This is a genomic window from Neobacillus niacini NBRC 15566, from assembly GCF_001591505.1.
GTDB lineage: Bacteria > Bacillota > Bacilli > Bacillales > Cytobacillaceae > Neobacillus > Neobacillus niacini.
In genome coordinates this window covers 115,344-173,014 of record NZ_BCVA01000003.1, presented here as the reverse complement: position 1 = coordinate 173,014, position 57,671 = coordinate 115,344, and the positions used below count along the sequence as shown (strand labels likewise).

Genomic DNA, 57,671 nt, shown 5'->3' with positions numbered 1-57,671 from the left:
TACTTACCTATCATTCTTTGAACTCCTTTCACGAACGAGCGAACAGGGTAGAAAACTCTAAGAATAATTACTCCTATCCTATTCAAAACATTTATGACGCATGACCCAATTGTAAAAGTTCAGCAAAAAGGCTGTGCATATCCACAGGACTCTACTTTGGGGTTTATCCATTAGTTTGGCAATAATATCACTTATTAAATATGTTCACCACAAAGCAGATTAAAAGTTCAGGTTTTCTTTTTATAAAAATATTGAAACACAGGATGATGGGATTCATAATTAAAGAATGGAAGGATGTGGGAATATTGAGTAGATATTCAATTGAAGAATTTATCGCACAAACAGAGCAAAAAGATAAAGGCGAAGGTTTTTTTGAATTGGAAACACCACGGATGTTGGAGGTAAACTTAGACGGGCAAGTTTGGGCGAAAGCAGGGTCCATGGTAGCCTATCACGGAGAAATGAAGTTTGTCCGTGAAGGAATATTAGAACATGGTCTCGGAACTGCTTTAAAAAAGGCGTTTACAGGTGAAGGCGCTTCTTTAATGAAAGCCAACGGGAAAGGGAAATTATATCTTGCAGATAGTGGAAAAAAAATTATTATCCTTAATTTAAGGAATGAGTCGATTTTTATTAATGGGAACGATTTATTAGCATTTGAACCTAGTATTAAATGGGAGATTAAATTAATGAAGAAAATTGCCGGTATGCTTGCTGGCGGGTTATTTAATGTTCGCTGTCAAGGAACCGGGATGATTGCCTTTACTGCACATTATGAACCGATCACATTAAGAGTGTCTCCTGGTAACCCTGTTATCACGGATCCAAACGCAACAGTTGCTTGGTCTGGGAATCTCATGCCAACGTTTCAAACGGATATTACGTTAAAAACCTTTCTAGGAAGAGGTAGCGGTGAGTCGATTCAAATGAAATTCGAAGGAGACGGCTTTGTGGTGATTCAGCCTTATGAAGAGGTCTACATGAAGGCCAAGCAAAATATAACATAAATATATGATAGTCCTCCTCACTTTATGTAGGGAGGACTCTTTCCTCATAACAATGAAAATAAAAAAACTATGGAGGACTAATCCCCATAGGTATTAAATTTTAAAAGTTTTCTATTTTAGTGGATGATCCCACTATCCTATTATATATGTCTATTCTTTTTTTCTGGAGTGAATCATACTTCTTATAAAAGTCCTTGCACGATCATTCATTATACGATTTACTGGATGTAACAAATAACATTCCTCATTATTTTTAACCGCATAAATAAGTTCTCGTCTCGTATATTTTGGTCTATCACGCATCCATTTACCAACATTCTCAGGATAAGATTTTGATTTTATTCCTAGGGTTTTTGCTAAAGTTGCAAATAACATTTCTTCTAAAGCAAATACATCATCTTCAGTTTGTTTCATAATCTTTTTCATCTCTTCCAATTTGTTAAAGGACAGTATTTGCTTAACGAACTTTCGACTAAAAACTTGTGAACCAAAACATCCATAAAAATGATCCAAATTGAATATTGGCTGCCATAAATGCCAAACCTTTTTCATCGTATTCCCAGGAGACCATAGATCTGTTGCCATTCTATAGTGCGCAGCCATATAATCAAATTCGTTCATTTCCGAGATAATAAATTCCTCAAACCCCTTTTTTGCAAAAAGAGAATCTGAATCTAAATTGATTAAGTAATCATATTCATACCCTGTATTTTCAAGCCATTCCATAATATTCAAAAAGAACCAGCCATATGTCCTTGCATATTTCATAGGTTGTGAAGTTGGACAGATAGGATAACCAAGGCCATTACATAAATTATCATCATTTCCACTTTGAAAAAATACAATAGAAGAGTTTGGACAAAAGTGGCGAATGTTCTCTATTTGATCTTGTATTACTTCCCTATTTTCATGAACAAGGATCGCAAAGCAAATTTTCTTCATCTGTTTATCACATTCCCTATTTCCATATTTTCCAAGGTGCTTTATTCGACTTCCAAAGCTCCTCTAAATACTTTTTATCTCGCATTGTGTCCATTGGCTGCCAAAAATCTGAGTGTTTGTATGCCACTAACTGACCTGTCTTTGCTAAATTTCCCAATGGTTCCTCTTCAAAGACTGCGTTGTTTTTTGGAATAAAATCAAATACTTCAGGCTGCAAGACAAAGAATCCACCGCTAATCCAACCGCCATCGCCTTTTACCTTCTCTTTAAAAGATTCAACGCTTTGATCTTTTGCCAGTTGCAAGGCTCCAAATCTTCCTGAAGGCTGAGCGGCTGTAACCGTAGCAAGTTTGCCATGGCTTTTGTGAAATTCCACTAATTCCTGAATATTAACATTAGCCAGTCCATCCCCATACGTTAACATGAAAGGTTCATTTCCTATATAGCTTCTTATTTTTCTAATGCGTTCTCCAGTCATGCTTTCTAGGCCGGTTTCCGCCAGCGTAATTTGCCAAGGTTCAGTTCCGTGGACAGTATTAATTTTGTGGTTCCCATGCTGTAAATCCACGGTAACGTCTGATTTATGCAGATAATAATTTAAAAAATAATCCTTAATCATGTATCCCTTATACCCCAAACAAATAATAAACTCATTAAATCCATGCGCAGAATAGATTTTCATAATATGCCAAATAATCGGATACTCTCCAATTTCAATCATTGGTTTTGGTTTTAAATGTGATTCCTCACTGATTCTTGTTCCAAAACCACCTGCAAGTATTACAACCTTCATATTTATCCCCTCTTATTAGAGACTTGTCCCTTTCCATTTCCTATGTTCCTATGTTTTCTTCTGTTTCTTTTTTTACTAGTCAACTAGCTCTGCTGCCATCGAAGCTCTTTTTTGAACTTAATAGTAGTGTATGTGAGAAGATTTATATCGGAATGGACGATACTACCAACTTTTCACACTTGGGATATCGCACTTAATTGGTGCCTGGTGCCTTCATCCTCAAATGTGGAATAGGTTTCAGACACCAGCCATATTCTGAGTAGTGTCTGAATACTTTATCAAACAATATCTTTTAAATGATTATCATTGGGAATGTATCAGTATCATCTTTATTGTATTCCTTAGAGGAAATGGCAACCATTATAAACGGTTCCTCTCCTTCATTCTCAAAAGCATGCACTACGTAAGGAGGGACTTTGAGAATAACATTATTATTTGCTGACATGATGATTTCCTCAAAGGCACCAGTATGCAAATTCTTTAATGCCACTTTCGCTTCACCACTTATGACAGAAAAATATTCTAACGTTTCTTTATGATAGTGATTTCCTCTGACACTTCCCTGATTAGAAAATAAAACGTAAATCTCTTCGATCTTTTCATCTTCTTTCAGTTGACTAATCATTAACAATTTCTTCAGGCTGCCGCGCATATCCTCAAAAGGTTGTATGTGAATCAACTCATACCAATTTTCCATCATATCATCCTTTATTATTATAAATTCTTAGTAAGGCCAACTCCGATGTATCGGATACCTGCTGCTTCATAGGCTGACTTATTGAACACTCTTCGCCCATCTACTAATATTGGTTCTTTCATTAATTCCTTGAATTCTTGTGGAGAAATCTTTATATAATCTGGCCATGGAGTAACAAGTATGGCAGCCTCGGCATCTTTAAGGGCATTTTTGTAATCAACAGAGTAATAGAGGGAATCATTTTGGGGAAATTTCTTTTTTGTATTATTAATTGCTACGGGATCAACACCGATTACCTTTGCTTTTTTGGTTAATAGTCCTTTTATGATGGCAAGGCTTGGTGACTCTCTAATATCGTCAGTTTCTGGTTTGAATGAGAGTCCTAGAACAGCAATTTTCTTATTTTCCAATGTACCGAGATTTTCTTCCAATCTTTCAATAAGCCTGTAGGGTTGGGCGTAATTTATTTCTAATGTGGCTTGAATCATAGGAGGCGAAAAACCCATCTCCTTGCTAAACGCAGAAAGTGCTTGAACATCTTTAGGAAAACAACTGCCCCCAAATCCACATCCAGCGCTTAAATAACTGACCATTCCTGGATTTATTAATTGATTATTCACTCTTGGATTGAATCTTTTATCTAAGGTTACTCCTTCTAAAACTTCTTTCACATCAATGCTGCCAACCTTTTCACAAATTACCGAGACCTCGTTAGAGTAAGATATTAGTGTTGCAAGAAGTGCATTAGCTGTATATTTAATCATCTCAGCTGTTCTTAGATTTACTTTTATGATTGGCGCATTAAAGAAACCCTCATAAACTTTTCTCATAGTTTCAAAGCTTTCTTGATCATAAGCACCAATTACAATTCTGTCAGGGTGCATAAAATCTTCTACGGCTTTACCTTCTCTTAAAAACTCAGGATTCATGGCCAGACCGAAATCACCCGCTTTTTTCCCACTGGTACCTTCTAGAATATTTTTAACAAAAGTATCTGTGGTTGTAGGAATTACAGTGCTTTTTACACATATTACATGGTAATCTTTTTTTTCCTTTAAAACAGTTCCAATCTCTTGCGCAGCGGATTCAATATAGCGTAAATCAATCTTTCCATCTCCAAATGGAGTTCCCACGGAGATAATCGAGATATCTGTATTCATAACAGCAGTTTTCAAATCAGTAGTAGCAACTAAGTTCCCTTTATCAATAACATTGCTTAAAAGTTCTTCAAGCCCTGGCTCATAGATAGGTAATATCTTGTTGTTAATCTTATTTACAATCTCGGCTTGTTTATCAATACAGATTACTTGGTGACCTTTAGAGGCAAGACAAACTCCTGTTACAAGACCCACGTAGCCAGTTCCAATCACTGAAATTTTCATTTTCAATTTTCCCCCATGTAAACATCTACATACCAATCTTTAAGTCTACCAAGGCCGTCCTCTAAATTCACCATTGGCATATACCCTAATAGATTCTTTGCCTTGGTCAAATCCGGACATCTCCTTTGGGGGTTATCGATAAGATACCTTTTATCGTCACTTTCCTTATACTCAATTTCAACCCTGCCAACTAATTTACCGATTAGTTTAGCTAAGTCTAACATCGATATTTCCACCTCATCATTCCCAATGTTAAACGCTTCACCGTCATGTTCGGAAAGAAGAGCTAACATGAACCCTTTTATCGCATCAGCTATATAGCAAAAGCTCCTTGTTGGCTTTCCATTGCTTAACAATGAAATTTTTTTAAGATGTAATGCGTCATTAAAAAAGTCTGGAATGACTCGTTTATCATCGATTCTTAGCCCTGGACCAAATACGTTAAATGGTCTTACTACTTTCACAGGTACACCGTATTGCTGATAGTAATTAACACAAAGTGTTTCACCAAGCCTTTTAGACTCATCGTAACAAGCTCTTGGACCTGTACATGAAACATTGCCATTATAGGTCTCCGGCGTAGGGATGAATTCTGGAGCAGGATTACCGTAAATTTCACTGGTCGAGAAAAATAAGAAACTTTTTACTTTTTGGTTTTTGGCGAAATCTAACAGGTTCTTTAATCCCCATACGTTCGTTTCAATTGTTTCAATTGGATATTGTCTATAATAAGTGGGTGAAGCAATACTTGCGGCATGGATAATAAAATCAACTTTTTTCTTGATATTCAAAGGCATAGTAATATCTTGGTTAATAATTTCAACGCATTGATTATTTTGAAGGTGTTGGATTCTTTGAGGAGCAGCAGAAATAAAATTTTCTATACAAATCACATGACATGGTGTCTCAAAGAGATTTTTATTACAATAATCGATTAAGTCAAGGAAGTATCCTCCAAGAAACCCTCCTCCGCCACTGATTAGGATGGTTGATGCCTCAAGTTTTTTTAACTTCTTCTCTAATTCATTACTAATGTGCTTAATATCGTTCTTTATTACATTACTAAGTCCCATAACAAAGTGTCACCTCGTTGTTCCTATAAATTTATGTTTATTCTCCTTATACCAAGTTACTGTTTTAGCAATTCCCTCTTGTAGACTTATCTTTGGCTCCCAATTTAAATGATTCCTAATCTTTGAAATATCCGGTTGTTGTCTCCAAACTTCATTTTGTCTATAGGGTAATGCACCATAATTTGGTAGCTTTTTTGATTGCATTTCATTATTAATCAGATCTACGTAAAATTTTAGTTTATGAATTTCACCACTTGCAACATTAAAGATCTCATTTTTAGCGGCATTATTTTGAGCGGCTAAAACAAATCCGTCAATGACATTTTCAATATAACAATAGTCTCGATATTGTTCACAAGGAGTCAAGTTCACTTGTTTATCCTGTAACATGGATAAAATAATGTAGGGAAAGAACTTGTGTGAGCCTTCTTTTTCTCCAAAAACTCCAAAGGGTCTTACGGTGACTAAATCAATATCATAGTTTAACGCCATTTGGTGGGCAATGATGGAGGCTGATGCTTTTGTGCTCCCATAAATACTATCAGGCTCTAATAAAGAGTCCTCTTTAATGAGTTCCTGTTTATTACCATACTCCATACACGTTCCAACATTAATAAATTTTTTACAGCCAATATTTTTCAGTGAATGAATCAGATTCATGGTTCCATTAATATTGGCGCCTGCAGCAACGAAAAAATCGTTTTGTCTTCCATCTACTCCATAAGCTCCACAATGGAAAATAAAGTCTGGTTTTATTTGCATTACGTTTTTATTAACCAACTCCAAATTCCTTAAATCTGTTCTATAGATGTCTAAATCCTTTTTAACTTCATCCAATCTCCATATGTCGGAGGAATCCCTAACAAAAATAGATACTTGCGCTTGTTCTTTTACCATTCTTTCAACCATATGAGAACCTATAAAACCATTTGCCCCTGTTATTAAAACCTTTTGATTTTTAAAATATTTTTCCATTCTAACCTCCATACCTAGGCACGTTTTATGTCCAAGACATACTATCTTTGTCCCACTATAATGAGAGTTGCAGCTTTATACTAGACATGCATTATATGTTTATGCTGAGGAAAAATATATGACTTTACTAATGTACTTAATTTATGAAAAAAGGACATTTCATTTGGCCAAGTTATCGAACTATAAAATAATTTACTTTTTTAATATTAAAAACCTATGGAAGTAGTTTCCCTCCATAGGTACATTCATTACTTATTGTTTTAACTTTTTGAGAAACCTTGTTGTTTCAGCATTTTTCCTACGTCTTTATAACCGTCATTTATATAGTATGGGTCCTTATAGAAATTCGCCATTCGTTGTGTCCAGGTAGACCCGCCGCTTTGTCTTCCTTTTGTTGCTTCGCTATGGGTTTGATTAAACCCTCTAAGTTCTTCCTGAATATTTACTTTGTATTTTTCTTCATGAAAGATGGCTGCCTTTGGCAAACGAGGCACCAAATCTGGGATTTCACTAGGATATCCAATACACAAACCTGAGATTGGAATCACATATTCCGGTAAATCTAACAGTTCAATGTATTCAAGTGGACTTCTTCGAATCCCGCCAATTGGTACGGTCCCTAACCCTAGTGATTCGGCAGCTGTAATAGCATTTCCTAGAGCAATACCGACGTCAACAGTACCAACTAATAATAAATCAGGATTTACAGCAGCCTTAAATTCAATTCCTTCCATTTCACAAGCCACCTTGATGCGATAGAAATCGGCACAAAACACAAGAAATATGGGTGCTTCGATAATATGTTTTTGATTTCCTGCAAGCTCCGCCATTTTTTCTCTTCGCCCAGGATCTTTAATTGAAATGATGGTAACGTGTTGTCCGTTGACCCAGGAAGGGGCGGCTTGGGTTGAACGAATAATGGTATCCAAATCTTCATTTGAAACTTGTTGTGGAGAATATTTCCTGATTGAACGATGGGCCAGCATAGTTTCCACCACTTGGTTCATTTGTTGTTCGTTTTTCATATGTAATCATCCTTAAACTGAATTTAATATACATTCTACCCTATCAAAAAAGTTGCTCTAAAGGAAGAGCAACTCATTTTGGGTTATAGAAATGTTAGTGAATTGCTTATCTCAATAATGTGGTTCTGGTCGGCCCACAGGATAAAGTAATTGTATTCTGTTCCTTCTATTGTTACCGGATTCGGATACTGGACAATCAATGCTGCTTGATTTTTCATTTCGGATGGTTGGTCTTGTGACGGTAAAATCAAGCATGCTGGTTGATTTCGGATACGAGTATGTTGGATGCGTGGTTTGGTACCATAAGGGTTCAGTTGGTGAAAGGCTTCATTTTGACACACCATTTCAATCGATTGGTCAGAGGCTATGGCTGAAATTTGGAAGAAACCATCTTCACCTTCGTATCTTTCATCGTTTACCCGCTGCCAATGGGATGGATATTGGAAACGAACTTTATAGACTGAATTGGAGTACGTTTTTTTGAGAGTAGTTATCGGTAATGGTGACCATTGTAATGAAGTAATCGAACCGCCTTCTACAAGTTGGATTGGTACGGGATGAGTTAAATCCACCAACCAGATTTCACTGGAACTGCCTTGTTGCTTACATCCAGAAAGATAGGCTATTTTCCTGCTATCTGGCGACCAGGTCACAGGGGTGGCAAAACAATCCGAGATCGCTCTTGTTACTTCATTCATTCCTTGTCTACCCGCTGTCCTTACCAGTGAGAAATATCCAAGGTTTTCAAACGCAGTGGCACTATATGCGAAGCTTAAAGAATCAGGTGACCAGGTTGGGAAGTAATTTTTCGCTAAAGGACCTCCTTTTACTTCAAGAGCGTTTCCAGTTGCAAGGTTTACACTGTAAATGATTGAGATACTAGCACCTGGGGTCGTATATAAAGCAAAAGTCCCATCAGGAGACAGTCGAACATTATTAAGTCGTCCACCTGTATTTCGAGTGATCCGCTCTTTACCCGTTCCATTGGTTTTGATGCGAAAAAGCTGGCTTACTCCCTGGGTATCGAATGCTTGAAAAAGCAATTCCGTTCCGCTCGGAAACCATTGTGCGTCTGTTGCACCAGGAGCATTTAGAATTCGGGCTCGATGAGTAATCACATTGTATATGACCAAACCATTCGGTTTTGTGTACACAATCTCTTGGCTATTCGGAGACCAATCAAGAAAGACGCCCAATCCGTCTCCAAACTGGTCAATTTGCGCAATTCTATTATCAACTAAATTAAGAATGTTCAGGATTCCTTCTTTTCCAACAAAGGCGATCTTTGTGCTGTCAGGTGCCCAAAATGGAGTCGAAAAAGATTCCGCAAGTCCATTAGTAATTTGTTGATTCATACCGTTACTAGGATTATAAATCCATATATCATAGCTGCCACTACGATTGGAATTATAGGCAATTAACCCTCTGTCACCAGGAGGAGCGTATGGAATAATAAGTTGCATGCCAGGTGTAATAATATTAGACGAAAGGTTATTAACTTTAATGATTAACTCGAAGTTGCTTTGGCCCCCTGTTGCAACGTTATAACGGCTTGCGAGTTGGAATAAGGTATCTCCTGGCTGGACCACATAGTAGGGAACTCCGGGTGGCACTTTCAACAACTGACCAACTTGAATTACATATGGGGGTTGAAGCTGATTTGCTTGGATAATTACCGAAGCTGGAACCCCAAAATTTTCAGAAATTTGATAAACGGTATCTCCTGGTTTAACACGAATAACATCTACACCAGGAGGAATGGAAAGCTGCTGCCCCACAAATATCGAGTTTGGCGTGGAAAGATTATTAGCCGCAATAAGCGAATCTACCGGCAGCTCATTGCGTCTCGCAATCTGGTAAAGTGTATCTCCAGGACGGACTGTGTAAAATAACTGCACCAACATACCTCCAATCAACCATTACGTTTTAATGGAGCCACTCATTTCCAGTTCTGCTGACTGAACAACACGGGCAATCCCTTTTGCCTATATGCTATTCACCTGCAGGATTAAAGTTTCATCTTAATGCACTAAAAAAACCAACAGCATTATATTTGCTGTTGGTTCTATTTATAACTTATCTTCTTTTATTTAGAGAAAGTCCTTTTCCAATTGGAGCATTTTGAGTGTTTACCATGTTGTTAACGGCACTAAACAAAGCTTTTACAGAAGACGTCATAATATCAGGATCGATTCCGCAGCCCCAATAGACAACACCATCCATAGCAGTAATACCCACATAAGAAACAGCGTTAGATTTTGAGCCAATTTCTAGCGCGTGCTCCTTATAGACTAAATCTTTATACTGGATTTCGAGTTGGGTCTGAAGAACGTTGCTTATGGCGTCAAGTCTTCCATTCCCCACTCCAGTAAATTCAAGTGCTTCGTTATCTATACTGATGGATACAATGGTTTCATACTGGTCATTTTGAGTAAATCTGTAATGGTTAAACGTAAGAGGTGCACTAATATTCACATATTCCTTATTGAATATCTCATAAATTTCTTCTGGCATAATCTCCTTGTGCGCACGGTCAGATTCATCCTTCACCTTATACCCGAAGTTTTCACGCATCTCAGCAGGCATTTCTAGTCCATAATGTTGCTCAAGTAAATAACCAATTCCGCCTTTACCAGATTGACTATTAATACGAATAATATCTCCTTCGTACTCTCTGCCAATATCCATTGGGTCAATTAATAAATAAGGTACTGTCCAATATTGACGTTCTTCTTCCTCACGCCATTTCATTCCTTTGGCAATGGCATCCTGATGGGAGCCTGAGAATGCAGTAAAGACGAGGTCGCCTCCATATGGGTGTCTTTCATGGACGCTCATTTTTGTTAATTCTTCGTACTTTGACCTAACTTCTCTGATATTTTCAAAATTAAGCTGTGGATCTACCCCATGGGAGTACATGTTTAGGGCAAGCGTGACGATATCTACGTTGCCTGTTCTTTCACCATTTCCAAACAGTGTACCTTCTACCCTCTGAGCTCCAGCAAGCATCCCAAGCTCTGCATCAGCAACTCCCGTACCTCTGTCATTGTGCGGATGAAGGGAAAGGATTACATTCTCGCGGAAATTAAGGTGATCTCCCATAAATTCAATTTGGCTAGCATAGACGTGAGGCATTGACATTGACACAGTAGCTGGAAGATTTATAATCACCTTATTCTCAGCAGTTGGCTGCCAAATATCAAGGACCCGGTTACATATATCAAGTGCGAATTCCATCTCTGTACCCGTGAAGCTTTCTGGTGAATACTGGAACTGGAAGTTACCTTCAGTCTCCGCTGCATATTTTTTAAGCAATTTTGCACCTGTTACAGCAATATCAATTATTTCATCATTTGACTTTTTAAATACCTGTTCACGCTGTGCTACGGAGGTAGAATTGTACAGGTGCACCACCGCTTTATTCACACCTTCAAGCGCTTCGAAAGTCTTTTTAATAATCGCTTCTCTAGACTGTGTTAACACTTGAACCGTAACATCCTCCGGAATCAAATCCTGTTCAATCAATGTACGTAAAAACTGAAATTCTGTTTCTGATGCTGCAGGAAAGCCAACTTCGATTTCCTTGAAACCTACTTCCAACAATAATTGAAAGTATTCTAATTTTTCCTCTAGGCTCATCGGTACGACTAACGCTTGATTTCCATCTCGTAAATCCACACTGCACCAAGTAGGAGCCTCCGTTATGTACTCCTTCTGTGTCCATTTCAAACTTTTAACTGAGGGCATAAAATATCCTCTAGAATACTTTTCAATATTTCTCATCGTAAACGACCACCTTTTCAACTATTTTGATAAACATAAAAAAGCCTATCATCTCATAAGAGACGATAGGCTTTGCCATCGTGGTACCACTCTTTTTGGTTCATTTAGAAACAAACGAACCCACTTTACGACTTGATGACGGTGGTCAACCGTTAAGACCTACATATCAGCCTTACCACTCCTGGGCGAGTTGGGGAATTTATTGACTGTCTTTCACCAGCCGACAGCTCTCTTGACAATAAATGATCCTTAATACTCCCAATCATTGTGTTTTTATCATTTCGAATATTATATTTTCTCTATTCTATAATAAATTCAGATAATTTCCAAGTCATATTTTTCAACTTTTTTTGACTTTTCTAAACAATTGTTTTTTACTCTTATCTAATTAAGAAAAATTTAATACTTAATTTAGAATCCTTTTATATTTTCCTATTAGACTATGTTTATAGGAGGAATATTCAATATAAAAAGGAGTCAATTTAAATGACACACGTACACTTAACATCACTGGTATTATCGCTTATTTTTCTAATCATTATTGTGGTTATGCAAAACAAGGGAAAAAACATCAGAATATGGCATATGGTTTTACGAGCTACATACATTCTTATTATCGTAACAGGAGGTATACTCTTCTTTGCAGCCTATTCCATCCCGTTATCCTACTATTTGAAAGCAATACTTGGAGTCGTCATGATTGGTCTTTTTGAAATGGTGATTGTCCGAAAACAAAGAGAAAAGAAAACGGACATCATATGGATTGCATTTTCTATCGTTCTTGTTATCCTTTTTGCTCTAGGATTTACACTCCCCATGGGATTTAATTTAATTAAATAATAAAAAAGAGTGTTTCATGGTGCCTGGCACCGATGAAACACTCTTTCTATATTTTAGAGACTCCCTTTATAATAAAGTACACATTCTTAATCGTTATTCAATTTAATAGGTGTTCAACTATTTTCATATTAAAAAACTCCCCCTAGTACTCACATAAAAATCTTTCGACACCAGGATACTTTTCTCCTAAGCTCGTTATCTTAAAGCCATATTTGCGATAAAATTCAACAGCGTCTGAATCTGTTTCTGCAGATACCGAAGGGTACATCTCCAAAATAAAACGAATCATTTTACTTCCAATCCCTTTTCCTCTATGTTCTGAAGAAACAGCAATATGTTTAATTTCGCATAGCTTTAAACTACTAAACTCAATACCAATACAGCCTGCAATTTCACCTTCCAACTCAAATGCAAATAGGGTCCTGTTCGGGTATTTTAAATAACGCTCATATTCTATTTCGATTTTTTCCTTTGAAGTGGCTAAAGCAAGCAGTTTTCTAATGGAGTGTTGCATGGTGTTAGGTTCAACTATTTTCATGCCGTCCATCTCTTAAATACTGGTGCCTTTTTCATAAATTTTCAAATGACCACCGCTTGGACTATAGGCAACCCCGGTATGTTCCCATCCATATTTTTCATAATAATTTTCTAGATCAGTAGTCAAATAAAGCTTCTTATACCCTTTTTTTGCCGCCTCTCTTAAGCTGTGTTCCAATAGCTGCGCCCCGATTTCTCTCCCCCGGTTTTCTCTATCAACGAATAGGCATGCAAGCCAAGGACATAAATCCTGGCGGCTATTAATATCATTTCTCAAGATGGCATACGTCCCAATAATATTTTCATCTTCTACTGCTACAAAAAATCTTGGCAGGTCTTCTGAAGTTTCAGCGGAATGATAAATACAGTCCTCGTAAAACTTATAATTATCTTCTGTCCCCCAAACGTTCCAAAATACCTCAATCCCTTCCTCCAAAAATTCATTCCCCTTTTGAAGCTCTACAATTTTCATATAGATATCCCCCTATAGATAACTTACTTTCTGAGAAGTAACTAACTTTCTTCCCACAGTTGTTCGCATATTCAATTTCTTTCCTCGTGCTGCTTCCAATATAACCATCAACATCAATAACAAAAATCTCATCTGCCATATCAATTTTTTGCAGATGTATGATTTCAAATAAAGCTTCTTGTTCTTTTGTAATGCTTATGCCTTCACTCTGTTCAAAGAATCCAACACTTATAACAACATTTCCTTGTAAGGTAAGATAAGCATTTGCTGCTTCAAATTGTTCCTTAAACTTCGTTGACCCGCATAATGTAATAACCTTCACGATTCAAACTTACCTACTTTCTATGTATATACTATTCCTTACCATTTTGATCAAACGACGTCATCCAAAAAAGGATATAACAAAATTTAGACGTATTTGATATCCTTAATGTTTCAAATTAAAGTATTGAAGCCTATGTGAAAAAATCCCAAAAGGAAAAGGTGTGCTCTTTTCTGAATTACACTGCATTTAAGACGTTTTTTTCATCCCTTCGTTCCTTTTTAATCATTATAGCTCCTAACAGTCCCATCAAAGAAAATAAGACTGGAATGATAAATCCATAATGATATCCAATGTGAAAATCATGAGGAGATAAATCTAATACCTTTCCGAACAAAATAGGTAACAAAACGGCACTTAAAAAACCTCCCATATTGGAGAATCCTGTTACAACCCCTACTTCTTCTATAGGAAAGGATTTCCGTACCACCGCAAATGTCAATGCACTTGCACCATTTCCAAAACCTATGAGGAAAAATAAAATAACTACTAGTATAAATGAAGGGTTCACACCTAAAAAAAACAATCCTCCCCAACTTAATAAAGCAATGAGGTGTACACAGGTATAAACATTTTTTATAGAATCTAATCTGCTTGTAATCCAGCTAATTAACGGACCTCCAAGAATGGCTCCAAAAAGACCATACATCATTAGCTGGCTTGCTTCTGAACGGGATAACTCCAGTACTTGGATTCCATATGGCACTCCCCAGGAACCGATAAACCCAACATACGCACCAACCAACCCAAAGTGACATAAAAACGTTGCCCAAGCTTGACGTGCAGAAATGGTTCGTCGGAGAATCCTCCATACACTTTCTCGATTTTTGTTCCTTTTTTTAATATCAATACTATCTTTATAGATTTTGTTAGGTTTCAAAACAAGTATAGTATATAGTACATAAGAGAATAATGCTAAAATGATACCTAGTATTAAGAATGGTGTACGCCAACCTGCGAATGAAATCCACACAGAAAAAGGAAGTGTGGCTGTTAATGAACCAAGGCTCGAAACAAGGGAAACCATACCCAACAATTTTACAAATTCCTGCGCTTTGAACCATTGGCTTAAAATGATAACCAAGTTAAGAAAAATCATCGCGTCCCCTGTTCCAACTATAAAACGAGAGACTATCAAAACATATTCATTTGGAGAAAAACTATAAATTACGGAGCCAATTCCAGTAAGAATGGTACCTATAATAAGAAAGCGATTCGGACCGTATCTGTCTGATAATAAACCAATCGGAATTTGAAATCCTGCATAAGCAAAAAATTGAAAACTACTCATAAGACCTATAACAGCAGCTGAAACATGAAAATCCTTCATTAACTGATCCGTTATAAGTCCCGGAGCCGTTCTTTGGCTAATGATAAAAAAGTAAGCCAATAAGACGGCACTAAAAACCACCCATCTATAGCTGCTTTCCTGTTTGTTCATTTTCAGTATCCTCTTCAGTTTGATATTTTGTTAAACCAGTAGATTCAAAACCAAGCAATTGTAGGAATTCTCCCATCCAGTTCAATAGTCCATAATAAAGAATATGGCACGAATAAATATCTTCTACTTAGTGATAAGAGAAGGTGCTATAGTAAACTCCTGATAAAATCTGTCCTCTTATTCAAAAAGAAAGCAGAGCAAATGCAAATCTGAATTACTCTGCAAATATTTTTACTATAGATTAATAATGCTTATTCCTTACACGTTACCTAAGTAGCTTCGAGTAAAATTAGGCATAACTATTGTTCCATTTTGACTGTATTTATAAAAAAGATTTGCAATGGCTTCTACAAAAAACTTAAAATCCTTGTCCGACTCTTTTAGTGAATACGACGCTGAGAGGTTCCTCCCAAGGAATGCTTCAAAGTCCATGACTAAATCATTGGGAAATCTTTTTAGTTCGTATTTTCCTTCCCGAAAAAATTGATTAAAAATTTCCGCATCCTCTCCGATTCCACCGCTAAATCCATAAAAGTTCGGACAATATTTCTTAAAAATCTCAGCATTTTCCTTAATGAGAGGGCTTTTGAAATCTCTACTATTCCAAACCAGTGCTACCATTGCTTCATGCTTCAGTATCCGTTTGCATTCTAATTTAAACTCTTCCTTATCAAACCAATGAAATGCCTGAGCTGCTATCACCAGATCCACACTATTGGCCGGTAATGTAGTTGCTTCAGCTGAGCCATTAATTGAAGTAAATTGCTCGAACCGATGTAAGTCATGTTCTGCTTTTGATCTCATATCATCATTTGGTTCTACCGCTGTCACGCTGACTCCTCTTTCCAGTAGCTGCTTGGTCAAAATCCCCGTCCCTGAACCGATATCTGCAATCCTACTAGTCTCATTAAAGATATTGGCTGATAATAAATAATCAATATACTCATCGGGATAACTAGGTCGATTTTGAATATACATCTGCCTTCCCTTTGAATTTATCTGTTGGTTTCATATGAAATTCCTCCTGATTCTAAATTCATTTGAATAAACGGAATACCTATGTAATTTTCTTTAGGGTTGGTACCAATTTACAGTTAGATGATGACAGGAAGATACCAGTGGGGATGACGCTGGGGATTTTACTCCACTCATATGCAATCTTATAGTAACATAAAATGGCAGAAATTCTTTTATTTTATTTGAACTGGAAGAAGCTCTACTTTTATGGATGCTAAGTTCATTATAGTTATAAAAAAGCAGAAAATTTACAAGTTTTGAATAAAAATTTGTAAATTTTCTGCTCTATATTGTGCTCATTGCAACAAATATTGAAGGAACTAACTGTAAGCGAGTTCTTTTTCTTTTAAACCGAGCGACTGCTCAGTCGAAGAGTGAATTTCACGAAGCAGTTCTGGATTTTTCATCAGTGATACACCATATGAAGGAATCATTTCCTTGATTTTCGGTTCCCACTCATTAATATATTGCGGGAAGCACTTTTTGATTACCTGCAACATAACGTGAACAGCAGTAGAAGCACCTGGAGAAGCACCTAGCAATGCTGCAATGGATCCATCAGAAGCAGTGATGACTTCGGTTCCAAATTGAAGCGTTCCTTTACCAGCTTCAGTATCTTTAATAACCTGTACACGCTGTCCGGCTACGACTAAATCCCAATCCTCACTTTTAGCACTCGGGATAAATTCACGTAACTCTTCCATGCGTTGTTCTTTAGATAACATTACTTGCTGAATCAAGTATTTGGTCAATGGCATTTCTTTCGCGCCAGCAGCTAACATCGTTAAAACATTATTCGGTTTTACAGACGTTACTAAATCGAGCATAGAACCCGTTTTCAGGAATTTTGGTGAAAAGCCGGCAAATGGACCGAATAACAATGATTTCTTATTTTCAATAAATCTTGTGTCAAGATGCGGAACAGACATTGGAGGAGCACCAACCTTTGCCTTTCCGTATACTTTTGCATGATGCTGCTCCACAACTTCAGGGTTATTACATACCATAAATAGTCCGCTTACAGGGAATCCACCGATACTTTTCCCTTCAGGAATACCAGACTTTTGCAATAAGTGCAGACTGCCTCCTCCGCCACCGATGAAGACGAATTTTGCCGTATGGCGTTTGACATTACCACTAAACTGGTTTTGAACTTTCAATTCCCACAAGCCATCGCTAGTGCGTTTAAGATCTGAAACACTATGATTATACTTAATATCTACATTTTTATTTTCTAAATGGTTAAACAACATGCGCGTTAATGCACCAAAGTTGACGTCTGTTCCAGAGTCAATTTTTGTTGCTGCAATAGGTTCATTCCATACGCGGCCTTCCATGATAAGCGGGATCCAATCCATCAGTTTTTCCGGATCTTCAGAAAATTCCATTCCTTGGAAAAGCGGATTGTTTGTGAGCGCTTCAAATCGTTTCTTTAAAAAAGTTACATTTTCTTCTCCTTGCACTAAGCTCATATGTGGCAATTGTCTGATAAATTCCTGTGGATTCTGTACCAGACCGCTGTTTACAAGGTATGACCAAAATTGCATTGAAACTTGAAACTGTTCATTAATGCTGATTGCTTTACTAATATCTACTGATCCATCTGGTTTTTCCGTTGTGTAGTTAAGCTCGCATAGTGCGGCATGGCCCGTTCCAGCATTATTCCATTCATTAGAACTTTCCTCACCTGCGTTTTCAAGTTTCTCGAACACTTTTATTTCCCATTCCGGTACTAATTCTTTTAAAATTGTCCCCAAAGTGGCACTCATGATTCCGGCGCCTATTAATATAACGTCTGTTTTAGTTTCTCCGTTGCTCATTTTTACCAACCTTCTTTTAAAAATTTTAGAAAGATACAGGGTAACGCCAAGCTTAGAACGCAACCTAGTCACACACTTTTTAGTTCTTTATTATTACACTATCAATATAAAATTATATTATTTATAAAATAACTATATACTATTATATGATAATTATAAATTATTTAAAAGCTTGTATATAGTGAAAAGTCTGTCGGTAAGTCCAATGAACATAATAATCCAAAAATTTTCTTAGTATTCGTCGTGGCAACGATGTAGGTTTCTTTATAAAGCATAGCTAATGTTTCATACCGCCACCATCGACAGCAAGCAGTTTGATGGGGGTTTTATTCCTGTGCTCCCGTCCATTTCGTAATAATCTCCTTAACCTTTGAAGCTGAGGTGCTAAGGTGATTTTGTCTATCCTTCAACCAACTTGCTAATTCTTCTTGTTCCATTAAACGAACATTTATTGTTTTTTCCATCCTACTTGGACTTGGTCCTCCATGTAAATCACGGATTTTAACAAAATATTCCGGACTCAGGCATTGTTTTAATTCTTCTTTGGTTAAAACAGATGCCTTTCCTACAACATTTTTTAATTGCTCGTTTACATGTTCCAATGTTAGTGATTTTATCGAAGGCTTTTCATTTTTCATTATTTCCTTCACCATTGAACCTACTATATGGTGTGCCTGACGGAATGTTAGCCCATCTTTTCGGACAAGGGTATCTGCCAACTCAGTTACGGTGGCAAAGCTTTCTTTCGCTCTGTTCAGAAGTGTTTCTTTATTGACCTCCATGGTTAGTAGAACCGACGTAAATAAATCATATATGCCAGCTAATCTTTCCATGGCTTTCCAGATATAGGGCTGCATATCATCCTCTGTGTCCACAATATCTCCGAATGGTGTATTATGGAGCATGAGTAGGACTGTTTGGCAATCTCCTGCTACACTTGATAAAAGAGCTCTCATATGCTCGATTGAAACAGGATTTCTTTTTTGCGGCATAATGGAACTTATTTGTAGATATGGTGCTGATAGTAGAAATGCACCATACTCCTGTGTACCCCATAATAAGAAGTCTTGCATCGATCTTCCTAAATTTAATGCGGACAACTGAACAGCAGTCGCTGTCTCAGCTATATAATCTGCACCTGCAACCGCATCCCATGCATTATCAATCATGTCCTCGAAGCCAAGAAGTTCTTTCATACGTTCCCGATTTATCGGAAATCCAGACGTTGTTAGGGCTGCAGCTCCCATACTGCTGCGATTGACCGTTTGATAGGCTGCTTGAAGTCGATAGATATCCCGAGTAAGCATATCAGTCATCGCATTAAAATAATGACTTAAAGTGGTTGGCTGAGCCTGTTGGGTATGTGTATACCCAATCATCACCGTTCCTTTATGCTCCTCGGTCAATTCAATTAGTCCCTCGCGAAGTATCAACGCCTTATCTATTAATAATAAAAGTTTCCTCCGCAAAGTCATACGGTAAATGGCAATCCCCATATCATTTCGGCTTCTTGCAATATGAAGGTTTCCTGCAATATCGCCTGCTTCTTTAATTAAAAAATGTTCGATTTCAAAAAATAAATCCTCAAATTCACCGGTATAGCTTCTTCTATTAACATCTTCCTGATCTAGGTTAGAAACTGCTTTCGCAATTTTTTCTGCTTCATCTTTTCCAACAAGCCCTTGCTCTACAAGCATGATTAAATGAGCGTAATGGATTTCCAGCATAGAGTCTATAAATTGTTGTTTTGCCTCATTATAGGCAGGTTCGAGTACCATAGATGTATAGGTTTTTGAAGGAAAAGTCGTACCTTCCTTTTTTAAAACTTGATCTCGAAGTGATATTTTCACATTAGTCCATCCCTTCTGTCACAAAACTCAAGCCAGTTTTTGATTAGATTATTCAGAATACCCGAGAATGCCAATGCCATCGGAACAATAACTTTTCTAAACATGTACTACAGTAATCCTTACTAACTATAGTCTACGGTTCAAATAACTAGTGTGTATTTAATAAAAAAAATGACGTGTGCTATTCACGTCATTTTCTTATCCAAGGCATCAGAAATTTGTGGTCACCGCACCTATAACCTTCTTTTATAATATTTTAAATAAACTTTATTTTAATTTCTCAAGAGGGATAGGGAACATCTTTAATAATAGAATCCAAATAACAGATAATCCCCAAGCTAATAGCGGTTTTTTATGATGGGTGAACAACAGTGGAAACATGACGATATTAAATACAACTGACCATGTCATACTCCAGCCATTATGATGCCTAATTAAATTTAAATAATGAAGTTTTATGAATTCCAATATGGAATAAAGAAACACCCAAAAAGAAACCCATAATCCCTGCTTCCATCTTACATTTGGAAAACGCCCTAAGAAAAGCAAGATCGTTGACGGATACCCAATAAAAATTATCATTATACTTATAATGGTATGATTTCGAAGTATATTCTCCAAAAACATTGTTTCTTTATACGTCCACATCTATTAATTATAAAACAAAAAATTTTTTAATAGGTCACCAACCATGAAAATAAAATGGTTGGATAATACTCTCTCCAATTTCTCCAATTCCCCCATATTATTGCTGCAACTAGGAAAAGTGCGAAATAGAGTAAGAGCATTTTTTCCACTCCAAGTTTTTACGAATAGTCTCCCCATTTTTACAGTTAATACTATTTTTTGGTATGACCGTTTTATACAAAAAATCACAATAGAATAAAAAGATAATCTAAAGGAATAATAGGTGGGTAGATAATCAAATGTAGGAGGCTAATTTAATGAAGTCAAGGAATGGAAAATTCAACAAAGATTTAGACAATACACCAGTAATAACAAATGAAACAGACACTACGAAAACTAACAAAAGTATCCCTGCCCAAGAAGATGGGTTTCGTTATGATTACAATGACTCCTCTGATTTTAACAAAAATAAAATGTCCTAATAGGGAACCGCATATAAAAATGCGGTTCAAACTATCCTTAACGTTTCTGACAAAATATCGACTGCCATCCTTCTTGTTCGTTCTCTTCAAAATAAAGAACCTTCCAATCTCCAAATACTGACAACAACTCATTTGACTTTAGTTTATATTGATCGGATACGCCTTGTTCCTCAATGTATGGTGATTGGTAGTAGGTTTCCATAAAGAAATAACCTCCATCTTTTAAAACGTTCTTTACAATTGGAAACAATGAACGATCTAAATAATAAGACATAACTATAAAGTCAAAGGGGTTATTCGGCCAATTTAACGTATCCAAATCTGTTAAATCCGTTACTCGGGGCTGTACACTCAAATTATCTTTGGCTGCTTTTTCTTGGACATAGTTTATCGCAACGTCTGAAATGTCAATTGCCTCGACTTGATTGTTCATTCCTGCCAGGAACAAACTGTTTCCACCAAGACCACATGCTATATCTAGAGCGGTGCCGCCTTCCTGAAAGTATGATGCAAGCTTCTTTAATCTTGGATTGGGTTGAGGCTCCTTTAGCTGAGTGATTCGATCAAGATGTTTTAAATTCCATTTGTCTTTCGTGTTCATTTTGAGCTCCTTATTTTTTATTTGTCTACTATATTAAGAATATTTTAATTGTTTTTTCCAACTATATAACGTTTTACTATATTTTTCTAGTATTTTATCAAAAAAGAAAAGCAACCTTAAAGATTGCTTTCCACTACTTTTGATTATTTGAGTTTCAGCTCAGGTTCCAGCTCTGCCTCAAAAATCCTCGGCCATGGCAGGTTAACATGAACACTTTCTAATGATGAAATGGTTTTGTAAAAATCCTTATTTCCTCTCGAACCTATATACACTTTTTTACCGTCAAAATATTGGTACCACACCTCTGTTTCAGCTGTTAGTTTTACTTTTACAAAATGGTTTACTGTATCATATTTATTGCCTAAGTCCCACTCACTTGCACCAATTTGTCCGATATAGACTCTTGCTGCTGGATGAACGACATTTTTATAGCCTTGGTCTTTGGCAAACCTGTGAAGTAAAAATTCATAATGGTTCTCAGCGGCCTGTTCATATAAAGGTACACCAAATCCTGATTTTTGTTCTAAAAATGCAGTGCGAGCTGCGGCATGCCCCACTGTAATACCAAGTGCATTTCCAGCTGTATTCCAGCCGCTATAGGATAAAATTTTTGTTAAATCTACACTTTTAGCAAGCTCAGTTACAAAAGCCTCGTCAGCCTTGTTTACGATTAAAACGTCACCAATCGCCACTTTTTTTCCATTCATAATTAATTCATTCGTTTTTGTGACAAGCTTTTCAATATCTTCTGACCGTGGTGTTCGACTCTCAGACGGAGTGTTTAATAGAAGATGAATGTCTGCGTCTTCCTGGTTATCAACGATTCTTCCTCCTGCAGAAACAATATGCTTCTGCACATTGTAATCAAAAGTTGTATCTTCAAAAGGAGCTATCCATTCATTCCCGTGTACTCCTCCATATTCAACAAAGAATGCAGGAGATGTCTTATAAAGTTGGTTCACAAATCGGGATACTAGGACCACTCCCACTTCATCTGCACCAGGGAAGACAGCAACTTGGTCTTGGACTCCTAATTCGTTCACTTTTTCAAGAAGCAGCTCTCTTTCTGCACGATGAAGTCCGTGAGGGGCCGCATCATCTTGTGCTAATATCAAATGGTCGATATAACCTTCATCTACCCAGTCAATCATTAAGTTATTAATTGTGTGGTTTCTAGCTCTAGCTTTCTTATAATCTTCTAAAACAGCTGCAGGGATCATTGACTCTAATTCCGCAAGTCTTTCTTTCCCTGGCATTCCTAGGTTTACTACCTTATCGTATAAAATCGTCCATTCGCTAATTTGAGAATAATACTTTAAATATTCATCACTAATGGCTGTAACGGCTAATCGTTGAATCGTATCAAAGACGTATACAGGCTTTTCCGGGTACAATTTTTTCAATTCTTTAATTACCTGAATATCCTTCGTTGCTTCTTCCAGCGATTTAACTCCTGTACGGGAAGCGACTAAACCGCCATAGGCAAGCATACTGGTTGAAATAACAAATCCATCAGCTTGTTCTCCATTCGCTAAAAGCCACTTACTAATTTCTTCTCCATCTCCTGGCTGCGTGAATTTACCTGTCATCTCTTTAGGTGGGGAAATGACTTCTATGCCAGCAGAAGCACCCACCTTCTCTGGAAAATAAACATTTGCAGGTCTGTCATCTAACGGAATCAGTAAGAGTTTCGCTTGTTCTTGTTTGATTTCTTTGGCTGACATCAAGGAAGCGGTACTAAAAAAGAGTAAAACAACTAGACATAGGGATATAATTCTTCTCAAGTGTTTCATGTGTTTCCTCCTTCAAAAAGAATTTAAATAACCACACCATTTTCTACCAAAATAGCTTGAAGCTTTTTAATATCAATATCTTTTGGTGCCACATCCTCGTTTATAGCAAGTGCAACTGCTGTACCTGCCGCCTGCCCGGTGGCCATTGCGCTAGGGGTAAGTCTTGTTGTTGCTAAAGCCTCATGAGTGGTTGAAATACATCTTCCTGCAACTAAAAGATTTACAATACCCTTTGGTACCAGACATCGATACGGAATCCCATAACATCCATCACCCTCGATGTCATTAGCTTGAACGCCTTTCCCGGTCGGGTCATGGATATCAACTGGATAACCACTAAGCGCAATCGTATCGTCGAATTTCTTTCCGGCAACAACATCCTCAATTGTGAGGGCATACTGCCCATCAATCCGTCTAGTTTCACGAATTCCAATTTGCGATCCTACAGCTGAGATTGAAGCTTTTCCAAAACCGGGGATATGCTGTTGTAAAAATTCAGCCATCATCAATACTTGCTTTCTACCTTCTTTTTCCGCTTTTGTTAAGTCAAAGACATCCGTTCCATCGAGACCTTGAACACGGGTGCAATTAACAAGAACTTCATCTTCTTCAGGACCTGCAAAAAAGAGAACTTGATCCCGATTGATTGGCACTCCCGATTCCTTCCATTCTTTATAAAAACCCTGTACGCCCGTAATGGGTATGACATCCAAATCGGAGATAGGTGTCTTTTTATAAAAATTACTTGGATCAGCCTTCATCGCTTCCTTTACTTTTGAAAGATCCACGCCTCTCATTCGAAACTTCATTGTCATCGGCTGTGTTTTACTATCCCCTTCTCGCCCTTTTAAACATGGAGCACCCGATAAGTAAGCAAGATCGGCGTCTCCTGTTGTATCCACAAATTGCTTCGATGCAACTTGTATGGGACCTGATTTTGTTGTTAGATTAATAGTGGTGATTTTATTATCTTCCACCTTAACCTTATCTACGAAACTATGAACAAGGACTTCTACACCTGCTTCTTCTAGCATATCTAATGCTAGCAGCTTATATTTTTCAGGATGATAAGGTGTTAATGTATTAGTAAACCCCACGGTATCACGCAAATGACCGGGTGAACCCTCTCTTTCCATTAAACGTTCCACGATTTCCTGTGCGATACCTTTAATGACCTGTTTACCTGACTCCGTGTGGAAGGTCATCCATGGATAAACAAGTGCTACGGTAGACATGCCCCCGAGGAAACCATATCTTTCAATAAGCAGCGTTCTAGCACCTGCTCTGCCTGAAGCAATTGCCGCATTAATTCCTGCAGGACCTCCTCCTGCCACGACGACATCAAATTCTAGTTCTCTTTTCAACATAGACACATCCTTTTTTGTATTTGCCTCTCTGATTACTTCCCTCCCGTCATGGCAACACCTTCAATAAATTGCTTTTGGGCGAAAAAGAAGACAATTAACAATGGAACTGTTGCCATCACTGAAGCACTCATCAGAAGCTCCCACTTCGTCCCCACTTCATCAGTGAACAGTGCCAAAGCTACTGGTAACGTCATTAGTTCTTTCGAGTTAATATAAATAAGCGGTTCATAAAATTCATTCCAGCTTGTTAAAAAAGTGAAAATTGTTAGTGTTGCGACGGCCGGTTTGGCTAAAGGAAGCATGATATTCCAATAAATCCGGAAATAAGAGCAGCCATCTAATTTTGCAGCCTCTTCTAGCTCCTTTGGTACCAATAAGAAAAATTGTCTCATGACGAAAACGCCAAATACGCCGGCCGGACCTAAAATCGGAATGGCAATTAAAGGGACATGTGTATTAATTAACCCTAAATCTCTCATAAATAAGAATAATGGGATGGTAATAACCTCAACGGGAATCATCATGGTACTTAACAAACATAGAAAAAGAAATGAGCTCCCCTTAAACGTAAGCTTTGCGAATGCATAACCCGCTAACGATCCCAAAAAGATCGTTCCAGCTGTTACTAATATCGCAATATAAAAGCTATTAAAATAGAAAAGATGAAATGGTGTCGATTCTAATACCTGTAAATAGTTTTCCCATTTAAACGGGTTTGGGATAAACTGAAATACAAAAACTTTTGTTGAATCCTTAAATGAAGTATTAATCATCCATAATAATGGGACAATCATGATGAGTGATATAAAGGTAAGCACTCCGTAAAATGATAGTTTAGTAAAAATTCCGCTCTTCTTTTTATTCTTCATGGAAAACCCACCTTCTTCTCGCACTCCATTGAATGATGGTAAAAAATAGGATAATCACAAATAAAACAAGTGCTATCGCCGACGCATAGCCAAAATCAAATAGTTTAAAAGCATTTTCCCAAATATAATAAACTAATACCTTGGTAGTATTTCCTGGTCCACCGTTAGTCATTACATAGATTTGTCCAAACACCTTCATGGAACCGATTACCGTTAAGATTAATGTTAAAAAAACAGTGGGGGTAATCATCGGCAGGGTGACATTCGTAAATTGCTTTAACCTGTTGGCTCCATCTAAATAGGAGGCTTCATAAAGATTTTTATCTACTTGCTGAAGGGCAGCCAAGAATAACACCATATTTAAACCAACATTTTTCAATGCACTTACAACAATAACTGCTCCCATCGCTAGATCCGGATCATAAAGCCATGCAGGTCCGTCAATTCCGACAGCAGCAAGTATTTGATTAATAAATCCTTCCTCGGTACCAAACATATACTTCCAAATAATCGACCACACCACAATCGAAGTCATAACCGGTATAAATATTGCTGTTCGAAATAATCCAATCCCAGGTAAACTCTTCTGTAACAGCAATGCCAATAACAGGGCCATCAGGATATTAATTGGTACAAGACCTGCTGCAAAAATGATTGTGTTTTTTAAAACCACCCAAAAGTCCGGATCATTGACTAGGCGTTGATAGTTTTCACTCCCAATAAAATTAGGATCTCCGAGAAGCTGCCAATCTGTTAAACTTATATAAATGGAATAAACTAACGGGAATAACATCACTAAAAGAAATCCAATCACCATTGGGCTGACAAATAAATAGCCATAAAACGCTTCACTGCCGATGAATTTCTTTCTTCTTTTTTTACCCGTAGTGGGTAGAACTTTCGTTGTTTGAACATTTGATTCCAACTTTCCTACCCCCTTTTTACAACAAATCGATTGCTTTTCGAAATAAGCTGATTCTTTCTTGAATACTTTCTTCGGTATTTCCTATCACGATTGCCCCAAGCATAACTGCTTTTACTCCTGCATTAGCAAGAATAGAAATGTCAGAAGGCACTAGCTTTCTTTGAGAAGGAACCAGAACAGGAACATCGACATGTTGGACAAGCCAATTATAGGCAAGTACATCCCTGAAGGTGAGTGGTGTCCCATATTCCTCCCCAGGAATGATAGATGCTTCTAAGGCGGTTATCCCAAGATGGTAAACCTTGCCCAACGTGTTTAGGGAATAGTCACTGGAGATAGCAAATGTTTTTTCAATCTTGTCTAGCCCAAGCATCCAGCTTGGTTTATCATGGGCATAAATAGAATAAAAATTGAACCCAAGAGCAATAAGCTGTTCCATTTCACTTTGTCTTATATCTTCAAATGATCCACCCGGAACGATTCCAAGCGGGCCAGAAAAATCATCCCTTATACTGCGAAATACTTCCACATAAGAATCCACTGACTCAAAAATATTTCCTGACGCACGATGATTGACATTCACATGCAGTTTAATAGCGTCTGCCCCAGCTTGAATGGCAGCCTTTGCTAAATCGAAGCGATTTTCTGGTAAACTCACAATTAAAGTCATTTTATTTTCTTTTAGTATTTGCTTTAATAATGCCGACAAGTCTTTCACCCCTGTAAAAGGTATGCGGTTAATCCTATGTAGGCTTAACCGCATCTTTTTGTTATTTCAATATCGGATTGATTTTTTCTTCCATACCTTTTAAGATGTCTTCTGGCTTTTTCAATTGACCAAATAATTCGTCAAACCCAAATTGAATGGCCGTATCAATTTTTTGCCATTCCACATGACCAGCCTGTAAGCGAGCATTATCCATTTCATCAATAACTGCACGTTTAATGCTTTCTGCCGGCGGGTTATTTGGCTGATTGACAAATGCGTCAGAGCTTAACACGGATTCGCGTGGTGGTACGAAGAAGGTAGATGTAGCTGTGATTCCTTCTTGGCTAGTAAAGAACTTAAGAAGTTCTTTCGCCTCTTCTGGATGTTTAGAATCTTTAAATAATCCATATCCTGCCTGACCTAACATTGGAAATCTACCTTCTGATCCTTCTGGAAGCGGGGCAATGTCCCACTCAAAATCTTTTACATTACGAGCAGCGGATACATAGCTGTAAACATCAAAGAACATTCCAATTTTTCCAGATTCAAAGCTTACTTGTTCACCTGCTTTAGGATGAGAGGAATCCTTAAACATCATGCGGTCTAACATATTTAAAGTTTCAATCCCTTGTGGGCTGTTCCAAGTAAATTTGCTTTGATCCTTATTAAACAAGTCTCCACCATTAGCCCATGTATGGGATAGTAAAGCAATCCACGTATTCCAGTCACGGAAAAAGTTCGCACCATAGACACCATTAGACGAAATCGCTTTTGCCGACTTTTCAAACTGCTCCCAAGTCCATGTTCCCGCTGTTACATGTTCATTTGGTGTTTTTTCACCAGCGTCAACGAACAAATTTTTGTTATAGAACATAACCATCGGGGGAGTAGAGAATGGAATTCCATACAATTTATTATCCTGTTCGAATAAATCGAGTGTCGATGGGAAAAAGTCATCCATGTTATAATCTTTATCATCTTTAAAGGATGAAACATCTGCCAATAGTCCATTTTCCATAAACTGAGGTGCCATGCGCTCTGCGACCCAGCCTACGTCCGGAAGCTCTTTACCAGCAGCTAAAACGGTAATTTTCTGCTGGTAATCTGGAAATGGTACACTTTCCATCGTTACATTAATATTCGGGTGTGTTTCATTAAATTTTGCAATTAATTTGTTGTACACTTCTTGATGCGCTTCATTTCCCCACATCATAAATGTCAACTCAACATCTTCATCCTTTGAACCATTTTCCTTCGATCCCGTTTCAGTGTTATTACTGCATGCCGCTGTAAACGTTATCATTAGTAGTGTTAAAAAAATGAGTCCTATTTTTCTCTTCATATGAATACCTCCCTTTGTCTTACATTTTAAAGGCATACTCTAACAAAAAATATCCCTTCAAGAAGAGATAAAGTTCGTTAATCATAGATTTTAAAAAAAATTTATGAATATTTCCGGAATTGTACAGGTGTTGTCCCAACTTCTTGCTTAAATACAGCCATAAAATGCTTAGGACTTTTATAGCCTGAAAGCTGTGCTACTTCATACACCTTTAAGCTGGTACCTTTTAATAATTGTTTCGCCCGTTTTAACCTTTCTTCCGTTATATATTCCGTGAAGGTTTGATTAAGCTCGGATTTGAATAATTGTCCGACATATTGAGGATTCAAATAGACATAATCAGCTATATGTTTTAAGGTGATTTCCCGGCTTAGGTTATCATTTATGTACTTCACGATTTTTTGAAATTGATTAGAAGTTTCTACTTTCTCCTCTTCCTCATCCTTAAAAATTTTTGATAATGTTTCCGATAGTTCAATCCTATTAATCGGTTTTAATAGATAGTCATTAATACCGTAGCGCATTGCTTTTCTTGCATACTCAAAATCACTATGCCCACTTAATATGATGATTGGTACATCATCCGAAACCTGTCTAATCCTCGAACTAAAGGTGAGTCCATCCATCCCGCCCATTCGAATATCAGTAATGATTAAATGCGGCATTCTTTGGTGAAAAAGGATTAGACCCTCCTCACCACTTTTCGCTTCCGTCACCCGATACCCGCCAATCACTTGTTCAAGTAATACTTTTAGTCCTTGTCGAATAATGGCTTCATCCTCAACCACTAATATTTCTTTCACGCGTCTTTTCCCCCATTCTTTGAATTGGTAGTGTCAATGTCACCGAAAATCCCTCTTGGTCCCTGCCATCCAATGAAACTCCAAATGGTTTTCCATATAGGAGCTGCAGACGTTCGTGCACATTTGAAAGTGCAATCCCATTATGTTTATCAGACGATATGTGTTGTTGATTCTCTATTACTCTCTTCAGCTTGATTAATTCTATCTCTGTAATCCCTTTTCCGTTATCACGAATGGATATCTTTAGAAGCCCACTCTCTACATAAGCCTTAATAAAAATGTACCCGCCTTTTTGAACAATACCATGAACAATCGCATTCTCCACGAATGGCTGCAATACTAATTTTGGCAATAATACATTTTTAAGATTTGGGTCAATGTCTTCACTATACTGAAGATTTTCACCTATTCTTACCTTTTGAATAGAGACATAGGAACGAATAAAGGATAACTCATCATCCAAAGTAATGATCTTGGATGAATTATCGATGGTGTACCGCAGTAGTTTCCCTAATGAAGAAACCATATCAGATACATCTAAATTTCCCTTTGTTATCGCAAGCATATTGATTGATTCTAACGTATTATAGAGAAAGTGGGGGTTCATTTGACTTTGCAGTGCCCTAATTTCAGCCTCTTTTTCTCGCAAACTCGTTTTGTATACCTCTGAGACAAGTCTGTCAATTTCATTAATCATTAGGTTAAACCCTTTTCCTAGATCACCAATTTCATCGTTCGAATTAATTGTTACTCTCTCCGCAAAGTTTCCTTTTTCCACCTTACCCATCGCTTTTCTTAAGGTGTGAATCGATTCTACCAACGGTTTTGAGAGTAAAAAACCTAATAAAAATGAGATTAGTATCCCCACCATGACAACGAATATAATCACCTTCCGAAGATGATTCACCTCGCTAAATACACTCGATCGGGGTGTAAGCATGATGGTTTTCACTCCTGAATAGCTTGACTGATGATAGACCATCATATATTCTGTTCCATCGATCGGGATGTTTGTATAATTATTCACCTTAATGTTTTCAATTTCTGTTAGAAAAGAAGCTTCAATTAATTTATCCTCTTTATTTGGGTAAATAAAATGGTTGTTCTTATCCAGGATAAAAATATGACTTTCCGTATTGGAACGGCTTACAATTTCATTGATTAATTCCTGCTTTAGATCAATTTTAATAATCCCAAGGTGTTCATGGCTAGATGGGTCACGTATAAGCCTGCCCACAGAGAATACAGATGTGTGTTTATTTAAATAATAATTTGGTTTATGTAATGGCAGCAGAACCCATTCCCCGTCTGCCTGCTTAATCTTTTTAATCCAGTCATTATCTGTTTCGAAAACTTTCAGCATAACCGTATTAGAATCTAAATTACTAAAGATTGTACCGTCATTTGCCATGATATGTATTCCTCTAATTTCATTACGCATATGAATAAGACTAGAAATATATCTCCACATTGGGACTCTTTCAGCTGCTGGAGGGAACGAAGTACCTTTACTCGGTGTTTGATGTGATTTCAATATATCCAATATCTCTTGATCATAAAATGGTGATAAGGATATAATCTGCATTTCCTTTAGATAGCGATTTAAATGCTGGTTGATTTGATCTGCCAATTGAATCTGATATTCTTCCGTTTTGTTCTGACTCGATTTGGCAAATTGATAGTATGTAATACTTCCTAAAATAGTAGCAGTTAGTAGAATAAGAAGAGAAAAAACAAGAATTAACTTAACTCTGTACGGGAGGGAAAGTAGACAATTTTTACTATTTTGATTCCTTTTCTTCATATTCTTGTATTCCCCCTTATTAATAGGTAATTAAAGCTTTAAACACGTTTATCGAAATGCGGATTTAATTACACCTTCAAACTATTATTTTAATTACTAACTTCCTATTCTCTAAAATAATAGTAATTCCTTCTTATTTCTGTATACAGCTTTTAAGCTTTTGTCTCAAAGCCCACGTTAGTTCAAAATGAAAAAAGGGATGCCTACTTAAAGCATCGCCTCGGATTGTTTAATAGTTTTTTATTTATAATTAAACTTTTCTATCTACTGCTTGGGGAGGTTGTTCAAACCATTTTTCTTTAATCGCTAAAAGTAAACCCAGTCCATAATACTTCTTCATATCATCTGAAATTTTGCTTAATTTAGAAGCTATATCCGTCCTTAAACTGGAAGTCATAGCCTGACTTATCATGGCAAAACAGAATATTCCCAAGCACGTATTCACAAAAAACAACATTAACTTATCAGAAAATGGAGACATTTCTAAATTGGAGATTTGATAGTCCCCTGAGGATGAGATCGGAATATTTTCTTTTTCAAGCACTTCTTGAAGTGAATCTAGTATTTTTTCAATCCCATCTCTCCCTTTAGCGAAATGTTGTTTCAGCTCTTTTGTTTGGGCTAATTTACTAAATGTGACAAAAACCATTTTAGAAAACTGTGCTCAATGTATAATCCTTGAAACATTAGCGATCTCAGGAGCATTTAAAGGTCTTGAAGCACCAAAAAATCCATTAAGATAGAAGAAGTTATCAGCAATTTCCACCTTACTATCTATTGCCACTTGCGGTGGTTTCAAATATATTCCTTTTGATAACATTAAGTCTACAATTTCATTCTGGATTCTTACAGAAAATGCAATGTTTACTTGGAAATGATCTCGGACATCGTTTCTGGTGCAATCTGATAATGCAATGGGATATGTACTCATTGGGAGGTGTGTTAAATCAAAACAAAAATGCATAATAAATGTATCTGAAAATACTTTAGGTGTGTCAACCCTTACGTCTTCATCGGTAAAACCAAAAGGGACCGTAAGATTCTCTTTGACAAAAATCTCCTGGAGTTCATTTATATTCTTTTGGGATTGATTTAACATCTGTTCTATCACTTGTTTTATTTCGCTATCCTCTGTACTTGCAAAAAAATATTGCAAAAGTCTTTGTTCCATACTGTTCATTAAAAAGGAAGACCATAGATTAGATACCTCATTTGCGGTTAATTCTATAAATGGCAATTTATTTATTAAATGACTCATTTTTTCCACTCCTTTCTAAATAATATCTCCAATCCTACACATAATATTAAATTCTTAATTAGTTAATCTGGAAATTGCATAAATTCTTGTTGTTTGAAATTTATCCTTTATCGATTTTTATTCAATGTTAGTTTAATAATTTGCTCTTGCGACCAGCTCATAAAGGAGATACGATTTGATGATATAATTTAAAAATACTTAACCCCGTCTATAATAAAAGACAGGGTTAAGTAAACTGGGGTTATTTTTATAAAAACTCTTCACAGAACAAATTTAAAAATTAACAAAAGCTCGTAGAAATAGACATGATGTTATTGCTGAATTATCTGAATAAGGTTGCCGCATGTATCGTCAAAGACAGCTATTTTGACCTCGCCCATTTTTGTCGGCTCCATCGTAAATTTCACGCCGTTTTCCAATAAGCGTTTATACTCCTTGTCAATATCTGCAACACCAAACATAGTTGCTGGGATGCCTTCAGAAGATATCTTCTTTTGGTACTCTTTTGAGGCAGGATGGGCATTCGGTTCGAGCAAAAGCTCGGTACCGTTTTGTTCATCTGGAGAAACAAGCGTTATCCATCTATATTCTCCGGTGGGAACATCATGCTTTTTTACAAAGCCTAGCTTTTTTGTATAAAACTCTAAAGCCTTGTCTTGATCTTCTACGAAAATACTAGTAACAATAATATTCATTCTGTTTTCTGTCTCCTTTGATATTTGTAGGGTAGTGTGCCGTGTTAATAACCTAGAATCAAGTAATAAAATCCATTTATTAGTCAGAAGTCCTATGCTGATCTATAAAATTACTCGATCCATCCTTTTAACAAATCTTTAAGTGGTTCATTGTTGAATTGAATTACTCGATATTTTCCCTTCCTTTTTGACTTTACGAGAGCTGCATCTTCCAATACAGAAAGATGTTTAGCGATTGCCTGTCGCGAAATGGCTAGGTCGTGCTTCATAATAAGCCGGACCGTAAGTTCATACAATGTCAACTCGTTACGTTCGGTTAGCTCGTCTAAAATGAGCCGTCGAGTGGAATCACTAAGTGCTTTGAATATGGCGTCTTTGTCCCAATTCATATGTAGAGTATAAGCAACCCTGAAGTTGCTTGTCAAGCACAAGTAACCTTAGGGTTGCATGATTTAAGATCTCCAACTCAAAAAAATTAAAGAGCGCATACAAGACAAACTTTTAACACCATCACTAGTAAAATTATTAGTTAACATAATATTATTATTTATAAAATGATATCCCTATTATTTTATAAATTAATGAATAACAATTCATTTTGTGTTAAAATTTTACAAAGGGTTCGGTAATGGGAGGTTTCATATTATGTTGTTTAAGAAGAATTTTAACCAACAGACGATAAATGGTGTTCAAGATGGAAACGGCACGGTATCATTTCAAGGGGTACAATTAAATGTTCATTGCTTCGTCGTGGATGGAGTTCTCATTGATACGGGTTCTGCTTCATTAGAAAAGGAGTTTCACCCATTTTTCAAACAACAAGATATCGATCAAGTGGTCATCACACATTTTCATGAAGATCATACCGGGTGTGCAGCTTTTTTACAATACGAGCTGAATCTTCCAATTTATATGAATAAAAGGAAGCTGGATTACTGTAAAAAAAAGCCGGATTATCCAATGTATCGGAAGGTTTTCTGGGGGAAGCGACGTCCTTTTCAAGCAAATCCCATTGGAAAAACCTTTTCATCGCGACATGCTACTTGGGACGTAATTGACACACCAGGTCATGCCATCGACCATTTAGCTTTTTTAAATCGTGAAACGGGCCAGCTATTTACCGGAGACCTATATTGCCAGGAAAAGACAAAGGTTACATTACGAGAGGAAAGTATCCCAACCATCATGGCTTCGTTAAAGAGGGTATTAACTTATGATTTCGGCGATGTATTTTGCTGCCATGCTGGCTTTCTAAAGGATGGACGTACATCGTTACAGAGAAAGCTAGATTATTTATTAGAACTCCAGGGGAATATTATCAATCTTCATGAAAATGGTTTGACACCTAGTCAAATTAGCAAAGCCCTTTTTCCAAAAAAATATCCCATCACCTTTCTTTCTTCAGGGGAATGGGAATCTGAGCATATTGTTAACTCGATTATTCAAGAACATAAATTTATTAATCAATGAAAATAGAGCCGAAATCCACAAACGATTTCGGCTGCCTACAAAACACATATTTTGATTTAAATATCCCATTGGATACAAGATTCGCAGATGACGATTAGGAAGAAAAAACGATTTTCTTTTTGTTCAGATTCATCTGGGATTACTTCCATACATAAAAAAAGCCAGTCCCCAATTTAACATTATGCATCCTAGCGTTTCCTTTTAGTTAACATAATATAATTACATTAAATACGATGGACTTATAATTTTGCTTGAACCGACTGTAACTTCCGCTCCATGGTATTTTCCTTGTCACGTCGGTCATCAATTCTAACGTTCGTACATACTCTCTGTAAACCTTTCTGAAACGGAACTTCATGAAGTTCATGAACAATCTGCAGCAATAATTTTAAATCACCTTCGATTAACGTACTCATTGGGGTTAATTGATACTTCACCCGTCCCTCATACTGTTGAAGCACTTTTTGTATTTCAGCTACATAGTCACTAACACTAGGTGTGCCTGTCCCAACTGGAATCACTGTAATATCGACAATTGCCATTAGCTTACCTCCTACTTTCTTCACTCATCATTAGGATATCACGAAAAATTGTGTTATAAAAATCCAACGAACCAATGTAACAAAATTGACTGGATATTTGTAAACTAATTTAATAGTCACTTTATTATGATAAATAGGAGGGTGCAATATGTTAAAAAATACAATAAAATTAATCGGTTTTCTTTTTCCTCAAAAAAAAGATGCAAGGCTTCAAACAAAGATGATTGACGTTTTTAGTGGAAAAAGGATTGTCAAATTAACCGTTCAAATTGCAGATACTCCTAAAAAAAGAGACAAAGGCTTAATGTTTGTTAAAAAATTACCGGATAACGAAGGGATGTTATTTGTATTTTCAACAAAAACATATGGCGGTTTCTGGATGAAAAACACCTTAATACCATTATCTATTGCTTTCCTAGATTCAGAAGGAAAAATTCTAAAAATACTTGATATGGTTCCCTGTAAAGAAGAAATTTGTCCTACTTATGATCCTAAACTTTTATATCATTATGCACTTGAGGTCAATCTTGGATGGTTTGCAAAGAATCAAATCAAACAAGGTGATTTTGTAAAGTTTTAGTAAATCATCTTACCTAAATAAGTTCTGAAGTGAGGTAATTTTTAATGAATATTTTGTGCCCATTACTGACGTCTCAATCATTCATTCTACCCCTTTCATACACTATCCGTGCCATTTCTTCTAAAATATAAACAACTGGAATTTGCGTGGTAATATTCGCAGTGTCAAAAAATTCCTCTGTCACATAATAAGAAACATTTTTATCTGACATTTTAGCAATCATGGACTGTGCATTATTTGTAATACTTAATATCATACTGCCTTTTTCTTTTAATTTATGTACGTGAGAGGTGGTAAACTCACTTTCTCCAGAAACAGAAAGTGCCACTGTAATACTATTATGTAAGTCAGCATGAACCGGCATATACCAGTCTTTTAAGTACGTAGAGAACTTCCCTAAACTTGAAAGATATCTTGCACCGTATTCTGCAAGGATTCCTGAACTGCCAATTCCAATGAAAAATACATGTTCTGCTTTAGAAATGGCTCCCGCAGCCTCCTCTAACTTCAAAATGAAATTCTCATTTTGAGTACGTTCAAAAAACTCAGTTAGCACATGCTGACCACTTTTAATCTTTGGGGTACTTTTTTCATCAAATAAAAGCTTTAGTTTTACTTTAAACTCCGAAAATCCTTCGCAATCCAATTTCCTACAGAACCGCATGATAGTGGAAGTGGACACATGCGCTTCATCCGCCAAATCACGTATACGCATATATACAACTTTTTCTTTATTTTGCATGATGTATTTGTAAAGCAGCAACTCAAGTTCATTGAATGTTGCAATGACCTCATTTGTAAACAAAGTCTTCTCTCCCCTTCATGTGAACATTGGATCTTTTGTTAGTAGTATACATCAAATGAGAAACACAGTGTTATTTTTGTGAAACAAATTTCTTTCGGTGAAAAAGAAATCTATCGCTTTCAACCCTATATCAATTCCCCTTTTTCTCTTCTAAAATAGTTTTATAAATTCGTTTTTTATTAGGAGGATGACCATGAGTAACGGAATTAAGATCGTAACGATTGGCGGAGGTTCAAGTTATACTCCCGAATTAGTGGAAGGTTTTATTAAAAGATACGATGAATTACCTGTAAGGGAATTATGGTTAGTTGATATAGAAGCAGGTAAGGAAAAATTGGAGATTGTTGGGAGTCTCGCAAAAAGGATGATTGAAAAAGCAGGTCTTCCGATTACGGTTCATTTAACACTTGATCGAAAAACGGCATTAAAAGGTGCCGATTTTGTTACAACACAATTTCGCGTAGGATTATTGGATGCTCGTGCGAAAGATGAAAGAATTCCTTTAAGCCACGGGGTATTAGGTCAAGAAACAAATGGACCTGGTGGCCTTTTCAAAGGATTACGCACCATTCCAGTCATTTTAGACATTGTAAAAGATATCAAAGAGCTATGTCCAAATGCTTGGCTAATCAACTTTACAAACCCTGCCGGCATGGTGACAGAAGCGGTTCTTCGCTATACGGACCACAAGAAAATCGTTGGTTTATGTAATGTTCCAATCGGAATTGAGATGGGAGTGGCAAAGTTATTGGATGTCGACCATTCTCGAATACGGATTGATTTCGCTGGTTTAAATCATATGGTCTATGGATTAGATGTGTATTTAGACGGGGTAAGTGTAAAAGATAAAGTAATTGAACTGTTAACGAGTCCAAAGAACAGCAGCTTTGTTAAAAACGTTGAAGGTCAAGGTTGGGAGCCAGAATTTATTCGCGCATTAAATGCACTTACTTGTCCATATCATCTTTACTATTATAAGAGTGACGAAATGCTCGAAAAAGAGCTAAAAAATTTTAAAGCGGGCACGACAAGAGCGGAAGTCGTGAAGAAGTTAGAAGAAGAATTATTCGAGCTATACAAAGATCCTAATTTGGCCATCAAGCCTCCTCAGTTAGAAGAACGTGGCGGAGCATATTACAGTGATGCAGCCGTTCGTTTAATTTCATCCATTTATAATGATAAACGAGACATTCAGCCTGTTAATACCATTAATAATGGAGCGATTGCTAGTATTCCTTATGAATCAGCCGTTGAAGTAAGTTGTGTCATCACAAAAGAGGGACCACAACCAATCATCAATGGTGATTTACCAGTTGCTGTTAGAGGACTAGTACAACAAATTAAATCATTTGAACGGGTAGCGGCTGAGGCAGCAGTTACAGGAAACTACGATACCGCTTTACTTGCTATGACCATAAATCCACTCGTTCCTTCTGATAAAGTGGGTAAAGTGATTTTGGATGAAATGCTAGAGGCACACAAAGAGCATTTACCACAATTTTTCCAAAAAGTAGAAGTTTAAAATTAGCAGTTTACTAGAAGAAGCTGTAGCTCAGTCGAAATAGGACTGAGCTATTGTTGATAAAAATTATAAGCGGAATAATTCCTCCTAAATTGGCAAATAACCATATTTCCTTTAAAATAACCGGAGTTTTTCCGTTTATCTTATCTAAATCTTTGGATTTTGTCATTATTAGAGCAGTTAATCGGAATTTCTCCGCCTATGAATACTCATACCTACACAAAATCGATATGGGAAAAGACGGATTATACAGAGGTGAAACCTCCAACTTCCATCCCTTTTTGCACCCTTAAATGCTCCGCAATCAAAGATATGAATTCACCATTAGTTGGTCGCCCTTTTAATGAACTAACTGTATTTCCGAATAAAAAATCTAATTGCTCCATACTTCCTCTATTCCATCCAACTTCAATTGCATGTCTTATGGCTCTTTCTACACGGCTTGGAGTGGTATGAAATTTGGATGCAATAGCGGGATATATTACTTTTGAAAAACTAGTTTCACAGCTATTATTTATCATGTGAATAGCTTCTCTTAAAAAAAAATATCCTTTTAGGTTTGCTGGAATACCTATGGAACGTAAAATATCGGTGATTTTTAATTCTAATTTTTTATCGTTATTTGGGTTATGTACTATCTTTTTTAAAGCTGGTTTCATTGAAACACTTTCTGAACAAATAGACAATATCATTTTTGGTAAATGGCTTAGTTCAATTGGTTTCATCAAAAAGTAGGATGCACCTAACTCCTTCGCTTGTGTTATGGTATCCTCAGTTCCAATAGAGGTAAGTATTATCACCTTTGTGGTTATGTTTTCTTCATATTTATTTTTTAATAAAGAAAGTCCATCGGAAAATGGCATAATCAAATCTAAAATGATTAAGTCTGGTTTCTGATTCTTTATTAACTCCATCCCCTTCTTTCCATCGTGCGCAACTCCAATCACCTCCATATCATTGAAAGTCGAGAGAAAATCTATAAGTATCTCTGTGAATGGTACATTATCATCAATTATTCCGATTTTTATCATATTTTTAATTCTCCTTATTTTGTTAATCAGAATTCATTCAGTTTTGTACTCATGGATTGCCTGTTTTATGTACCTATGCAGCTACTTTTTTTCTGGAGTTCAACTCCAAGTTCCATACTTGTTTTTGTTATTACTAGACGACCTCTGTTTAAATTAGTTCCGATAATAGAAAAAGCCAAAATAGAATAACCCTTTTACAGGGTGTATCTATTTTGGCTTATGTTTGAGCTCAATATAAATATTGTCTATACCATCTTCCAAATGGGAATATTTAATTTTTATGTTTTCTTTTATCAATTTAAATATTACCTTACCATTTCAAAAAAATCAAGAGAAACAGATATTTGCTATGAATAGTGCTTATTGACACATTACACGATCAAAACTTTACTTATTGGGGATTTCACAGCCATCATCATCACAATTTAGACCGTCTTCACTGTTTAAAACGGTGATTTGATTTTCTGCGACCACTTTTTTCAACGCCTGAACAAATGTCTCAGTAGGCTGAGCACCAGTCAGGGCATATTTTTTATTAATCAGGAAGAACGGGACACCTGTAACCCCATATTGTTTGGCGGTTTGCTCATCCGCACGGACAACATCACTCATGTCATCACTGGCGAGCATTTTTTCTACATCTTCCCTGTTCAACCCTACTTCAACCGCTAGCTCCGCTAAGGTTTTATGTTCTCCAATATGTTTGGATTCGGTAAAATATGCATGTAGGATCCGTTCCGTCATCTCTTTCATGAGTCCCTTATGTTTAGCATACATGGTCAAACGATGCGCATCGAAAGTATTGGTTAAGATTAACGTATCCATCTGATAATCCAATCCAGCTTCCTTCGCCATCTGTACCATTCTTTGCGTATTAGCCTTGGCTTGAGCGATACTCATGCCATATTTCTTGGCTAACCCTTCATAAATGTTTTCTTTAATATCACGTCCCATTGTCGGATCCAATTCGAAGCATCGATATGTCACTTCAACGGGATGGTCAAGCTGTTTAATAGCGTCCTCCAGACGCCTTTTGCCAATATAGCAAAATGGTCAAGCAAAGTCAGTCCACATTTCAATATGCATCCTAGTCCCTCCAATTCGTTATTCACATATAGTATAGGAGTTGTGCGAGTATTTTACACGTGATTTGACTTAGTGTCTTACAAGTGTTCCTTTAGCTATGTGTATTGGTTTAGATCACTCTCCGTTACTTAACTTAAAATGAGTATGATTCCCCGTCATCTGGAACTAAAATATTTGAAGAAATGTCTTTTTCTTTAATAAAGCTTTTTAGTTCTTCTCTCGATAAAGTCCAATGATTTACAGCTTCCATATGGACAGATATAATCATCGCGTTCGGGGCAGCATTACAGACTTCAAAGATATCCTCTTTCCCCATCACGAGAGAGCCGCCTTGTAGAAATTGATTATCGCCGCCATTGACAACAATAATTTCTGGCTTGTGAGTTTCAATTACTTCTAGAACAGGTCCATACCAAACTGTATCTCCTGCTACATATAAAGTTTTCTCATTTTGATGTTTAAAAACAACGCCACACACTTCACCAGCAAGTTTTAAGATTTCTCCTCTTCCATGCTCGCCTAATGTTTTAATCAACCTAATATCCTCAAAAACTGTACCTTCATGTAAAACTTCTACATTTTGAAAACCATCGTTTCGAACTGCTTTGGCATCTTCTTGATTCTGAACAAACATTTTTATATCTTTTGGCAACACCTCTTTAGCCGCGTCATCCCAATGGTCTAAATGAAGATGCGTAACAATGACTGCATCTATATTTTTAAGAACGTTATCAATCGATGTTGGTAAGCTGACTAAAGGATTTTTTTGATTTTGTCTTAATGAATTAGGAAAAGGTGGGTACGTCCCCTTCTCTGCTAAAAATGGATCTATTAAAAACTTTTTCCCCGCATAGTGGACAACAAGGGTAGCATTTCGAATTAGTTGTATATTCATGTTTTTTAACTCCTTTTCTATAATCTAGATGTAGTTTATACTATCTCCATAAACAGTTACATAGATTAAATCAAGTCTTTGGCCGTTTTTACTTGATTAATGAAAGGAGTTGAATAAATGTTAGATCCTACCGACATACGTATATTAGATGAACTTTCTAAAAACAGTCGTATTACAATGAAGGAGTTGGGTGAGAAAGTCCATTTAACTGGACAAGCAACTTCAGCAAGAGTGGCAAAGTTAGAGGATAGCGGAATTATAGAGGGATATACCATTAAAATCAATCAAATAAAATTAGGGTATGTTGTTCACGCAATGATAAGCATCTTTACAAAAAGCACTCATCATGAACCTTATTTATCTTTTATTAAAACACAGGAACCATACGTAATTAACAACTACAAAATCGGCGGAGATAGCTGTTATCTATTAGAATGCAAATTTCCTTCCAATGAGGTATTAGATGCATTTTTAGTACGCTTAAACAAATATGTTAACTACAAGTTATCCATTATTATTAGTAAATAGAGCTTGGAATGACACAGGATATTTGAGATCCTACACCTTAATCTACATAAAAAGCTGCCAATCGGCAGCTATTCTCATTCTATTTTAATCTAAAGATTTTCCACATTTTTCATCATTTGATTTTCGCTCATAGCCCTTATTTTCCTGATATCAAGACGTATAAGGAGTGAAACCGTTAGCGCGACAATAAAGATTCCCGAAAAAATGACTAATGTGCCTTGATAACTGCCTGTAGTTTCTCTGACCCATGATACAAATATTGGTCCTGCTAGACCAGCTGCTGCCCATGCTGTCAAAATATATCCATGGATGGCTCCAAGCTGCTTGGTACCAAACAAATCGCCGATATAAGCTGGTATTGAGGAAAAACCTCCTCCATAACAGGTCATAATCATATAAACGATAATCGAAAATAGTATCCCTACTGTTATATTTGGAAGCATGAAAAAGGCGACAATTTGAAAAGCAAAGAAGAGTGTGTAGACATTTGGTCTTCCGATGTAATCAGAAATGGTAGCCCAAACAATTCTACCCCCTCCGTTAAATAACCCCATGATTCCAACCATTGTTGCTGCTCCAGTTGCTGTCATACCCACTAGCTCTTGCGCCATCGGTGATGCAACCGAAAGAATCGCAATACCACATGTAACATTGATAAATAACATCAACCATAAAGCCCAAAATTGTCTTGTTCTGACTGCCTCATTGGCGGTTAACTGACGCAAATCCTCTTTTACTTTCATACCGCCTGATTTTTGTCCTGCTGCCTTAATATCCTTCGGCAACCACCCCTCTTTTGGCGGTGCAAGATATTGAGCCGAACAAAAGATAATAATGAAGTAAGCCGCTCCCAGTATATAGAAAGTGTTAGAAATCCCATAGTTCACGATTAAATGATTCATTATCGGACTGCTGATCATGGAAGCAAATCCAAATCCCATAATCGCGAGTCCTGTTGCAAGACCTCTTCTGTCAGGGAACCACTTTACCAACGTAGAAACAGGAGTAATGTATCCCACTCCCAACCCAATTCCAGCGATCATTCCATAAAATAAATAGAGTAACAGCAGTGATTCAACTTGAATCGCAAAACCTGCCCCTGCAACTCCAACTCCAAAAAACACAGCGCTTAATGTTCCAGCTGCTCTTGGACCAAACTTCTCGACAAAATGTCCTAAAAAGGCTGCAGATAATCCTAAGAAAAGAATAGCCAAGCTAAAGGTGAAGGATATTTGCTTTAACCCCCATCCCATTTCTTGTTGCATGGGTTTTGTAAAAACACTCCAAGCGTAAACCGAACCAATCGAAATATGTATGCCAACCGCCGATAAGGCGATTAACCAACGATTTTTTGTATGCATTCAACCATCCTCTTTCCAAATTGTATAATCTCGTTGATCATAATGGGTTAATCTTCATAGGTTAACATTAATTTAGAAGCTGCTGTCTCTGCTCGTTCTTTAGCCTCATTCACAGATGCACCGTTGCTTAACACAACCGCCATCCGTCGTCCCACTTTTGTTTCCGGTTTTCCAAATACACGAACCTGTGTATGAGGAACCGCTAAGCTGTCTGCAATACCAGATAGGTGGTAGTTCTTACTTTCGTTTGTGGCCTTAATCGTATGACTTGCACCTGATTTGACTAGCTGAACTTTTGGAATGGGATAACCTAAAATCGCCCTTACATGTAAGGCAAACTCTGATAAATCTTGTGTAACCATTGTAACCATCCCCGTGTCATGCGGCCGTGGGGACACTTCACTAAAATAGACACCTTGTGTGGAAAGAAATAATTCCACTCCAAAAACTCCGTACCCGCCAAGCGCATCGGTGATTTTTTTGGCGATATCCTTTGCCTCTTGGATTTGCGCCTCTGACATGTCATGCGGCTGCCAGGATTCAATATAGTCACCATCTTTTTGCAGGTGTCCAATAGGTGCACAAAAAGTTGTTCCGGAAGAGGAGCGTACAGTTAACAACGTGATTTCAGATTCAAAATGGATAAATTCCTCCACAATCATTCGCGCTTTCTTCCCTCTACCACCTGCCATTGCCTCATTCCAAGACAATTCTGCATCCTCGATGGACCGGCAAATCGTTTGCCCTTTTCCAGAAGAACTCATAATCGGTTTTATAACGCAAGGTGTCCCAATTTTCTGGACGGCATTCCTAAGTTCGTAAAGTGTGTCTGCAAAGGCGTACTTCGCTGTAGGGAGCCCTAGTTCCTCGCTCGCCAATCGGCGGATTCCTTCTCTATCCATTGTTAAGTTCACGGCATTCGCTGTCGGTACGATATGAAATCCTTCATCCTCAAGTTCCACTAGTGTTTCCGTTGCAATCGCCTCAATTTCTGGAACCACTAAATCTGGTTTCTCTCGTTCTATCACTCTACGAAGTTCTTCTCCATCAAGCATGTCCACCACATAAGAACGATGAGCCACCTGCATAGCTGGAGCATTTTCATAACGGTCAACCGCAATGGTCTCAAGTCCTATTCGCTGTGCCTCAATAATCGTCTCTTTTCCAAGTTCACCTGATCCAAGTAACATTATCTTTTTTTTTTTGGTACCAAACACCAAATACAACCCCTATCGTTTGTCTTTTGCTTATAATACCCTATATTTTTTCCGATTACAAGCATCTATTTTTATCAATACACGAACGATGTTTAAAAAAATTATAATTTTGTTCGTACTTTGAAATGAAAGCGATATCGTAAAAGTTATTTGTTGACAGATTATCTATATACGTGTAACTTTACAGATAATTAAATATACGAGAATACTCTTATCAAGAGAGGCGGAGGGACTGGCCCTGAGAAGCCTCGGCAGCAGACTTATCAATAGTACTGTGCCAATTCCAGTAGTGATTACTTGAAGATAAGAAGAGATTTAGTTATGGACTTCCCCCTCTTCTTATTTTAAAGAAGAGGGTTTTTTTATAATTCAGAAAGAGGGTAAGAATGATGACAAAAACACTAGTTAAAGCTCCGTTTAAAGCCGATCATGTAGGGAGTTTCCTTCGAACAGAACCGATTAAAGCAGCGAGAAAGGCTTTTGCAAACGGTGAGATTGATAGAGGAGCCCTAAAGGAAGTAGAGGATACAGAAATTGAGAAGTTGGTACAAAAACAAATAGAGGCAGGTCTTAAATCCATCACAGATGGCGAGTTTAGACGCTCATGGTGGCATTTGGATTTTTTAGCCGGTCTAAAAGGCGTTGAATTCTTTGAAAGCCAATATGTTAGTGCCTTCAAAGGCGCGAAAACAAGGAATAATGCAATTAAAGTAATTGGTAAGGTCGACTTCAATCACCACTATATGATTGAACACTTTCAATTTTTAAAAGAAGTGGTAGAAAAATATGGGGATGGAAGCCAAATAGCGAAGTTCTCGATTCCTAGCCCAAATATGCTTTTCACTAGAATTCAAGGTGATGAGTATTATAACGGCAATAAAGAGGCGTTTTATAACGATACTGTTGCTGCTTACAGAAAGGCGATTCAAGCATTCTATGATGCAGGCTGTCGTTACTTGCAATTAGATGACACGTCTTGGATTGATTTTGTCTCGGAAGAACGGATTTCGGCAGTGGTTGGAAAAGAAGGCATGGACGTACAAGATATTATTAAAACTAGAGTATCTTGTATCAACGACGTGATTGCGGACAAACCGGATGATTTGTTAATTACCATGCATATCTGCCGTGGAAACTTTAAATCCACCTACATTACAAGTGGTGGATATGACCAGATTTCTGATGCGATTTTTGCTGAATTAAATGTGGATGGACTGTTCTTAGAATATGATGATCAACGCTCTGGTGATTTTGAACCATTAAAAAGCTTTAAACGACCTGACATGACTGTTGTTCTAGGATTAATTACCTCTAAATTGCCGGAACTAGAAAATCCTGACACCATTAAAGCCAGGATCGAGGAAGCATGCCAGTCTATTCCTTTAGAAAACCTAGCATTAAGCCCGCAATGTGGTTTTGCTAGTACAGAAGAAGGAAATCTTATAACAGAAGAAGATCAATGGAACAAGATTAAACATCTGGTGAACATAGCTAATAGTGTTTGGCATTCTATCTCAAAAGGATATAAATAGCATTTCCTTCCATTTCATGTATTCGAAATTAAATGCACAACCTAAAAATAAAATAATTGGTTAAATAAAACAAAAAGGAGCTACTCTCATGGGTAGCTCCTAATATTATTAAAGTATTGTGTTCTTCATATTGGCGTACATCACCTTTACAGTCTCATCAATTTCATCTCGCGACATCTTCATCGCTTTTTCAGCACGTGCGTATCCAATTTCGGTTTTTCCAGCTTCAAGGCCCTTAAATATCGCATCGGCAAATTCATCTACAGGGGTGCCAAAGGTATGCAGTCCCGCTCCGCCTAAATCGGTATTAACAGCAGGCGGCGCTATTTCGATCACTTCAATGGACGTATCTTCAAGCTGATGCCGTAAGCTCATGGTAAAAGAATGAACCGCCGCTTTTGTAGCTGAATAAATAGGTGCAATTGCCATTGGGGTATAGGCTAAACCTGAAGATACATTAAGGATAGCAGCATAGTCTTTATTGGCAAAGTACGGTGCAAATAGCATGGCAAAATGAAATGGCGCCTCGATGTTGGAGGCTATTTCTTGACTGTAATAGGTCCAATCTTCCTTCGCGTTCGTTTTAAGAACATGGTAGCGCTGCTGAATGCCTGCATTGTTTATAAGCACGTTCACATCCGGGTACTCACTCGTTATCCAATCGAACAAAGCAATCCGGTCAGATTCTTTAGTGACATCACATACGTGTGTAATCAGTTCAGGGTATTTATCCTTTGCTTCCTGGAGCTTTGCTTCACGTCGGCCGCAAACAATGACTTTATTGCCTTCTTTTATGAATCTCTCGGTAAATGCAAACCCGATTCCTGCTGCCCCGCCCGTAATGAGCACTGTATTCCCTGATAGTTTCATCATATCCCTCTTTCGCCTAAACGTTATGTAATTGATCAATAATCGTATGCATTCTTTACTTGTTACAAGGTAGTTTGCTCTAAACTGTAACATATAACTAATCGTTTATTCCCTTTCCATTGAGAATCTGCTGCATATATTTTTCTATCCTGGATTCTCGAGTTTTGGATTGTTTGGCTTGCGAAAAATAAAGAATGTATGCTCTTTGCCTTCCCGGTGTCAATGCTTCAAAAGCAGTTTTCAATGCAGGGGTTTCAGCGAATTTAGTTTGCAATTCTTCCGGAATGGTATATTCTGAAGTTTTTTTATAATCCACTTCCAAACCTGCTTTCTCCACTTCGATAGCTTCAATAATATAGTCTTTCAAGACCGGTTCCATTTCAACTATCTCTTTAACGTTAGTAAACCGAATCTGGCGTTGTGTTTGCGAATTCTCTCCCGGTTTGATAAGAATACCTTTGGTGTCATTTAACAAAACACCTTTAAAAAACATTAGCGCACAATATTCTTTAAAATCTTGTATTATAACGATGTTACTTTCTTGATACAAGTAACATGGTAGACGCCATTTCAGTTCTTCAGTTATTCCACAGTCAAGAATGATCATTCTCAATTTTTCCATTTCTTCCCGCCACTTAATAGCTTTACTAAAATACTCATTAACCTTAGGATGCATTTCACTGTTTGTCATTACAACACACCTCTATTAATTCTAAATAGAGCCATTTGATTTGCCTATTCGTTAGATATTATAACTCAGCGTCCAGAAGTTTTGTCTTCCTGCACTCTTATGCATAATTTGGAAGCACTAACAAAACCTAACTACAGTGGAATTTATGGTGGTGTATATATGCATTTTTCTCGGACCCAATTATCATTTGTTCTCATCCTTTTTATTGGGATTTCTAATCATGTTCTCATCATGCCTCATTTGCTGGCAACCGGGAAACGGGATGCATGGGTATGTGTTTTGGTTTCTTATGTTTTCCTACTGTTTTGGGGATTTATCCTTTTTTTGATTATGAAAAAAAATCAACAGCGCCTAAGTCTATTTAAATGGATAAAAGGACGTGCAGGAAGGACGATGTCTGCGCTTTTCATCAGCCTCCTTACGGTCTATGTTTTTGCGATCAGCGCCATTTCTTTCTATGACTTAATTCAATCCATTAATATTTATTTTTTGCCTCGAACACCAGCGTTTATTGTCATGCTGCCATTTTTACTGATTTGTGCGTGGTCAGCCTATAGTGGTTTAAAATCGATTGTCTATGTTTCAGCTGTCTTATTGCCATTTGTTTGGGTGCTCGGGATATTTGTCGCTTTGTTTACCATGAGAAGTAAAGATTATTCTTATCTATTCCCGATTCTTGCGGATGGCTATCACCCCGTTGTAAAAGGAACCATCATTATACTTGGTGGTAGCACAGATTTGCTTGTTCTTTTACTTCTTCAGCATCATGTAAAAAAATCATTCACCTTACTTAACCTTTTCATTCTTATCACCATTTTAGTTGGTCTTATTCTTGGGCCAACCATGGGTTCCTTGTCTTCATTCGGACCAGCGGTTGCATCGGATATGCGATTCCCAGCTTTTGAGCAATGGCGGCTAATTACGTTGGGAGAATATATATCCCATGTGGACTTTTTAGCTGTATTTCAATTTTTAAGCGGCGAACTTATCCGGGTTTCATTAGGACTCTTCTTGCTTGCAGATATGGTGAGGGACCTTCCAACTGCTTCAAGCAAAAAACATGTGTTTACCGTTTCTACACTTCTATTAGGATTAATCACCATTATTCCATTAAGTGATATATGGGTGCAAACCATAGTTGGAAGGTACTTTTATCCAACGGCTTTAATAAGTGCGGTACTGATTTCGTTGGCGCTTTTAATCATTGGCCACTTGCCTACAAGAAAGGAATCTGAGCGCATATGAACGCAGAACATTTAAATGAATCTTTAGCAAAAGAAACATTGACTTGCGATGAGGTAAAAAGTTTTTTTGGTCGTTATGCCGATGTAAAGTTTATTACAAATGAAATAGACGAGATGCTGCAAGCCTTTTATTGCAAAGGAATGCTAGATTCAGCACAATTAAATGAGTATTTTAACCGAATTCTACTGAGCATTAGTAACGAAGAACCACGTAGTCATTCCGAAATACTCCCACCCGTCCAACATATCAAAAAAATAGATGAACTTGTGAATCTTTTGTTTTCAGGTTCGCTTATTGTGTTTCAAGAAGGGACGCCGTTTTTTCATGTGTTTGATATTAGCAAAATCCCTCAGCGGAATCCGCAAGAATCAAATACAGAGGTTTCCATTAAAGGACCGAAGGATAGTTTTACTGAGGAGGTAAATGTAAACATCGCTTTAATTCGCAAGCGGTTGAAGTCGGAACAGCTTTACTCCGAATCCTTTACCATAGGATCACTGAGTAAAACAGAAGTTTCGCTGCTTTACCTAAATGATAAAACCAATCAAAATCTCATTCAGGAAATAAGAAAGCGTCTGAGGGATTTTAAAGGCGAAAGTATTGTGAGCAGCGGTCAATTAGAGCAATGGCTATCCGATCACTCCTTTTCCTTGTTTCCATTATTCGATTATGTAACACGCCCAGATTTTGTTGTTGAAAGCATGTTGCGGGGAAGATTTATTTTAATTGTAAATGGGTCGCCATCTGTATTAATTGGACCCGTTAATATCTTTGAGTTGATTAAATCGCCAGAGGATGTTCATTTCCCTTACTATTTTGTACTGTTTGGACGGTTTATTCGAATGCTCGGCCTAGGGGTGGCCATCTTCCTCCCAGGTTTTTGGGTCTCACTGGCTTCTGTCAATATTGACCAATTGCCGTTTGCCCTATTGGCCACGGTTGTTGTTTCTCGTGAAGGTCTGCCACTGCCTATCGGACTAGAAGCGATTTTTATTCTAGGGTTGTTTGAATTGTTACGAGAAGCAGGGATTCGTATGCCCACCTTTCTTGGACAGACCGTTTCCATTGTCGGAGGTATTATCATTGGAGATGCGGCAATTCGTGCTGGGCTCGCTTCCCCAACGATGATTGTGGTGATTGCCTTAACAGCGGTTGCGAGCTATACGCTGGTGAACCAATCATTAGTTGGTACCGTAAGTATTCTCCGCTTGTATACCTTATTTCTATCCATTTTTTTAGGAGTGTACGGGCTTATAATCGGATTCTTCAGCATTCTTATTTATCTTTCTAATCTGGAATCATTTAAAATTGCATATCTCGAACCCATTGCATCGTTAAAATTTAAAGAATATTTAGCGGCATTGTTTGTGAATCCATTTGATCGAAAAAAATTTGGAATGTCATTTATTCAGAAGCGGAGAAGATAGCATGCAGCGAAAGTCACTGATGGCTTACTCTACCATTCTTGTTCTTTGCCTTCTCTTAGTAAATGCTTGTTCACATGACATTGGTGAAATAGAAAACCAGAACTTCGCAACGGCCATTGGTGTGGACTATCGAGATGGGGAGTATTATGTTTATATTCAAATGATTGGATTGAGTGCTGTTGCCAAAAAAGAAGGCAGTGATAAAGCACCACCTGAGGTTTATGTTTCCGAAACAAGAGGAAAAACGTTTATTGATGGATTTTTTAAAGCGTACCATACGGCCCAAGAACGGTTTCTATGGGCAAATGTGACGGCCATTGTTTTGAGTGAAAATGTATTAAAAAAAGGACTAGGTAGTGTCTTTGATGGATTGACTCGTTATTATGAGTTCCGGCCAACGCCATGGATGTTCGGGACTAAGGACTCAATCATCGACATACTCTCAACAACTGGATTTTTTAATCAAAGCCCATTGGGTACCATTCTGCATAGTCCGGAAAGTTCATATGAGCAAAGCTCAACATTAAGGCCTATAAGGTTAAATCAATTTGCACGTGAGTTTTTTGATCCCGGCCGAACCACTTTTTTACCTTCACTTACGGTGGATGACACCCAGTGGAAGAATAATAAAAAGAACGAAGCGAAACTAGCCCTCAATGGAGCTTTTTTTCTACACGATAACAAGTATAAAGGATATTTTGAGCTTGAGAAATTGAAAGGGATGCGCTGGCTGGATCCCGAAACGATTCGAGCTTCCATCCTATTACCAAATAAAAATAACCCTGAATTCATTGCGGTTCTTGAGGACCAAATGGTCAAAATTCAACCAGTTAAGCAACACGGGGACTTTCGATTCACCATTCTTTACCTTGCGAATGGGATAGTGAGTAATCGCATGAAAAACAACACGATTAATGTAGATGCGATGGAGGAGTTTGTAAAAAAAGGAATCATATCAGAAATACGGCAATTATATCAATTAGGGCTGAAACATGATATCGATTTCCTAAACTTGGAGCACCAGCTTTACCGAAAATTTAACTCTGATTGGAAAAAGCAAAAAGATCAGGATACACTGCTCAGCGAAAATAGTATAAAAACAGTTGAAGTGCACATCACACTCGAACATGCGGGATCATTTAAAAACCGGAAAATCACGATTAAAGAATAACCGTTGATGGAAAATCCGTTTTTACATACTTTTTCCATTGAAAAAATATCTAAGTTGTTTATAATTAATGGTAATTGTATACGCAAAATGTTTTCTAGGGTTCCGTAACTTTTCGTTGGTCTGGTCCGAGAGAAAACTCACAGCTTATGCTGTGTCACGGAAGGATAAAAGCCTGGGAGATACTGTTTAACAGTAATCTCTCAGGTTTTTTTTGTTTTTTAAAATTATAAATGGAGGTAATAGGTATGAATGCTAACTGGGTAAAGGTGTTTATTGGGGCATTTTTTGAAGTGTTTTGGGTTATAGGTCTAAAACATGCAAATGGCTTATGGACCTGGACAGGAACAACAATCTCGATTATTGTAAGTTTCTATTTAATCATTATGGCTGGCCGGAAACTTCCCGTTGGTACGGTATATGCAGTTTTTGTAGGATTAGGAACTGCAGGAACAGTCATTTCTGAAATCTTATTTTTCGGAGAACCTATCAAGTTGGAAAAAATCATGTTGATATTACTTTTGCTTGTCGGAGTTCTTGGATTGAAGTTATTAACAAAAGACGATACTCACGAAGGAGCTGAGTCCGAATGGCGTGGATAACATTAATCATAGCTGGTTTATGTGAAGCATTTGGTGTGGTTACCATAAATAAATTAAACAACAGTCGTAATTGGCAATCATTGTTACTATTAATTCTTGGATTTGGAGCAAGTTTTCTTTTTCTTGCCTACGCCATGAAAACTCTGCCTATGGGAACCGCTTATGCAATCTGGACGGGAATCGGCTCAGCTGGCGGAGCCATCTTAGGAATCAAAATATACGGGGAATCAAAAGATTGGCGAAGGTTAGCATGTATTGCATTGATTTTAAGTGCAACCATTGGACTAAAACTAGTTTCCTAATAGTAGAAAAAGATTATTCATCTTCAGCTGACTTTTTATCTAAATGATAAAAAGTCAGCATGAAAAAATGTATTACATTCTGTTAATAGTTTCCTTCACTAGTTTGATAAATTTCTCTCTTACTAAAGCTGCTACTTCAATGACTTCATCATGACTTAATGGTTGATCCAGAATCCCACATGCCATATTGGTTAAACAGGAAATACCGAGTACCTTCATCCCCCCATGTATCGCTACAATCGCCTCTGGGACAGTTGACATACCAACAGCATCCGCTCCTAATGTTCGAATCATACGGATCTCGGCTGGAGTTTCGTACGCCGGTCCACTCCACCAAGCATACACACCCTCTTGTAAGGTAATTTTTTGTTCTTTTGCTACATTTGCAGCAATACCTCGTAAATCACGATTATATACTTGAGAAACATCAGGGAAACGGGTTCCTAATTCATTATTATTTGGACCAATTAATGGATTGGTACCGACTAAATTAATATGATCGGTAATTAACATTAAATCTCCAGGGTTGAAGCTTGTATTAACCGCACCGCATGCATTCGTGATAAGTAGATTCTCTACACCCAGCGCCTTCATTACACGTACTGGAAAAGTGACTTCATCTAAAGTAAAACCTTCATAATAATGAAAGCGTCCCTTCATGGCAACTACCGTTTTACCCATTAGATTCCCAATTATTAATTCATTCGAGTGGCCGAGCGCTTCTGATTTTGCAAAGTGAGGTATCTCGCTATAAGGAATGGTGACAGGGTTCGCAATTTCATCTGCAAGCGTTCCTAATCCTGATCCGAGAATCATACCAATTGTTGGAGTATCACCAGTCTTACTAATGATGAAATCTTTAGCTTCTAAAATATCTTGCATCATATGCATTAAAATTATCTCCTTTTTTCAAACCGATTTATATAGAAAGTTTAATAGATTTTGATGCGATTGTAAATCACTAAAAATCATTTTGAAAAAAAGTTTCTAATAATCATCTTAAAATAAACTATTAATCCTTATTTATCAGATTCCTTTTTTTCAAAAAAGAAGAAAGTTTGTTGTATGACCTTCTCCTTTATGAAGGAATCCGCTAAAATGTAAAATAACCCTTATTCATTTTGGAGGCAGTTTATGTTAAAGCAATTTACGGGCTTACTATCACCTAAAACAAAGAACCTAAAACTTTTATATAGCCTTATTCGTAAGTTAGGTCCCGTCAGGATTAATACACTTTCTGAAATAACAGGATATAAACATGTGACCTGCACACGTTTACTGGACGAGCTCGTACAGGAAGGATTGATTTATGATAGTGGAATTGGGGAATCTAGTGGAGGACGTAAACCACTGATGTACGTCATAAAACCCGACGCTTATTATTTAATTGGAGTAGAAATCACCAACTTATACACTACAGTGTTACTCCTTGATCTAAAATTAGATATCGTCGACGTTGAGAAATTAAGGATGGATTCACAATGCACGGGAGAGTATACATTAAACTTTGTATCCCGATGTGTTGATGAACTTCTGTCTAAACACAATATTCAAAGGGAGAAATTGCTGGGTATTGGAATGGGAGTCCTTGATCCTATCGATAAAGAAACAGGGGTTTTCTTAAACCCACTTCTGTTTCCTGCCGGGGGCTGGGATAATCTTAACATCGTCGACTATTTACAACAGTATCATAATTCACCTGTATTCATAGATAACGGAACAAATCTGGCCGCATTAGCGGAATACCGTAAAAATTATTGGAAAGAAACAGACAATTTAGTTTTTGTTTCCAGTGATATGGGAATTCGGTGCGGTACTATTTTACAAGGTAGATTGGTCCGTCAAAATATGGAAATGGATGATACCCTTGGCCATATGGTAGTGGATATACACGGACGGCGTTGCTTATGTGGATCGTATGGATGTCTACAAGCATACAGCAGCTTGCCTGCAATCCGTAACGAAGTGGTCCGGCGGCTTAAGCGAGGTCATAATTCTATACTTCAAGATTCAGTTAAAGATACAGAAGATACCGATTTCCATCATATTTTAAATGCTTTAGAGCAAGAAGACCCTCTTTGCCTTGATGTCTTGAAAGATGCAGCTTATTATTTTGGCGTTGGCCTTAGTAATCTGATTTTGCTGTTGAGACCGGATATTGTTGTCTGTGGAGGTACGTTGGTGCCGAAACCTCTTTTTTATGAGGTAGCCTCAGAAACAGCGCAGAATCGACTCTTGCACTATCCTAAAAGTCAGGTTCAGATTATCAAATCAATTGCTGCCTACAACATCGTAGCTCAAGGAGCAGGATGTATGGTACTTGATTTTTTCACGGAAGAGATCTTGCCATGAAAAGTTGTTGATTGACATTCATGATGAATCACATTAAAATAGACAAAGTAATATTGAACTCAAAAAATTTGTTTGTGGACTTTTCTAGAGAAATCTCTATTTTCGCCACACAGCTACTATAGCTGTGTGGCTTTTTATGTTTTATAGAATGAAAGGGGTATAAATAATGAAAACTTGGCATTACGCACTACTTGTTTTATTGGGGGGATGCAGTTACGGTGCATTATCGACTTTTGTAAAGTTAGCTTATTCAGCAGGTTTTACCTCCTCCGCAGTGACAGGAAGTCAATTCTTAATGGGGGCTCTCTTAATCTGGATTGTAGCTTTCTTTTCGAAAAAGAAAAAATTAACTCTTCCAAAAGTAGGAAAATTACTATTATCGGGAATACCGCTTGGGTTAACCAGTCTATTTTATTATCAATCACTGCAATCTCTAAATGCTTCCCTAGCAATTATCTTTTTATTTCAATTTGTCTGGATTGGCAGCTTATTTGAATGGTTTTTTTATAAAAAGAAACCAACCATGGGGAAAGTCGTTTCCATTAGCATATTGGTAATTGGTTCAATATTTGCTTCAGGAATTATGGCCGAAGGTAGTGGAGGAATGACATGGCAAGGTACCATTTGGGGCATGCTTTCTGCACTAACGTATACTACTTTCATCTTTCTTAGTAGTAGTGTAGAGAAAGATACACCCGCCGTGCAAAAAAGTGCGCTATTTACCACCGGAGGTATGATTACCGTTTTCCTCCTCAGTCCGCCAACGGATTTACTTCAATTACCAGTCTTACTGGAAATTGCGCCATACGGTTTTTATCTTGGATTATTAGGAGTAGTCTTGCCGCCAATTCTATTTACCATCGGTATGCCACATATCGGACCAGGTCTTGGGACCATTTTAACATCCGCAGAACTGCCTATTGCTGTTATCTTATCATCGCTAGTCTTAACAGAACAGGTAAGTATGTCCCAATGGGTCGGCGTTGTATTAATATTAGCCGGGATTATGGCAGGGAATCTGAATCTCACTAAAACAAAGATGAAGACATCTTTTTTGGATAGGGAATCTACTTTATAAGAATGTGCTTCGGGGTGGGGTGAGTCCTTTTGGCTCCCCTCTCCCCGTTTAATTACTCTTCGCACTTCTCGTTCCTAATGACTTTTAATGATATAGGATTAGAAATAGTAAATTTAAAGCTTTACTTTTTCCGCAGTTCAATCCTTCAATTTCGTTTCAACAAGTATCGCTCCACTGTATTGAGATAACCCCTGCAGAAACGTCTTCAAATCTTTCAATTACCGGAAAGATGAATTTGCTACCATCCTTTTCAATCTTTATTAATTAAGCAAGAGTCCTTTTTGATGAGTTATTAAATGAGGGGGAAAAATCCTGGAGGACGAAATTACAAGAGTCTTAAAACAGGCTCATTGAGAGTCAGTCTGATAGACGCGTCATCCCATTCAACCTGATAAATCCGGGATAAGGTATACCCGTTCTTCCTTTTCATCGAATTTGATTGTAAAAACTGTATCTGTTTCGATATTACTGAATCTTCTTATTTCTGCCGGTATATGAATGGTTCCTTTTTGATTATAAGTACACTTATTTTCTTTTTCAAACCCTTCTTTACTTGTTAACACAATATTTTTACCATCTATAAATATATTGATTCTGTCACCTGCTTCAATATTTAATATGTTAATAAGAGTTTTAGGAATGTACAATTCTCCAGTTTTTCTTAATTTTACTTTATTCAAATCAATACCTCCTTGAAGTGTTTTGATTGGCTAGATGTAGGCATTTTTATCAAGAATAATTGAAAGGACGGCCTTTAAAATAAAATCAATGTCCTACATTTATATTTTGCAGGCTCGATCATTTTATTTAACTTCTGTAGTAATATTCCATACGAATGGCTCACCCACTTTATTCCTAGCCTCTAACATCTCTTCTTCTGACAATTAGCAGCAATTTAAAGAAGCTTTCACAATCTCTTTATCCATGTGGATTCCTTCCGTATGCGGAGTATGCTCGGGTGCTTCCAATTCTTTACACAGACGGCAGATTCGCTTGCGTCTTCCAAAATGAACAAACATGTATTTAAAATCCCTGATAGTTGAATATTCCCCTTAATGGAATGATGAAACTTCGCTGTAGGCTGTAAATTTCTTAAAAAACCTCCTGTTGGATTAATTGTTCCTCTTCAAGCAAATCCCATTTATTAAGGATTAAGACATCACAAACTGAATTTGTTCAATTAATAAGTCCGCAACACATCTTTCATCCTCTTCACCTACAGCCTGATTTCTTTCCTACAGGAAATCTCCGGAGGCAAAGTCATACCAAAACTTGTTTGGGTCATTTGAAAAATAAATCGAAATGATTCCTAAATTCATTTACAAACGCATAGTTTTATTTTAGAATGTAAAACGTAACAATTTCGTTTTATAACATTCTATAAAAATTAAAATATATCAAAGGAGTAATTTATGAAAATATCTACCTTTATATCTACATCTGCACTATCTTTAAGCCTTTTGTTAGCAGGTTGTGGATCCAAAGAAGTTGGAACAACTGGAGAAAAGAAAGAAAATAACTCTCTTACAGTCTATACCACCATTTATCCGCTTGAAGATTTCACTAAAAAAATTGGTGGTAGTTACGTCGAAGTAAAAAGTATCTATCCTCCAAATGTAGATGCCCATTCCTTTGAGCCCTCTACGAAAGACATGGTTGCACTTGCCAATTCGGATTTATTTATCTATACAGGAGTTGGAATTGAAGGGTTTGCAGAAGAAGCTGCTGAAGCCTTGAAAAAGGAAAATGTTGAAATTCTTCAAGCAGCGGATGGAATTGAACTCCTTGAATCCACTCATTCTGAAGAGGAACACCATGAGGAGGAAAGTACACATACGGAAGAACATGCTGACGAAGGTCAAACCGAAGAGCATGCGCATACGGAAGAAGAACATGAACATGGAGACGTGGATCCTCATGTATGGTTAGATCCCTTACTTTCTATTAGCCTAGCAGAAAACATTAAAAATTCTTTAAGTGAGTTAATGCCTGAACATACATCAGAATTTGAAGCAAATTACAATCAAGTAAAAAGTGATCTCGAAAAACTGGATCAAGAATTTAAGCAAACCGTCGATGGCTCGAAAACGAAACATATATTAGTTGCTCACTCTGC

General features: G+C 37.2%; 57 protein-coding genes, 1 pseudogene, 2 riboswitches and 1 other annotated feature (2 of these 61 cut by a window edge). Of the genes and pseudogenes, 16 read left to right on the top strand and 42 right to left on the bottom strand.

Translation table 11 applies throughout. The features are described 5' to 3' along the window. Positions 1-14, bottom strand: partial view of a vWA domain-containing protein gene (locus tag BANA01_RS04300; RefSeq protein ID WP_063251811.1) — the beginning only. 2,209 nt of this gene lie to the left of the window's left edge; only the first 14 of its 2,223 coding nucleotides appear in the window; its start codon is at positions 12-14; the stop codon falls past the left edge of the window. A 291-nt stretch (positions 15-305) separates the two neighbouring features. Between BANA01_RS04300 and BANA01_RS04295 the strand changes: the two genes are divergently transcribed. Further along, on the top strand, positions 306-1,007 hold the full coding sequence (locus BANA01_RS04295) for an AIM24 family protein (protein WP_063251906.1): 702 nt from the start codon (positions 306-308) through the stop codon (positions 1,005-1,007). Positions 1,008-1,157: 150 nt separating this feature from the next. Here BANA01_RS04295 and BANA01_RS04290 read toward each other — a convergent pair whose 3' ends face one another. From BANA01_RS04290 to BANA01_RS04250, 9 genes are all read right to left on the bottom strand, one after another. Next, the gene (locus tag BANA01_RS04290) at positions 1,158-1,949 is read right to left on the bottom strand and encodes a hypothetical protein (protein ID WP_063251810.1); all 792 of its coding nucleotides are present in this window, start codon (positions 1,947-1,949) and stop codon (positions 1,158-1,160) included. A gap of 16 nt (positions 1,950-1,965) precedes the next feature. After that, the gene (gene rfbF, locus BANA01_RS04285) at positions 1,966-2,742 is read right to left on the bottom strand and encodes a glucose-1-phosphate cytidylyltransferase (RefSeq protein WP_063251809.1); all 777 of its coding nucleotides are present in this window, start codon (positions 2,740-2,742) and stop codon (positions 1,966-1,968) included. A 292-nt stretch (positions 2,743-3,034) separates the two neighbouring features. Further along, a complete protein-coding gene (locus BANA01_RS04280; RefSeq protein WP_063251808.1) occupies positions 3,035-3,439 on the bottom strand; it encodes a polysaccharide biosynthesis C-terminal domain-containing protein in 405 nt (134 codons plus the stop codon). A 17-nt stretch (positions 3,440-3,456) separates the two neighbouring features. After that, positions 3,457-4,821 carry a UDP-glucose dehydrogenase family protein gene (locus BANA01_RS04275; RefSeq protein ID WP_063251807.1) on the bottom strand — a complete coding sequence of 455 codons (1,365 nt, stop codon included), beginning with the start codon at positions 4,819-4,821 and terminating at the stop codon, positions 3,457-3,459. Positions 4,822-4,823: 2 nt separating this feature from the next. After that, entirely contained in the window at positions 4,824-5,894 is a 1,071-nt protein-coding gene (locus tag BANA01_RS04270; protein ID WP_063251806.1) for an NAD-dependent epimerase/dehydratase family protein, read from the bottom strand. Positions 5,895-5,903: 9 nt separating this feature from the next. Further along, on the bottom strand, positions 5,904-6,869 hold the full coding sequence (locus BANA01_RS04265) for an NAD-dependent epimerase/dehydratase family protein (RefSeq protein ID WP_063251805.1): 966 nt from the start codon (positions 6,867-6,869) through the stop codon (positions 5,904-5,906). Positions 6,870-7,129: 260 nt separating this feature from the next. Further along, the gene (locus BANA01_RS04260; protein WP_235847058.1) at positions 7,130-7,894 is read right to left on the bottom strand and encodes an NADPH-dependent oxidoreductase; all 765 of its coding nucleotides are present in this window, start codon (positions 7,892-7,894) and stop codon (positions 7,130-7,132) included. A gap of 83 nt (positions 7,895-7,977) precedes the next feature. After that, the gene (locus tag BANA01_RS04255) at positions 7,978-9,798 is read right to left on the bottom strand and encodes a LysM peptidoglycan-binding domain-containing protein (RefSeq protein WP_235847057.1); all 1,821 of its coding nucleotides are present in this window, start codon (positions 9,796-9,798) and stop codon (positions 7,978-7,980) included. A 172-nt stretch (positions 9,799-9,970) separates the two neighbouring features. After that, positions 9,971-11,677, bottom strand: a complete 1,707-nt coding sequence (locus BANA01_RS04250; RefSeq protein WP_063251803.1) for a 2-isopropylmalate synthase — start codon at positions 11,675-11,677, stop codon at positions 9,971-9,973. Positions 11,678-11,732: 55 nt separating this feature from the next. Beyond that, positions 11,733-11,952 (bottom strand) — a binding site (T-box leader). Positions 11,953-12,163: 211 nt separating this feature from the next. On the opposite strand from BANA01_RS04250, the gene BANA01_RS04245 reads away from it, so the two are divergent. Beyond that, complete coding sequence (locus BANA01_RS04245) at positions 12,164-12,517, top strand: DUF1516 family protein (protein WP_063251802.1); 354 nt, start codon at positions 12,164-12,166, stop codon at positions 12,515-12,517. A 142-nt stretch (positions 12,518-12,659) separates the two neighbouring features. Here the strand turns inward: BANA01_RS04245 and BANA01_RS04240 are convergent, their stop codons facing one another. The 8 genes and pseudogenes from BANA01_RS04240 to BANA01_RS30280 form a co-directional block, all read right to left on the bottom strand. After that, positions 12,660-13,055, bottom strand: coding sequence for a GNAT family N-acetyltransferase (locus tag BANA01_RS04240; protein ID WP_063251801.1), 396 nt, complete (start codon positions 13,053-13,055; stop codon positions 12,660-12,662). Between the two features lie 12 nt (positions 13,056-13,067). Beyond that, entirely contained in the window at positions 13,068-13,526 is a 459-nt protein-coding gene (locus BANA01_RS04235) for a GNAT family N-acetyltransferase (protein ID WP_063251800.1), read from the bottom strand. Continuing rightward, the gene (locus BANA01_RS04230; protein ID WP_063251799.1) at positions 13,495-13,848 is read right to left on the bottom strand and encodes a DUF4406 domain-containing protein; all 354 of its coding nucleotides are present in this window, start codon (positions 13,846-13,848) and stop codon (positions 13,495-13,497) included. Before BANA01_RS04230 ends, BANA01_RS04235 begins: the two co-directional genes overlap by 32 nt. Before the next feature lie 178 nt (positions 13,849-14,026). Next, positions 14,027-15,289 carry an MFS transporter gene (locus BANA01_RS04225; protein ID WP_063251798.1) on the bottom strand — a complete coding sequence of 421 codons (1,263 nt, stop codon included), beginning with the start codon at positions 15,287-15,289 and terminating at the stop codon, positions 14,027-14,029. A 258-nt stretch (positions 15,290-15,547) separates the two neighbouring features. Beyond that, a pseudogene (locus BANA01_RS04220) lies at positions 15,548-16,301 on the bottom strand (class I SAM-dependent methyltransferase). Positions 16,302-16,626: 325 nt separating this feature from the next. Further along, positions 16,627-18,165 (bottom strand): malate:quinone oxidoreductase, encoded by a 1,539-nt coding sequence (locus BANA01_RS04215; RefSeq protein ID WP_268875051.1) that lies wholly within the window; start codon positions 18,163-18,165, stop codon positions 16,627-16,629. Between the two features lie 287 nt (positions 18,166-18,452). Further along, on the bottom strand, positions 18,453-19,976 hold the full coding sequence (gene argH / locus BANA01_RS04210) for an argininosuccinate lyase (RefSeq protein WP_063251796.1): 1,524 nt from the start codon (positions 19,974-19,976) through the stop codon (positions 18,453-18,455). 267 nt (positions 19,977-20,243) lie between these two features. Continuing rightward, on the bottom strand, positions 20,244-20,558 hold the full coding sequence (locus BANA01_RS30280) for a CBO0543 family protein (RefSeq protein ID WP_235847056.1): 315 nt from the start codon (positions 20,556-20,558) through the stop codon (positions 20,244-20,246). A 362-nt stretch (positions 20,559-20,920) separates the two neighbouring features. On the opposite strand from BANA01_RS30280, the gene BANA01_RS29430 reads away from it, so the two are divergent. Beyond that, a complete protein-coding gene (locus tag BANA01_RS29430) occupies positions 20,921-21,085 on the top strand; it encodes a hypothetical protein (RefSeq protein ID WP_157411717.1) in 165 nt (54 codons plus the stop codon). Positions 21,086-21,122: 37 nt separating this feature from the next. On the opposite strand, the gene BANA01_RS04200 is transcribed toward BANA01_RS29430, so the two are convergent. From BANA01_RS04200 to BANA01_RS04145, 13 genes are all read right to left on the bottom strand, one after another. Next, a complete protein-coding gene (locus BANA01_RS04200; protein WP_063251795.1) occupies positions 21,123-21,686 on the bottom strand; it encodes a class I SAM-dependent methyltransferase in 564 nt (187 codons plus the stop codon). Positions 21,687-21,829: 143 nt separating this feature from the next. Further along, positions 21,830-23,479 (bottom strand): DUF4127 family protein, encoded by a 1,650-nt coding sequence (locus tag BANA01_RS04195; RefSeq protein ID WP_063251794.1) that lies wholly within the window; start codon positions 23,477-23,479, stop codon positions 21,830-21,832. Between the two features lie 23 nt (positions 23,480-23,502). Then, positions 23,503-24,846, bottom strand: a complete 1,344-nt coding sequence (locus BANA01_RS04190; protein ID WP_063251793.1) for an FAD-dependent oxidoreductase — start codon at positions 24,844-24,846, stop codon at positions 23,503-23,505. Positions 24,847-24,878: 32 nt separating this feature from the next. After that, the gene (locus BANA01_RS04185; RefSeq protein ID WP_082799381.1) at positions 24,879-25,715 is read right to left on the bottom strand and encodes a carbohydrate ABC transporter permease; all 837 of its coding nucleotides are present in this window, start codon (positions 25,713-25,715) and stop codon (positions 24,879-24,881) included. Beyond that, positions 25,705-26,640: a carbohydrate ABC transporter permease gene (locus BANA01_RS04180; RefSeq protein ID WP_063251792.1), complete on the bottom strand. Its 936-nt coding sequence runs from the start codon at positions 26,638-26,640 to the stop codon at positions 25,705-25,707. The genes BANA01_RS04185 and BANA01_RS04180 overlap by 11 nt, the downstream gene beginning before the upstream one ends. A 16-nt stretch (positions 26,641-26,656) precedes the next feature. Next, positions 26,657-27,349 carry a hypothetical protein gene (locus BANA01_RS04175; RefSeq protein WP_235847055.1) on the bottom strand — a complete coding sequence of 231 codons (693 nt, stop codon included), beginning with the start codon at positions 27,347-27,349 and terminating at the stop codon, positions 26,657-26,659. A gap of 61 nt (positions 27,350-27,410) precedes the next feature. Further along, positions 27,411-28,691 carry an ABC transporter substrate-binding protein gene (locus BANA01_RS04170; protein ID WP_063251791.1) on the bottom strand — a complete coding sequence of 427 codons (1,281 nt, stop codon included), beginning with the start codon at positions 28,689-28,691 and terminating at the stop codon, positions 27,411-27,413. A 101-nt stretch (positions 28,692-28,792) separates the two neighbouring features. Then, positions 28,793-29,494, bottom strand: a complete 702-nt coding sequence (locus BANA01_RS04165) for a response regulator transcription factor (protein WP_063251790.1) — start codon at positions 29,492-29,494, stop codon at positions 28,793-28,795. Next, positions 29,472-31,298 carry a sensor histidine kinase gene (locus BANA01_RS04160; RefSeq protein ID WP_063251789.1) on the bottom strand — a complete coding sequence of 609 codons (1,827 nt, stop codon included), beginning with the start codon at positions 31,296-31,298 and terminating at the stop codon, positions 29,472-29,474. Before BANA01_RS04160 ends, BANA01_RS04165 begins: the two co-directional genes overlap by 23 nt. Positions 31,299-31,548: 250 nt before the next feature. Next, positions 31,549-31,947 (bottom strand): DUF3231 family protein, encoded by a 399-nt coding sequence (locus tag BANA01_RS30275; RefSeq protein ID WP_235847054.1) that lies wholly within the window; start codon positions 31,945-31,947, stop codon positions 31,549-31,551. 15 nt (positions 31,948-31,962) lie between these two features. Further along, a complete protein-coding gene (locus tag BANA01_RS30270) occupies positions 31,963-32,556 on the bottom strand; it encodes a DUF3231 family protein (protein ID WP_235847053.1) in 594 nt (197 codons plus the stop codon). A 311-nt stretch (positions 32,557-32,867) separates the two neighbouring features. Then, positions 32,868-33,251, bottom strand: coding sequence for a VOC family protein (locus BANA01_RS04150; RefSeq protein WP_063251788.1), 384 nt, complete (start codon positions 33,249-33,251; stop codon positions 32,868-32,870). 110 nt (positions 33,252-33,361) lie between these two features. Beyond that, positions 33,362-33,640 carry an ArsR/SmtB family transcription factor gene (locus tag BANA01_RS04145; protein WP_063251902.1) on the bottom strand — a complete coding sequence of 93 codons (279 nt, stop codon included), beginning with the start codon at positions 33,638-33,640 and terminating at the stop codon, positions 33,362-33,364. Positions 33,641-33,896: 256 nt separating this feature from the next. Here BANA01_RS04145 and BANA01_RS04140 point away from each other — a divergent pair, with 256 nt between their 5' ends. Next, the gene (locus BANA01_RS04140; RefSeq protein ID WP_063251787.1) at positions 33,897-34,721 is read left to right on the top strand and encodes an MBL fold metallo-hydrolase; all 825 of its coding nucleotides are present in this window, start codon (positions 33,897-33,899) and stop codon (positions 34,719-34,721) included. Positions 34,722-34,960: 239 nt separating this feature from the next. On the opposite strand, the gene BANA01_RS04135 is transcribed toward BANA01_RS04140, so the two are convergent. Continuing rightward, positions 34,961-35,263 carry an MTH1187 family thiamine-binding protein gene (locus BANA01_RS04135; RefSeq protein ID WP_063251786.1) on the bottom strand — a complete coding sequence of 101 codons (303 nt, stop codon included), beginning with the start codon at positions 35,261-35,263 and terminating at the stop codon, positions 34,961-34,963. 148 nt (positions 35,264-35,411) lie between these two features. Between BANA01_RS04135 and BANA01_RS04130 the strand changes: the two genes are divergently transcribed. Beyond that, a complete protein-coding gene (locus tag BANA01_RS04130) occupies positions 35,412-35,843 on the top strand; it encodes a DUF192 domain-containing protein (RefSeq protein ID WP_063251785.1) in 432 nt (143 codons plus the stop codon). A gap of 73 nt (positions 35,844-35,916) precedes the next feature. On the opposite strand, the gene BANA01_RS04125 is transcribed toward BANA01_RS04130, so the two are convergent. After that, positions 35,917-36,648 (bottom strand): MurR/RpiR family transcriptional regulator, encoded by a 732-nt coding sequence (locus BANA01_RS04125; RefSeq protein WP_063251784.1) that lies wholly within the window; start codon positions 36,646-36,648, stop codon positions 35,917-35,919. A 193-nt stretch (positions 36,649-36,841) separates the two neighbouring features. Here BANA01_RS04125 and BANA01_RS04120 point away from each other — a divergent pair, with 193 nt between their 5' ends. Continuing rightward, positions 36,842-38,170, top strand: a complete 1,329-nt coding sequence (locus BANA01_RS04120) for a 6-phospho-beta-glucosidase (protein ID WP_063251783.1) — start codon at positions 36,842-36,844, stop codon at positions 38,168-38,170. Positions 38,171-38,415: 245 nt separating this feature from the next. On the opposite strand, the gene spo0A is transcribed toward BANA01_RS04120, so the two are convergent. The 3 genes from spo0A to BANA01_RS04105 form a co-directional block, all read right to left on the bottom strand. Beyond that, complete coding sequence (gene spo0A, locus BANA01_RS04115; protein ID WP_063251782.1) at positions 38,416-39,201, bottom strand: sporulation transcription factor Spo0A; 786 nt, start codon at positions 39,199-39,201, stop codon at positions 38,416-38,418. A 387-nt stretch (positions 39,202-39,588) separates the two neighbouring features. Then, positions 39,589-40,242, bottom strand: coding sequence for a DsbA family oxidoreductase (locus BANA01_RS04110; protein WP_268875050.1), 654 nt, complete (start codon positions 40,240-40,242; stop codon positions 39,589-39,591). A 178-nt stretch (positions 40,243-40,420) separates the two neighbouring features. After that, positions 40,421-41,182 carry an MBL fold metallo-hydrolase gene (locus tag BANA01_RS04105; RefSeq protein ID WP_063251780.1) on the bottom strand — a complete coding sequence of 254 codons (762 nt, stop codon included), beginning with the start codon at positions 41,180-41,182 and terminating at the stop codon, positions 40,421-40,423. A gap of 117 nt (positions 41,183-41,299) precedes the next feature. Here BANA01_RS04105 and BANA01_RS04100 point away from each other — a divergent pair, with 117 nt between their 5' ends. Next, positions 41,300-41,710 (top strand): Lrp/AsnC family transcriptional regulator, encoded by a 411-nt coding sequence (locus tag BANA01_RS04100; RefSeq protein WP_063251779.1) that lies wholly within the window; start codon positions 41,300-41,302, stop codon positions 41,708-41,710. A gap of 89 nt (positions 41,711-41,799) precedes the next feature. Here the strand turns inward: BANA01_RS04100 and BANA01_RS04095 are convergent, their stop codons facing one another. Then, positions 41,800-43,071, bottom strand: coding sequence for an L-lactate MFS transporter (locus BANA01_RS04095; RefSeq protein ID WP_063251778.1), 1,272 nt, complete (start codon positions 43,069-43,071; stop codon positions 41,800-41,802). Between the two features lie 47 nt (positions 43,072-43,118). Then, entirely contained in the window at positions 43,119-44,261 is a 1,143-nt protein-coding gene (gene purT / locus BANA01_RS04090; RefSeq protein WP_063251901.1) for a formate-dependent phosphoribosylglycinamide formyltransferase, read from the bottom strand. A 235-nt stretch (positions 44,262-44,496) separates the two neighbouring features. After that, positions 44,497-44,598: riboswitch (SAM riboswitch) on the top strand. A gap of 79 nt (positions 44,599-44,677) precedes the next feature. On the opposite strand from purT, the gene BANA01_RS04085 reads away from it, so the two are divergent. After that, a complete protein-coding gene (locus BANA01_RS04085; RefSeq protein ID WP_063251900.1) occupies positions 44,678-45,820 on the top strand; it encodes a 5-methyltetrahydropteroyltriglutamate--homocysteine S-methyltransferase in 1,143 nt (380 codons plus the stop codon). A 108-nt stretch (positions 45,821-45,928) separates the two neighbouring features. Here the strand turns inward: BANA01_RS04085 and BANA01_RS04080 are convergent, their stop codons facing one another. Together BANA01_RS04080 and BANA01_RS04075 are read right to left on the bottom strand one after the other, a co-directional pair. After that, complete coding sequence (locus BANA01_RS04080; protein ID WP_063251777.1) at positions 45,929-46,690, bottom strand: SDR family oxidoreductase; 762 nt, start codon at positions 46,688-46,690, stop codon at positions 45,929-45,931. A 97-nt stretch (positions 46,691-46,787) separates the two neighbouring features. Continuing rightward, entirely contained in the window at positions 46,788-47,381 is a 594-nt protein-coding gene (locus BANA01_RS04075) for a YdeI/OmpD-associated family protein (protein WP_063251776.1), read from the bottom strand. 99 nt (positions 47,382-47,480) lie between these two features. On the opposite strand from BANA01_RS04075, the gene BANA01_RS04070 reads away from it, so the two are divergent. The 5 genes from BANA01_RS04070 to BANA01_RS04050 all read left to right on the top strand — a co-directional run bounded on the left by BANA01_RS04070 (position 47,481) and on the right by BANA01_RS04050 (position 52,125). Further along, a complete protein-coding gene (locus BANA01_RS04070) occupies positions 47,481-48,626 on the top strand; it encodes a GerAB/ArcD/ProY family transporter (protein ID WP_235847052.1) in 1,146 nt (381 codons plus the stop codon). Beyond that, positions 48,623-50,053 (top strand): spore germination protein, encoded by a 1,431-nt coding sequence (locus BANA01_RS04065; protein WP_063251774.1) that lies wholly within the window; start codon positions 48,623-48,625, stop codon positions 50,051-50,053. The genes BANA01_RS04070 and BANA01_RS04065 overlap by 4 nt, the downstream gene beginning before the upstream one ends. Position 50,054: 1 nt before the next feature. Beyond that, positions 50,055-51,224 carry a Ger(x)C family spore germination protein gene (locus BANA01_RS04060; protein WP_063251773.1) on the top strand — a complete coding sequence of 390 codons (1,170 nt, stop codon included), beginning with the start codon at positions 50,055-50,057 and terminating at the stop codon, positions 51,222-51,224. 83 nt (positions 51,225-51,307) lie between these two features. Next, positions 51,308-51,405: riboswitch (guanidine-I (ykkC/yxkD leader) on the top strand. Positions 51,406-51,469: 64 nt separating this feature from the next. Then, on the top strand, positions 51,470-51,823 hold the full coding sequence (locus BANA01_RS04055; protein ID WP_063251772.1) for a DMT family transporter: 354 nt from the start codon (positions 51,470-51,472) through the stop codon (positions 51,821-51,823). Then, the gene (locus BANA01_RS04050; protein ID WP_063251771.1) at positions 51,811-52,125 is read left to right on the top strand and encodes a DMT family transporter; all 315 of its coding nucleotides are present in this window, start codon (positions 51,811-51,813) and stop codon (positions 52,123-52,125) included. Before BANA01_RS04055 ends, BANA01_RS04050 begins: the two co-directional genes overlap by 13 nt. A 72-nt stretch (positions 52,126-52,197) precedes the next feature. On the opposite strand, the gene BANA01_RS04045 is transcribed toward BANA01_RS04050, so the two are convergent. Continuing rightward, positions 52,198-53,016 carry a purine-nucleoside phosphorylase gene (locus BANA01_RS04045; RefSeq protein WP_063251770.1) on the bottom strand — a complete coding sequence of 273 codons (819 nt, stop codon included), beginning with the start codon at positions 53,014-53,016 and terminating at the stop codon, positions 52,198-52,200. A 243-nt stretch (positions 53,017-53,259) separates the two neighbouring features. Between BANA01_RS04045 and BANA01_RS04040 the strand changes: the two genes are divergently transcribed. Further along, on the top strand, positions 53,260-54,477 hold the full coding sequence (locus tag BANA01_RS04040; protein ID WP_063251769.1) for an ROK family protein: 1,218 nt from the start codon (positions 53,260-53,262) through the stop codon (positions 54,475-54,477). A 166-nt stretch (positions 54,478-54,643) separates the two neighbouring features. Then, positions 54,644-55,555, top strand: a complete 912-nt coding sequence (locus BANA01_RS04035; RefSeq protein ID WP_063251768.1) for an EamA family transporter — start codon at positions 54,644-54,646, stop codon at positions 55,553-55,555. Positions 55,556-55,938: 383 nt separating this feature from the next. Here the strand turns inward: BANA01_RS04035 and BANA01_RS04030 are convergent, their stop codons facing one another. Continuing rightward, the gene (locus tag BANA01_RS04030) at positions 55,939-56,235 is read right to left on the bottom strand and encodes an AbrB/MazE/SpoVT family DNA-binding domain-containing protein (RefSeq protein ID WP_063251767.1); all 297 of its coding nucleotides are present in this window, start codon (positions 56,233-56,235) and stop codon (positions 55,939-55,941) included. Positions 56,236-56,967: 732 nt separating this feature from the next. Here BANA01_RS04030 and BANA01_RS04025 point away from each other — a divergent pair. After that, positions 56,968-57,671, top strand: the 5' portion of a protein-coding gene (locus BANA01_RS04025; RefSeq protein WP_082799378.1) for a metal ABC transporter solute-binding protein, Zn/Mn family. Its footprint extends 397 nt past the window's final position; only the first 704 of its 1,101 coding nucleotides appear in the window; its start codon is at positions 56,968-56,970; the stop codon falls past the right edge of the window.

Coding starts and splice junctions, on each gene's coding strand:
- BANA01_RS04290 (WP_063251810.1), bottom strand. CDS start 1,949: ATGAAGAAAATTTGCTTTGCGATCCTTGTTCATGAAAATAGGGAAGTA.
- rfbF (WP_063251809.1), bottom strand. CDS start 2,742: ATGAAGGTTGTAATACTTGCAGGTGGTTTTGGAACAAGAATCAGTGAG.
- BANA01_RS04280 (WP_063251808.1), bottom strand. CDS start 3,439: ATGGAAAATTGGTATGAGTTGATTCACATACAACCTTTTGAGGATATG.
- BANA01_RS04275 (WP_063251807.1), bottom strand. CDS start 4,821: ATGAAAATTTCAGTGATTGGAACTGGCTACGTGGGTCTTGTAACAGGA.
- BANA01_RS04270 (WP_063251806.1), bottom strand. CDS start 5,894: ATGGGACTTAGTAATGTAATAAAGAACGATATTAAGCACATTAGTAAT.
- BANA01_RS04265 (WP_063251805.1), bottom strand. CDS start 6,869: ATGGAAAAATATTTTAAAAATCAAAAGGTTTTAATAACAGGGGCAAAT.
- BANA01_RS04260 (WP_235847058.1), bottom strand. CDS start 7,894: ATGAAAAACGAACAACAAATGAACCAAGTGGTGGAAACTATGCTGGCC.
- BANA01_RS04255 (WP_235847057.1), bottom strand. CDS start 9,798: ATGTTGGTGCAGTTATTTTACACAGTCCGTCCTGGAGATACACTTTAC.
- BANA01_RS04250 (WP_063251803.1), bottom strand. CDS start 11,677: ATGAGAAATATTGAAAAGTATTCTAGAGGATATTTTATGCCCTCAGTT.
- BANA01_RS04245 (WP_063251802.1), top strand. CDS start 12,164: ATGACACACGTACACTTAACATCACTGGTATTATCGCTTATTTTTCTA.
- BANA01_RS04240 (WP_063251801.1), bottom strand. CDS start 13,055: ATGAAAATAGTTGAACCTAACACCATGCAACACTCCATTAGAAAACTG.
- BANA01_RS04235 (WP_063251800.1), bottom strand. CDS start 13,526: ATGAAAATTGTAGAGCTTCAAAAGGGGAATGAATTTTTGGAGGAAGGG.
- BANA01_RS04225 (WP_063251798.1), bottom strand. CDS start 15,289: ATGAACAAACAGGAAAGCAGCTATAGATGGGTGGTTTTTAGTGCCGTC.
- BANA01_RS30280 (WP_235847056.1), bottom strand. CDS start 20,558: ATGATAATTTTTATTGGGTATCCGTCAACGATCTTGCTTTTCTTAGGG.
- BANA01_RS29430 (WP_157411717.1), top strand. CDS start 20,921: ATGAAGTCAAGGAATGGAAAATTCAACAAAGATTTAGACAATACACCA.
- BANA01_RS04200 (WP_063251795.1), bottom strand. CDS start 21,686: ATGAACACGAAAGACAAATGGAATTTAAAACATCTTGATCGAATCACT.
- BANA01_RS04195 (WP_063251794.1), bottom strand. CDS start 23,479: ATGAAACACTTGAGAAGAATTATATCCCTATGTCTAGTTGTTTTACTC.
- BANA01_RS04190 (WP_063251793.1), bottom strand. CDS start 24,846: ATGTTGAAAAGAGAACTAGAATTTGATGTCGTCGTGGCAGGAGGAGGT.
- BANA01_RS04185 (WP_082799381.1), bottom strand. CDS start 25,715: ATGAAGAATAAAAAGAAGAGCGGAATTTTTACTAAACTATCATTTTAC.
- BANA01_RS04170 (WP_063251791.1), bottom strand. CDS start 28,691: ATGAAGAGAAAAATAGGACTCATTTTTTTAACACTACTAATGATAACG.
- BANA01_RS04160 (WP_063251789.1), bottom strand. CDS start 31,298: ATGAAGAAAAGGAATCAAAATAGTAAAAATTGTCTACTTTCCCTCCCG.
- BANA01_RS30275 (WP_235847054.1), bottom strand. CDS start 31,947: ATGGTTTTTGTCACATTTAGTAAATTAGCCCAAACAAAAGAGCTGAAA.
- BANA01_RS30270 (WP_235847053.1), bottom strand. CDS start 32,556: ATGAGTCATTTAATAAATAAATTGCCATTTATAGAATTAACCGCAAAT.
- BANA01_RS04150 (WP_063251788.1), bottom strand. CDS start 33,251: ATGAATATTATTGTTACTAGTATTTTCGTAGAAGATCAAGACAAGGCT.
- BANA01_RS04145 (WP_063251902.1), bottom strand. CDS start 33,640: ATGAATTGGGACAAAGACGCCATATTCAAAGCACTTAGTGATTCCACT.
- BANA01_RS04140 (WP_063251787.1), top strand. CDS start 33,897: ATGTTGTTTAAGAAGAATTTTAACCAACAGACGATAAATGGTGTTCAA.
- BANA01_RS04135 (WP_063251786.1), bottom strand. CDS start 35,263: ATGGCAATTGTCGATATTACAGTGATTCCAGTTGGGACAGGCACACCT.
- BANA01_RS04130 (WP_063251785.1), top strand. CDS start 35,412: ATGTTAAAAAATACAATAAAATTAATCGGTTTTCTTTTTCCTCAAAAA.
- BANA01_RS04120 (WP_063251783.1), top strand. CDS start 36,842: ATGAGTAACGGAATTAAGATCGTAACGATTGGCGGAGGTTCAAGTTAT.
- spo0A (WP_063251782.1), bottom strand. CDS start 39,201: ATGATAAAAATCGGAATAATTGATGATAATGTACCATTCACAGAGATA.
- BANA01_RS04105 (WP_063251780.1), bottom strand. CDS start 41,182: ATGAATATACAACTAATTCGAAATGCTACCCTTGTTGTCCACTATGCG.
- BANA01_RS04100 (WP_063251779.1), top strand. CDS start 41,300: ATGTTAGATCCTACCGACATACGTATATTAGATGAACTTTCTAAAAAC.
- BANA01_RS04095 (WP_063251778.1), bottom strand. CDS start 43,071: ATGCATACAAAAAATCGTTGGTTAATCGCCTTATCGGCGGTTGGCATA.
- purT (WP_063251901.1), bottom strand. CDS start 44,261: ATGTTACTTGGATCAGGTGAACTTGGAAAAGAGACGATTATTGAGGCA.
- BANA01_RS04085 (WP_063251900.1), top strand. CDS start 44,678: ATGACAAAAACACTAGTTAAAGCTCCGTTTAAAGCCGATCATGTAGGG.
- BANA01_RS04080 (WP_063251777.1), bottom strand. CDS start 46,690: ATGAAACTATCAGGGAATACAGTGCTCATTACGGGCGGGGCAGCAGGA.
- BANA01_RS04075 (WP_063251776.1), bottom strand. CDS start 47,381: ATGACAAACAGTGAAATGCATCCTAAGGTTAATGAGTATTTTAGTAAA.
- BANA01_RS04070 (WP_235847052.1), top strand. CDS start 47,481: ATGCATAATTTGGAAGCACTAACAAAACCTAACTACAGTGGAATTTAT.
- BANA01_RS04065 (WP_063251774.1), top strand. CDS start 48,623: ATGAACGCAGAACATTTAAATGAATCTTTAGCAAAAGAAACATTGACT.
- BANA01_RS04060 (WP_063251773.1), top strand. CDS start 50,055: ATGCAGCGAAAGTCACTGATGGCTTACTCTACCATTCTTGTTCTTTGC.
- BANA01_RS04055 (WP_063251772.1), top strand. CDS start 51,470: ATGAATGCTAACTGGGTAAAGGTGTTTATTGGGGCATTTTTTGAAGTG.
- BANA01_RS04050 (WP_063251771.1), top strand. CDS start 51,811: ATGGCGTGGATAACATTAATCATAGCTGGTTTATGTGAAGCATTTGGT.
- BANA01_RS04045 (WP_063251770.1), bottom strand. CDS start 53,016: ATGCATATGATGCAAGATATTTTAGAAGCTAAAGATTTCATCATTAGT.
- BANA01_RS04040 (WP_063251769.1), top strand. CDS start 53,260: ATGTTAAAGCAATTTACGGGCTTACTATCACCTAAAACAAAGAACCTA.
- BANA01_RS04035 (WP_063251768.1), top strand. CDS start 54,644: ATGAAAACTTGGCATTACGCACTACTTGTTTTATTGGGGGGATGCAGT.